At 54.6% G+C, this 44,710-nt stretch carries 41 protein-coding genes, 1 tRNA gene and 2 pseudogenes (1 of these 44 running past the window's edge); 29 read left to right on the top strand and 15 right to left on the bottom strand.

Annotated features, from left to right (window positions below; genetic code table 11):
* A partial coding sequence (locus ACEW72_RS04710) for an MsnO8 family LLM class oxidoreductase (RefSeq protein WP_373475215.1) occupies positions 1 to 377 on the bottom strand: 377 nt, incomplete at its 3' end.
* Positions 378 to 424: 47 nt separating this feature from the next.
* Here ACEW72_RS04710 and ACEW72_RS04705 point away from each other — a divergent pair.
* Both ACEW72_RS04705 and creD read left to right on the top strand, forming a co-directional pair.
* A complete protein-coding gene (locus tag ACEW72_RS04705; RefSeq protein ID WP_373475214.1) occupies positions 425 to 1,069 on the top strand; it encodes a LysE family translocator in 645 nt (214 codons plus the stop codon).
* A gap of 93 nt (positions 1,070 to 1,162) precedes the next feature.
* On the top strand, positions 1,163 to 2,569 hold the full coding sequence (gene creD, locus ACEW72_RS04700) for a cell envelope integrity protein CreD (protein WP_373475213.1): 1,407 nt from the start codon (positions 1,163 to 1,165) through the stop codon (positions 2,567 to 2,569).
* Here the strand turns inward: creD and ACEW72_RS04695 are convergent.
* Both ACEW72_RS04695 and ACEW72_RS04690 read right to left on the bottom strand, forming a co-directional pair.
* Complete coding sequence (locus ACEW72_RS04695; RefSeq protein WP_373475212.1) at positions 2,550 to 3,698, bottom strand: alpha-hydroxy acid oxidase; 1,149 nt, start codon at positions 3,696 to 3,698, stop codon at positions 2,550 to 2,552. The genes creD and ACEW72_RS04695 overlap by 20 nt on opposite strands.
* A 6-nt stretch (positions 3,699 to 3,704) precedes the next feature.
* Positions 3,705 to 4,592, bottom strand: a complete 888-nt coding sequence (locus tag ACEW72_RS04690) for a neutral zinc metallopeptidase (protein WP_373475211.1) — start codon at positions 4,590 to 4,592, stop codon at positions 3,705 to 3,707.
* A gap of 89 nt (positions 4,593 to 4,681) precedes the next feature.
* Here ACEW72_RS04690 and ACEW72_RS04685 point away from each other — a divergent pair, with 89 nt between their 5' ends.
* Positions 4,682 to 5,467 (top strand): 3-hydroxybutyrate dehydrogenase, encoded by a 786-nt coding sequence (locus ACEW72_RS04685; protein ID WP_373475210.1) that lies wholly within the window; start codon positions 4,682 to 4,684, stop codon positions 5,465 to 5,467.
* 42 nt (positions 5,468 to 5,509) lie between these two features.
* Here ACEW72_RS04685 and ACEW72_RS04680 read toward each other — a convergent pair whose 3' ends face one another.
* The 3 genes from ACEW72_RS04680 to ACEW72_RS04670 all read right to left on the bottom strand — a co-directional run bounded on the left by ACEW72_RS04680 (position 5,510) and on the right by ACEW72_RS04670 (position 7,869).
* Positions 5,510 to 5,935 carry a hypothetical protein gene (locus ACEW72_RS04680; RefSeq protein ID WP_373475209.1) on the bottom strand — a complete coding sequence of 142 codons (426 nt, stop codon included), beginning with the start codon at positions 5,933 to 5,935 and terminating at the stop codon, positions 5,510 to 5,512.
* A 157-nt stretch (positions 5,936 to 6,092) separates the two neighbouring features.
* Positions 6,093 to 6,251 carry a hypothetical protein gene (locus ACEW72_RS04675; RefSeq protein WP_179956505.1) on the bottom strand — a complete coding sequence of 53 codons (159 nt, stop codon included), beginning with the start codon at positions 6,249 to 6,251 and terminating at the stop codon, positions 6,093 to 6,095.
* Between the two features lie 16 nt (positions 6,252 to 6,267).
* Positions 6,268 to 7,869, bottom strand: coding sequence for an isocitrate lyase (locus ACEW72_RS04670; protein WP_373475208.1), 1,602 nt, complete (start codon positions 7,867 to 7,869; stop codon positions 6,268 to 6,270).
* Between the two features lie 154 nt (positions 7,870 to 8,023).
* Between ACEW72_RS04670 and ACEW72_RS04665 the strand changes: the two genes are divergently transcribed.
* A complete protein-coding gene (locus ACEW72_RS04665; protein ID WP_373475207.1) occupies positions 8,024 to 9,442 on the top strand; it encodes a short-chain fatty acyl-CoA regulator family protein in 1,419 nt (472 codons plus the stop codon).
* A 71-nt stretch (positions 9,443 to 9,513) separates the two neighbouring features.
* Here the strand turns inward: ACEW72_RS04665 and ACEW72_RS04660 are convergent, their stop codons facing one another.
* On the bottom strand, positions 9,514 to 10,890 hold the full coding sequence (locus ACEW72_RS04660) for an alpha/beta fold hydrolase (protein ID WP_373475206.1): 1,377 nt from the start codon (positions 10,888 to 10,890) through the stop codon (positions 9,514 to 9,516).
* Between the two features lie 126 nt (positions 10,891 to 11,016).
* Between ACEW72_RS04660 and ACEW72_RS04655 the strand changes: the two genes are divergently transcribed.
* Complete coding sequence (locus ACEW72_RS04655; protein ID WP_373475205.1) at positions 11,017 to 11,544, top strand: class I SAM-dependent methyltransferase; 528 nt, start codon at positions 11,017 to 11,019, stop codon at positions 11,542 to 11,544.
* A gap of 78 nt (positions 11,545 to 11,622) precedes the next feature.
* On the opposite strand, the gene ACEW72_RS04650 is transcribed toward ACEW72_RS04655, so the two are convergent.
* A complete protein-coding gene (locus ACEW72_RS04650; protein WP_373475204.1) occupies positions 11,623 to 12,657 on the bottom strand; it encodes a mannose-1-phosphate guanylyltransferase in 1,035 nt (344 codons plus the stop codon).
* A gap of 154 nt (positions 12,658 to 12,811) precedes the next feature.
* On the opposite strand from ACEW72_RS04650, the gene ACEW72_RS04645 reads away from it, so the two are divergent.
* From ACEW72_RS04645 to ACEW72_RS04630, 4 genes are read left to right on the top strand one after another with little or no spacing between them, the layout of a single operon-like run.
* On the top strand, positions 12,812 to 14,200 hold the full coding sequence (locus ACEW72_RS04645; RefSeq protein ID WP_373475203.1) for a TIGR03013 family XrtA/PEP-CTERM system glycosyltransferase: 1,389 nt from the start codon (positions 12,812 to 12,814) through the stop codon (positions 14,198 to 14,200).
* Positions 14,200 to 16,293: an XrtA/PEP-CTERM system histidine kinase PrsK gene (gene prsK, locus ACEW72_RS04640; RefSeq protein ID WP_373475202.1), complete on the top strand. Its 2,094-nt coding sequence runs from the start codon at positions 14,200 to 14,202 to the stop codon at positions 16,291 to 16,293. Before ACEW72_RS04645 ends, prsK begins: the two co-directional genes overlap by 1 nt.
* Complete coding sequence (gene prsR / locus ACEW72_RS04635; RefSeq protein ID WP_373475201.1) at positions 16,290 to 17,657, top strand: PEP-CTERM-box response regulator transcription factor; 1,368 nt, start codon at positions 16,290 to 16,292, stop codon at positions 17,655 to 17,657. The genes prsK and prsR overlap by 4 nt, the downstream gene beginning before the upstream one ends.
* Positions 17,658 to 17,670: 13 nt before the next feature.
* Entirely contained in the window at positions 17,671 to 19,620 is a 1,950-nt protein-coding gene (locus ACEW72_RS04630; protein WP_373475200.1) for a tetratricopeptide repeat protein, read from the top strand.
* Here the strand turns inward: ACEW72_RS04630 and ACEW72_RS04625 are convergent.
* Both ACEW72_RS04625 and ACEW72_RS04620 read right to left on the bottom strand, forming a co-directional pair.
* Positions 19,603 to 19,944: a GntR family transcriptional regulator gene (locus ACEW72_RS04625; RefSeq protein WP_373475199.1), complete on the bottom strand. Its 342-nt coding sequence runs from the start codon at positions 19,942 to 19,944 to the stop codon at positions 19,603 to 19,605. The genes ACEW72_RS04630 and ACEW72_RS04625 overlap by 18 nt on opposite strands.
* A 46-nt stretch (positions 19,945 to 19,990) precedes the next feature.
* Positions 19,991 to 20,560, bottom strand: coding sequence for a nitroreductase (locus ACEW72_RS04620; RefSeq protein ID WP_373475198.1), 570 nt, complete (start codon positions 20,558 to 20,560; stop codon positions 19,991 to 19,993).
* Positions 20,561 to 20,688: 128 nt separating this feature from the next.
* Here ACEW72_RS04620 and ACEW72_RS04615 point away from each other — a divergent pair, with 128 nt between their 5' ends.
* The 4 genes from ACEW72_RS04615 to ACEW72_RS04600 are packed head-to-tail and all read left to right on the top strand — an operon-like array spanning position 20,689 to position 25,907.
* Entirely contained in the window at positions 20,689 to 22,494 is a 1,806-nt protein-coding gene (locus ACEW72_RS04615) for a peptide MFS transporter (protein ID WP_373475197.1), read from the top strand.
* Complete coding sequence (locus ACEW72_RS04610; RefSeq protein WP_373475196.1) at positions 22,491 to 23,891, top strand: amidohydrolase; 1,401 nt, start codon at positions 22,491 to 22,493, stop codon at positions 23,889 to 23,891. The genes ACEW72_RS04615 and ACEW72_RS04610 overlap by 4 nt, the downstream gene beginning before the upstream one ends.
* Positions 23,888 to 25,180 (top strand): amidohydrolase family protein, encoded by a 1,293-nt coding sequence (locus ACEW72_RS04605; protein ID WP_373475195.1) that lies wholly within the window; start codon positions 23,888 to 23,890, stop codon positions 25,178 to 25,180. The genes ACEW72_RS04610 and ACEW72_RS04605 overlap by 4 nt, the downstream gene beginning before the upstream one ends.
* A 49-nt stretch (positions 25,181 to 25,229) precedes the next feature.
* Positions 25,230 to 25,907 carry an NnrU family protein gene (locus ACEW72_RS04600; RefSeq protein WP_373475194.1) on the top strand — a complete coding sequence of 226 codons (678 nt, stop codon included), beginning with the start codon at positions 25,230 to 25,232 and terminating at the stop codon, positions 25,905 to 25,907.
* A gap of 39 nt (positions 25,908 to 25,946) precedes the next feature.
* Here ACEW72_RS04600 and ACEW72_RS04595 read toward each other — a convergent pair.
* Together ACEW72_RS04595 and ACEW72_RS04590 are read right to left on the bottom strand one after the other, a co-directional pair.
* Positions 25,947 to 26,941, bottom strand: a pseudogene (locus ACEW72_RS04595) (aldo/keto reductase).
* Positions 26,919 to 28,172, bottom strand: a complete 1,254-nt coding sequence (locus tag ACEW72_RS04590; RefSeq protein ID WP_373475193.1) for a dicarboxylate/amino acid:cation symporter — start codon at positions 28,170 to 28,172, stop codon at positions 26,919 to 26,921. Before ACEW72_RS04590 ends, ACEW72_RS04595 begins: the two are co-directional and overlap by 23 nt.
* 97 nt (positions 28,173 to 28,269) lie before the next feature.
* Here ACEW72_RS04590 and glmM point away from each other — a divergent pair, with 97 nt between their 5' ends.
* The 6 genes from glmM (at position 28,270) to ACEW72_RS04560 (ending at position 34,238) form a co-directional block, all read left to right on the top strand.
* Positions 28,270 to 29,610: a phosphoglucosamine mutase gene (glmM, locus tag ACEW72_RS04585; protein ID WP_373475192.1), complete on the top strand. Its 1,341-nt coding sequence runs from the start codon at positions 28,270 to 28,272 to the stop codon at positions 29,608 to 29,610.
* Positions 29,607 to 30,752, top strand: coding sequence for a bifunctional hydroxymethylpyrimidine kinase/phosphomethylpyrimidine kinase (thiD, locus tag ACEW72_RS04580; RefSeq protein WP_373475191.1), 1,146 nt, complete (start codon positions 29,607 to 29,609; stop codon positions 30,750 to 30,752). Before glmM ends, thiD begins: the two co-directional genes overlap by 4 nt.
* Positions 30,749 to 31,303, top strand: coding sequence for a ribonuclease HII (locus tag ACEW72_RS04575; protein ID WP_373475190.1), 555 nt, complete (start codon positions 30,749 to 30,751; stop codon positions 31,301 to 31,303). The genes thiD and ACEW72_RS04575 overlap by 4 nt, the downstream gene beginning before the upstream one ends.
* Positions 31,304 to 31,523: 220 nt before the next feature.
* A complete protein-coding gene (locus ACEW72_RS04570) occupies positions 31,524 to 32,654 on the top strand; it encodes a site-specific DNA-methyltransferase (protein WP_373475189.1) in 1,131 nt (376 codons plus the stop codon).
* Entirely contained in the window at positions 32,651 to 33,742 is a 1,092-nt protein-coding gene (folP, locus tag ACEW72_RS04565; protein ID WP_373475188.1) for a dihydropteroate synthase, read from the top strand. The genes ACEW72_RS04570 and folP overlap by 4 nt, the downstream gene beginning before the upstream one ends.
* Positions 33,743 to 33,821: 79 nt before the next feature.
* A complete protein-coding gene (locus ACEW72_RS04560) occupies positions 33,822 to 34,238 on the top strand; it encodes a DUF2177 family protein (protein WP_373475187.1) in 417 nt (138 codons plus the stop codon).
* Between the two features lie 47 nt (positions 34,239 to 34,285).
* Here ACEW72_RS04560 and ACEW72_RS04555 read toward each other — a convergent pair whose 3' ends face one another.
* A complete protein-coding gene (locus tag ACEW72_RS04555; protein ID WP_373475186.1) occupies positions 34,286 to 35,713 on the bottom strand; it encodes a sigma-54-dependent transcriptional regulator in 1,428 nt (475 codons plus the stop codon).
* Positions 35,714 to 35,870: 157 nt separating this feature from the next.
* On the opposite strand from ACEW72_RS04555, the gene ACEW72_RS04550 reads away from it, so the two are divergent.
* The 7 genes and pseudogenes from ACEW72_RS04550 to ACEW72_RS04520 all read left to right on the top strand — a co-directional run bounded on the left by ACEW72_RS04550 (position 35,871) and on the right by ACEW72_RS04520 (position 41,952).
* Entirely contained in the window at positions 35,871 to 35,993 is a 123-nt protein-coding gene (locus tag ACEW72_RS04550) for an aa3-type cytochrome c oxidase subunit IV (RefSeq protein WP_373475185.1), read from the top strand.
* Position 35,994: 1 nt separating this feature from the next.
* A complete protein-coding gene (locus tag ACEW72_RS04545; RefSeq protein ID WP_373475184.1) occupies positions 35,995 to 37,125 on the top strand; it encodes a Re/Si-specific NAD(P)(+) transhydrogenase subunit alpha in 1,131 nt (376 codons plus the stop codon).
* Between the two features lie 10 nt (positions 37,126 to 37,135).
* On the top strand, positions 37,136 to 37,417 hold the full coding sequence (locus tag ACEW72_RS04540) for an NAD(P) transhydrogenase subunit alpha (protein WP_143775446.1): 282 nt from the start codon (positions 37,136 to 37,138) through the stop codon (positions 37,415 to 37,417).
* A 3-nt stretch (positions 37,418 to 37,420) separates the two neighbouring features.
* Positions 37,421 to 38,860 (top strand): annotated as a pseudogene (locus tag ACEW72_RS04535) (NAD(P)(+) transhydrogenase (Re/Si-specific) subunit beta).
* A gap of 82 nt (positions 38,861 to 38,942) precedes the next feature.
* Entirely contained in the window at positions 38,943 to 39,656 is a 714-nt protein-coding gene (locus ACEW72_RS04530; RefSeq protein ID WP_373475183.1) for an aspartate/glutamate racemase family protein, read from the top strand.
* Between the two features lie 71 nt (positions 39,657 to 39,727).
* Positions 39,728 to 40,933 carry a parallel beta-helix domain-containing protein gene (locus ACEW72_RS04525; protein WP_373475182.1) on the top strand — a complete coding sequence of 402 codons (1,206 nt, stop codon included), beginning with the start codon at positions 39,728 to 39,730 and terminating at the stop codon, positions 40,931 to 40,933.
* Complete coding sequence (locus ACEW72_RS04520) at positions 40,933 to 41,952, top strand: SO2930 family diheme c-type cytochrome (RefSeq protein ID WP_373475181.1); 1,020 nt, start codon at positions 40,933 to 40,935, stop codon at positions 41,950 to 41,952. The genes ACEW72_RS04525 and ACEW72_RS04520 overlap by 1 nt, the downstream gene beginning before the upstream one ends.
* On the opposite strand, the gene hspQ is transcribed toward ACEW72_RS04520, so the two are convergent.
* Positions 41,946 to 42,296: a heat shock protein HspQ gene (hspQ, locus tag ACEW72_RS04515; protein WP_373475180.1), complete on the bottom strand. Its 351-nt coding sequence runs from the start codon at positions 42,294 to 42,296 to the stop codon at positions 41,946 to 41,948. The genes ACEW72_RS04520 and hspQ overlap by 7 nt on opposite strands.
* Positions 42,297 to 42,427: 131 nt before the next feature.
* On the opposite strand from hspQ, the gene ACEW72_RS04510 reads away from it, so the two are divergent.
* The 3 genes from ACEW72_RS04510 (at position 42,428) to ACEW72_RS04500 (ending at position 44,426) form a co-directional block, all read left to right on the top strand.
* A tRNA-Ser gene (locus tag ACEW72_RS04510) sits at positions 42,428 to 42,517 on the top strand.
* A gap of 87 nt (positions 42,518 to 42,604) precedes the next feature.
* Positions 42,605 to 43,327 (top strand): polysaccharide biosynthesis/export family protein, encoded by a 723-nt coding sequence (locus tag ACEW72_RS04505; protein WP_373475179.1) that lies wholly within the window; start codon positions 42,605 to 42,607, stop codon positions 43,325 to 43,327.
* A gap of 160 nt (positions 43,328 to 43,487) precedes the next feature.
* The gene (locus tag ACEW72_RS04500) at positions 43,488 to 44,426 is read left to right on the top strand and encodes a crotonase/enoyl-CoA hydratase family protein (protein ID WP_373475178.1); all 939 of its coding nucleotides are present in this window, start codon (positions 43,488 to 43,490) and stop codon (positions 44,424 to 44,426) included.
* Here ACEW72_RS04500 and ACEW72_RS04495 read toward each other — a convergent pair.
* Positions 44,419 to 44,710 carry the final stretch of an ATP-binding protein gene (locus tag ACEW72_RS04495; protein ID WP_373475177.1) on the bottom strand. Its footprint extends 2,216 nt past the window's final position, so only the last 292 of its 2,508 coding nucleotides appear in the window; its start codon lies off the right edge, out of view — the gene reads right to left on this strand; it ends in the stop codon at positions 44,419 to 44,421. The genes ACEW72_RS04500 and ACEW72_RS04495 overlap by 8 nt on opposite strands.

Raw genomic sequence — 44,710 nt, 5'->3', positions numbered from 1 at the left:
CTGTCGAGCGTGCGGCGGATTGCCGCGGCGACGCGCTGGTCGCTGCCCGGTGAGCGGCCTAGCCCCAAGTCAATCCGGCCAGGGTAGAGCGCATCTAGCGTACCAAATTGTTCTGCAATCACGAGCGGCGAATGGTTGGGCAGCATGATACCGCCAGAGCCCACACGAATAGTTTTTGTAGCGGCAGCGATATGGCCGATGACGACGCTGGTCGCGGCGCCGGCGATGCCGCGCATACCGTGATGTTCGGCAACCCAGTAACGGGTGAAGCCAAGGCTTTCGGCGTGGACCGCGAGGTCGGCCGCGTTGGCCAATGCGGTAGCCACATTGCCGCCTTCGACGACAGGGACGAGATCAAGCAGGGAGAATTTGGTCATGACCCATAGATGGGTGCGCTCGCCCCCAAAGCCAAGCGCAATCGACTATGGCTGATCGCCATGCCATAGTCTGTTCGATGATTACCGATCTATATGCACCTTTCCTGCTGACAACATTGTTAATCGAGTTGACCCCTGGCCCGAATATGGCGTGGCTGGCGCTAACAAGCGCTACGCACGGCAAACAATCTGGCTTTGCAGCGGTAGCCGGCATTGCATTGGGGCTTTCCGTGCTTGCAGCTGCATCAGCGGTTGGTCTGGCCGAACTGGCAATGCGTTCGCCAGAAATATTTAATCTTCTGCGTTATGCAGGGGTTGCATATCTTCTTTGGCTCGCGTGGCAGGCGTGGGTAGGGGAGAACGAACTGTCGCCCGATATTGCCAACCAAAATGCGCTAGGCGCATGGTTCCGGCACGGGTTTTTGCTGAATTTGTTAAACCCGAAAGCAGCGGTGTTTTTCATTACTGTGTTGCCGGCCTATATTTCGGCCGAAGTTCCGATAGCGCCACAGACCGGATTATTATCGGCAAGCTATGTTGCGATTGCGACTGCGATTCATCTTAATATTGTGGCGTTCGCAGCACACGCGCATGGCTGGATATTGGCAGGCAATCGAAGACATGTTATTCGGCGTATTTTCGCCGGTTTGTTGGCCTTGATTGCAATCTGGTTCCTCGCCAGTACGGCCTGATCGAATAACATTCATCCGGCATTCATCTATTGAAACATAGACGAACCGTGCTATTTCATAGATAAACCGTGTTCGGTGAAAGGAATGCAAATCATGACAACTGAACGAAGTCCCGGCTGGAAATTATTCTTTGCCGGTATCATCGGGCTCCTCCTCATCATTCCCTTAATGATGGTATATGCGCTTTTATGGGATCGGCAGGAGCAATCAAATATTGCCCAAAATTCTATTGCAGCCGGTTGGGGAGGACCTCAAGTGGTGGTCGGCCCGGTGCTGGTTATCCCCTACACCTCCAGCAGTGTTGAAACAGTCAACGAAAATGGCCGTCAGACAACACGCACGGTTCAGATTAAGAAGGAATTGTTCCTTTCGCCTGAAACAAATGCAATCAAAACCGAACTGAAACCTGATCGGAAACGGAAATCGATCTACGAAAGCGTATTGTTCGTTGCTGCAAATAGCGGAACGGCGCGCTTTGCCTTGCCGGATGATTTTGCGCGTTATGGTATCCCGCGCGACAACATCGACTTTTCGGGGGCAGAGCTCCGCTTTGGAGTATCCGACGCACGCGGGCTTCAGAAAGACAGCAAGGTTCAAGTGAATGGAACGGTTCTTGGCTTGCAGCCAGGCAAGGGGTTGGCAGCGTCAAATAATTCGGGTTTCTTCAGCTTTGTTGACTGGACGGGTGCCACGCCCCTCGAAGTAAAATATAGCTTTGCAATCCGCGGTAACAAATCCCTGACTATGGTTCCTCGCGGTGGAGAAACGACATGGGAAGTCAAATCCAGCTGGCCGAGTCCTAGCTTTGCCGGCGATTTTCTTCCCGTAAAAAGAGACGTAAAATCAAGTGGGTTTCAGTCCACCCATGCAATTACGAATTTGGCATTGGGCCAAGCAATTGTTGCGACTGACGACAACGCACCACCGTTGACCTCCGAACAATATGGGGCGGCCGCGGTATCTTCCGCACGGGATATTCCCGCTGTGGGCGGCCCAAGCCAAGCTGCAACGATTGGTTTGATAGAACCTGTCGATCTATACAGTCAGGTTGACCGTTCAGTAAAGTACGGGTTTCTGTTCATTGGTTTCACATTCCTTGCCTATCTCATGTTTGATGTGATTGCAGGTGCCCGTGTTGCGGCGGCCGAATATCTGTTGACCGGGGCCGGGCTGGTGCTGTTTTTTGTACTCCTCCTCGCCTTTGCCGAAGTGGTGGGATTCATGTGGGCCTATCTAATCGCTGCGGGCGCGATAACCGGATTGCTGACGGCTTATTCCGCTGCGGTATTGAAAAGCTGGCTGCGCGCGCGGTTTATTGGCGGGCTGTTGGTGGGGCTGTATGCGACGCTGTACGTATTGCTCAACCTCGAAGCTTATTCGCTGATTATCGGTTCGCTGCTGCTCTTTGTCGCTCTCGCGGTCGTTATGTGGGCCACGCGTGCGATAGACTGGGGCGCGCGGCGGGACACGGCAGAAGTTGCTAACGCCAACGCAGCTTAGACGCATCAAGTTCCGGGACGGATCGAACGCCCATAAGTTTCATGTCGCGTTCGATCTCGTCCCGCAATTTGCCAACTATGCATTGAACGCCAGGCTCTCCTGCCGCTGCCAGCGCATACAGATACAATCGCCCGCCGGAGCACGCCGTTGCCCCGGCGGCGAGTGCTTTCAGAACGTGGCTGCCACGACGGACACCGCCGTCGCAGATGATGTCGATCTTGCCGCCCACAGCATCGGCGATTTCCGATATCTGGTCGAAAGGCGAGCGCGAGCCGTCGAGTTGCCGCCCGCCATGGTTGGAAACCATGATGGCCGTTGCACCTATATCGACCGCCCGTTTTGCATCCTCTACCGACATGATCCCTTTGAGGCAGAACTCACCGCCCCAGTCCGCTCGTACCTTTTCTGCCATGGCCCAGTCCATGGATGTATCGAGCATGGTGTTGAAATATTCGGCAACCGAAACTGCCACATTGGTACCCGCATCTACATGCGTTTCGAGATTAGGCAGCGCAAATTTCTCGCGGAACAGGTAGTTGAGCGCCCACATCGGGTGGATTGCATAGCTGAGTACAGAAGCCGCGGTAAAGCGAGGTGGAGACGTAAAGCCGCTGCGCAGACAACGTTCCCGATTACCCGAAACAATGGTATCAACGGTCAAGGCAATCGCATCGAATTTCGCCGCCTTGCAGCGTTCGATCATCGAATTGTTGAGGCCCTTATCCTTATGGATGTAGAGCTGGAACATCTTCGGTGATGCGATGGTCTCCCCGATCTCCTCGATGCTGACCGTGGCCAGAGATGAAATCCCAAACCAGGTGCCAAACTTCTGCGCTGTCGCAGCGACTGCACGCTCGCCCTGCCAGTGAAAAAGTCGCTGCAACGCCGTGGGCGACAGCATCAGCGGCATGGCAATGGGCTTTCCCATCACCGTCACGCCCATGTCTATCTCCGAAACCCCGGCAAGAACATTGGGGACCAGGTCGCAGTCGTCGAACGCAGACGTGTTGCGTAACTTCGTCCGCTCGTCATCGGCGGCGCCGTCTATATAGTTGAAAATAGGTGACGGCAGACGTGCTTTGGCAAGATTGCGGAAATCCTCGACATTATGGCAATCTTTGAACTGCATCTCGTTTTACTGCAACCCTTGCAAATAGTTGCAAGCATTAGGGTTTTTGCTCTTAAGACCCCGTTGCAGCGCTTCCATTCGTTGTTCCGACGTGCCGTGGGTGAACATGCTTTCAACCGGTGCACGGCCGGCTTGCTGCATAAGGGTGTCGTCACCAATGGCGTTCGCCGCACGCATTCCTTCTTCGATGTCGCCGGGTTCGATCCGGTCAGAGTTGATTCCCGCCCAAACTCCGGCAAAACAATCCGCTTGCAACTCCATCCCGACTTGCAAACGGTTGCCGTCTGTCTGGTTTGATTGCGCCTGAAGCTTTCGCACCTGGTCTGCAATTCCAGCCAAATTCTGGATATGGTGACCAACCTCATGCGCAACGACATAGGCATAAGCAAAGTCGCCGCCAGCACCCATCTGTTTTTCCATCTGCTGGAAGAAACTTGTGTCCAAATAGATGCCTTCATCCGAAGGGCAATAAAAAGGACCCATGGCGGATTGCGCCGCACCGCATCCAGATTGGCCGCCACCCTGATAGAAGTGCAGCTTTGCGGGGCGATAATCGCGCACGAGTTTGCCCCAGGTGTCTTCTGTAGATTTGAGAACACGGCATGCGAATAACTCCTCTTGTGTATCGCACGCCACATTGCCCGCGCTGGATTGCTGACTGGTACCGGGCGCAGATACAGGTCCGCCCATAGTCAGTATCCCGCTGGAAACGACAAAATAACCCACGACCGCAATCAGCAGGACTGAGCCACAACCCATTTTGCGGCCAAGAAGCATCGGCAATAACCCGAAAATGAGGCCAAGCATGCCGCCCCCGCCGCCCCCGCCGAAGCCGCCGCCTCCCGATCCTTGATCGCTGACATTTCCGCTCGGGTCTAGATCATTGAGACGCATGTGATTCTCCGTTATTGCCGAGCTCGAACATTGCGGTTAGCGGAATAAAGCGCAAGTAAAGTTCCCGATTTATACAAAGGCCATCACTCATGTTTCTCAAGGGTAAAACCGCTCTCATCACCGGATCTACATCAGGTATCGGCTTGGGATATGCCAAAGCTTTCGCGGCTGAAGGCGCCCAGGTTATGATAAACGGTTTTGGCGACCAATGTGTGATTGACGGCCATGTGGCAGAACTTTCCGCCATTAGCGGTGCCGGTGCCTTCTATTCGCCCGCCGACATGACCAAGCCAGACGAAATCCGGGCCATGGTTGCCGATTGCACCGAAAAACTAGGGGCTCCCGACATCTTGATAAATAATGCGGGTATTCAGCATGTGGCGCCCGTCGATGAATTTCCGGAAGACAAATGGGATGCTATCCTTGCCATTATCCTGTCTTCTGCTTTTCATACCACAAAGGCAGCTTTGCCGGGAATGAAGTCAAAGGGTTGGGGGCGTGTGATAAATACCGGATCCATGCACAGCCTCGTCGCATCGCCTTACAAATCTGCCTATAATGCAGCCAAGCATGGCCTATCCGGCCTCACCAAGACGATCGCTCTCGAAGTCGCCACGCAAGGTATTACCGTAAACTGCATCTGCCCTGGCTATGTCTGGACGCCTCTGGTGGAGGGGCAAATTCCGGATACCATGAAAACCCGGAATCTCTCTCGAGAACAGGTGATCAATGATGTGCTCTTGGCTAATCAGCCGCAAAAGAAATTTGTACAAGTCGACCAACTCGCTGCGCTCGCACTTTTTCTTTGTCGAGATGAAGCAAGTGCAATTACCGGAACAAACTTATCCGTCGACGGTGGGTGGACCGCCCAATAAAACGGGCTTTGTTTTCTTAGAAACCATATTTTCTGAAAATATTCATTGCCCGTTTAATGCGGGATCATAATTGCCAGTCGATGGTTGCGGCACGGTATATTGAGGGGCGATATAAGCTTGGGGCGGCACTTGGCCATAATATGTAGGCGCGTTGGGTGCCTGCTCCTGCGGAATCTGAACTTCATTTTGAAGCGATTGCTGGTTACTGCTGCCATAAGGATTGCCATCGATGACGGGCACGCCAATCGCGAGAATATCCTCTCCGTCTTCTTCTGGTGAGCTGTCATCCGTTAGTTCGTCCGGGTCAGTAGTAACGGTATTTTCAGTGACAGGAGGTGACGGAACGGGCGCTGGCGCGGCCTGGGCAACCGCGACGGGCTGCTGGTCATATGTCAGGCTAGAGGTCACAAAAGTGATCAGCGCCGCTACGCCGAGCACGCCCAATAGCAATTTCAAGATGTTGTCCATACTCGACCCCGACCTGTTTCAAGCGATGGTGTTAGCGCAAGCCTGTTAATAATATATTAGCGATGCGAACAACTTCGGACGAAAAAGGCCGCCGACATCTCTGTCGGCGGCTTAGTCATTTTCCTCCCCAGGAAATTGTTAAAAATTAGTCAATTGGCTATTTGCCGCCTGCACTACCCAACCGATGGTAAAGACGCGCAAACTTGACCGATTCCGGCTTGTCCTTGATCGCCTCCAGATAGAAAACCAACGCTTGTCGAAGCAGAGTCAGGTCTTCTGTTGAGAGTACTGCTCTTGCACGTTGCGGTTCGCTCATCTGCAATCTCCCAAAATCAAGCGGCGTTAGCGAACTGGTTCATGGTGTTATCTTTGCCGCCTGCCTTCAAAGCGGCTTCACCGGCGAAATATTCCTTGTGATCGTCACCAATGTCGGAACCGGACATATTCTGGTGCTTTACACAGGCGATGCCCTGACGGATTTCCTTGCGCTGAACGCCAGCAACATAGCCCAGCATCCCCATTTCGCCGAAATAATCCTTGGCCAGATTATCCGTGCTGAGCGCGGCTGTGTGATAAGTCGGCAAAGTGATCAGATGATGGAAAATCCCGGCCCGCTTTGCAGAATCCCGTTGGAAGTTCTGAATACGGTTGTCAGCTTCTTCACCCAGCGCGGTTTCGTCGTAGGACGCGCTCATCAGATTGGCGCGGTCATAAGCCGAAACATCCTTACCTTCTGCGCTCCAGGCGTCGAATACCTGCTGACGGAAGTTGAGGGTCCAGTTGAAGCTGGGCGAGTTGTTATAGGCCAGCTTCGCATTGGGCACGACTTCGCGAATACGGTCAACCATGCCTGCAATCTGTTCGATATGGGGCTTTTCGGTTTCGATCCAGATCAGGTCCGCACCGTTTTGCAGGCTGGTGATGCAATCGAGGACGCAGCGGTCTTCGCCGGTGCCAGCCCGAAACTGGAAAAGGTTCGACGGCAAACGCTTTGGACGCAGCAACTTTCCGTTTCTGTTCAGAATAACATCGCCATTTTGCGCGGTGGCGGGGTCGATTTCTTCGCAGTCAAGGAAGCTGTTGTACAGGTCGCCCAAATCGCCAGCTTCTTTTGAAACGGCGATTTGCTTTGTCAGGCCGGCGCCTAAGGAGTCGGTGCGGGCCACGATGATACCGTCTGGCACGCCCAATTCGAGGAAGGCGTAACGGCAGGCACGGATTTTCTGCAAGAAATCTTCGTGGGGAACGGTCACTTTGCCGTCTTGGTGACCGCATTGCTTTTCGTCGGAAACCTGGTTTTCAATTTGAAGCGCGCAGGCGCCTGCCTCAATCATCTTTTTGGCGAGCAGATACGTTGCCTCTGCGTTGCCGAAACCGGCGTCGATGTCGGCGATGATAGGAACGACGTGCGTTTCAAAGCCTTCAATCTTGGCGAGCAAGTCGGCTTCTTTTGCAGTTTCGCCATTATCACGCGCTTTGTCGAGGTCGCGGAACAAAATGTTGAGTTCACGGGCATCGGCTTGCCGAAGGAAGGTGTAGAGTTCTTCGATTAACGCCGGAACACTGGTTTTTTCGTGCATCGACTGGTCGGGCAGGGGACCGAATTCGCTGCGGAGTGCCGCGATCATCCAGCCAGAGAGATACAGATAGCGCTGTTTGGTTGTGCCAAAATGCTTTTTGACCGCGATCATCTTTTGTTGAGCGATGAACCCGTGCCAGCATCCGAGGGACTGCGTGTAATATGCAGGATCTGCATCATAAGCTGCCATGTCCTGCCGCATTATGTTGGCGGTGTAGCGGGCAATATCAAGGCCAGTTTGAAAACGGTTCTGGAGCTGCATTCTGGCGACGGATTCGGGGCTGATTGAATCCCAGGTGCCATTTTGCGCTGCGATCAGCGTGCTGGTTTGCGCTATTTGTTCTTTGTACGACATTTACAATTCCTTCGAGGTTGTTAACTCGGCTGAAGCTTGGGATAGCAAAAAATGCCTAAAAAAGCGAGTCGGAATTGTAATTTTTGTTGTGTGTGCGTCGCACAAAATAAGATTAACGTTGCAATGTTGTAAATAATATGACAAACATTCCTCCATGTCCGAGCAAAAGCTTTTTGCGGGCCACGCCGTCCGCCGTATCCGCAGGGCCAATGGCCTGACCCAGGCCGCAATGGCCGAAGCGCTGGATGTTTCGCCGTCCTATCTCAACCTGATCGAACGCAATCAGCGCCCGTTGACGGCGACATTATTGCTGAAGCTTGCCGAACGCTATGATTTTGACCCGCGTACCTTGACCGGATCAACACCCGGCGGCGGGGTGGAGGCTATTCGCCGCAGATTGTCCGACCCGATGTTCGCCGACCTGACAATCGAACGGGTCCAGATCGAAGACTGGATCGCCGCCAGCCCCGACGCGGCCGAAGCATTCGCCCGCGCCTTTGACCGTCTATCCGGCGGATCGCATGGCAGCAGCGGCGAAAACAGCCCCGCGCGCGGTATAACAATTGAGCCTGAGGCCATCGCCTCGGCCCGCCGTGAAATCGAACGGTGGCGCAACCATTTTGCCGATCTTGATATCGCGGCCGAAAAGCTGGCCGATGAATTGCGCCTCGCCAATGCCGATCTTTATGGCGCGATAACCGAACGGTTGCGGGTCAAGCATCAACTCAGCATCCGCATCTTGCCGTTCGACGTCATGCCCGGCCATTTGCGAAAGCTTGATCTTCATGCCCGCCAGCTTCAACTCTCTGAACTGCTCGACCCGGCAAGCCGTACCTTTGCAGCCGCGTTCCAACTCGCGCTGATCGAGGCGAAGGCTGAAATAGATGCGCTGGTGGCCGGGGCCAGCTTTGCCGAACGGGCAGGGGAGAAGCTGTACCGCCGCCATTTAACCAGCTATTTCGCCGCTGCTGTGATGATGCCTTATGCCCGGTTTTTGCGCGCGTGTGAGGCAACGGGCTATGATATCGTCCTGTTGCAGCGCCGCTTTGGTGCAGGCTTTGAACAGGTCGCTCACCGGCTGACAACGTTGCAGCGGGTTGGCCAGCGCGGTTTGCCATTTTTCATGCTGCGGATTGATCGAGCCGGCCAAAGCAGCAAACGTTTTGCAGGGGCCAGCGCATCGCCGCTTGTCGGGACGGAACGGCGGTGCCCGCTTTGGCAGGTGCATAATGTTTTTGCCCGCCCCGGTACGTTATTGCCGCATCTGGTGGAACTCGAAGATGGCGACCGGTGGTTCACCTTGTCCCGCACGGTTCACCCGCAAACGGCGGTGAGCGGTTCGGTCGAGGCGGAATTTGCGATATGTTTGGGTCTTGACGCAAAGCTGGCGGCACCATTGGCGGCCGCGCGCGGCGTTGACTTGAATGCCGGAGCCGCCACCCCCATCGGCCTCGGCTGCCCGGCCTGCACACGCCCCGAATGTCCACAACGCAGCGCACCCCCCGCTGGCCGGGTCCTGGTCTTTAACGAACGCGAAAGAGGTATGTCGCCATTTACATTCGATATGGAGTGAGGTGGCGAGAATTTTTCGTCAAAAGGAGCGGTTGCAATAAGGGCAGTCCCCAACGCCTTCAGGGCCTTTCCCTAGCGCCGCAAAAATTCGCGAATGCTCTCCAATACTACTTCCATCGCTGGTTCCCGGGCTAGCGGAATGTGATTGTCAGTGTCGAGTGTGACGAGTGACGCGCCGTTTATTGTTGATGCCAGCTCAATCGCCTGTGTCATTCCTACCCGTCTATCCCCGCGCGAGTGCAATACTAAAGTGGGTAGGTCGAGTTCGCGTAACCGGTGGCGCACATCGATTTTACTGAAGATTTCGAGGAATGCGACTGCGTTGGAAGGGGAAACAGTCTGCCGTTGAAAATCGTTAAACCATTCCAATTCGCCCGCCGTGGCCGACGGCACAAAGGATTCAGAGAATATCTGGCGATAAAGCGGGCTGGCTTTGCCCCACCCATTTTTAACCAGGGTCATAACGGCCTCCCGCTCCGCCGCCTCCTCCTCGCCCGCCCAGTGACGCCACCCGCTGCTATAACCGCCGAGAAGGATAAGATGGGACACACGATCCGGGTGACGCGCGGCAAATTCGATACTTACTGCGGCACCCTGTGATATCCCGAGAAGTGGAAACCGTTTTAACCCCAGCGAATCTACGACGGCCTCCAAATCACTCACCAGAGTTTCGAATGAAAGTTCATTGACATCCCAGTCCGAAAGTCCGTTGGCGCGTTCGTCATACCGAACCAACCGGAAATTCTCCGATAGGCCGCTGACCATTCGACCCCATAAGGGACTGCTCCAATCCAGTTCGAGATGGTTTAACCAGTTGGCAGATTTAACCAAAACATCGCCAGCGCCCGTCACCGCATACGCAATGCGTGTGCCATCTTGCGCAAAACAATAATTGATGGCTTGATGTGCAACCGGCGGAGCGACAGGCTCCACATGTTCACCCAAGTCGTCGGCGGCGGCCGCAAATCTTTTGCGTTCAGCGTCGGAATATCGCGCATTTCGGGCGGCCTCATCAAGCCGTCGCGCACGCTTTCTATCTATGGCGGCGCGTTCTGCGCCTAACCAAAGCGTGTATTCGTCCAGGCCGGGTAAATCGATTCCAGGCAATGGCGATTCCATTGCCTGCGTTGCGTCAAGATGATCGATATCGAGTTTGAATCCGGCCGTATCGAGAAAAACCCTCTCGCGATCCGCATTCAAGCGATGCGCGTCTTTGCCGAGCATCACCCGCAATTTGGACAGCGACCAGCGTAAAGCGGCGCGCGGGTCATCCGGAATATCGAAGAAAATCTCGCATAGCCGGTCGCGGCGAACCGGCTTGGCATTGAGCAGCAGATAAATAAACAGTGCGCGAGTTTTGCGCGAGGCAGGCAAATCCAGCGGCTCGACACCACGAAATAACGCTATTTCTCCGAGTAGGTTGGTACGAATTTGCGAACCAAGCGGCAAAGAACCCTCCTTCGCATAAAATTTACACGCCTAATTCTAAAATTACAACGCTGGTTCAAACGGTGAAACAAACGGTCGCGGATGTAAGGATAATATAGCGCGTGAGGTATGTAAAGGAGCGACACCATGTTTAACAAGCCAAGCGAATTCGATCGGTCGGGTGCCGTTAGCAAGCAAGTCCTGATTGACACACAAGACTTGGAAAAAAGTGTCCGTCTGGATGGCAATTATTCTTATGATTATGTTGCGGACGAAAATAATCGCACCGCAGTTATGGCACTGGAAGACCATATCATGCGACTGGAGCCCGGACTTGTAAATAAGTTGGAGCGTGGCATCGACGTTGCCGACATCAATTGCGGAACGGGTCAGGCCGTCAATCAATTGGCCAAACTCTATCCTAATAGTCACTTCACCGGCTTTGATGCCAATGAAGAGGATATCTTGATAGCGCCGACGGAGGCGGTGGAATTGGGTCTGAACAATGTCCGTTTTGAAGCCGTAGATGCAACGACGTTGGGAAGCGATGTGGTTTTTGACCTTATACTGCCGTCGACACACTATATGATACGACGCTTTCAATGGCAGCCGGTCCAAAATCCGGTAGTTGTAAACGCCTCAAATTACTCAACTTCTCGAATTGAGGCGTGTTAGTCGAAGGCTGTATTGTAGGTCCTTCTAGAGGATAGTCCCTAAGGTCGCACTCTAGGGGGAATGGCCCAAACCAACGTGTCAATCTTTGGCGAAGTCCCTGACCTTTTGGCTTGTCCCTCTGGGCAAGATCATCACTTCGGTGCCGTTGGCGACGACAATCAGGTCGCTGACGCCGTGCAATGAGATGCGGATACCGTCTGCGTGGACCAGATTCCCGCTGCAGTCATTGATCCGGACCATTCCGGACAAAGCATTTTCGTTTTCATCCTTGGTCCTGATTTCATGCAGCGAATCCCAACTGCCGACGTCGGACCAGCCCATGCTGACGGGGGCGACGGCGACGCGGTCCGCTTTTTCCATTACAGCATAGTCGATGCTGTCCGACGGGCATTGTTCAAAGGCCGCAAGCTGGGGATAAACTCGCTGGCCCTGCAATGTTGCCGATGCCATGGCTGCATTCGCTGCATCCAGCATATCGGGAGCATAGGCCGATAATGCATCAAGAAACTTGTCGGCCCTGAACAGGAAAATTCCGCCGTTCCAGACATGGTCGCCGCCGGCAATCATTTCCGTGGCGCGCGCTAGATCCGGTTTTTCGACGAACCGTTTTACGGCGTAAACGCCCGGTGCCTGGGCTGCGTCCATTTGAATATAGCCGTAGCCAGTTTCCGGAGCAGTCGGGCTGATCCCGTAAGTCGCCAGCCAGCCATTTTCGACCAGCGGCAAAAGGGCATCGGTTGCGGCATCAAAAGCCGCCACATCCGCAATGACATGGTCGCTGGGCATGATCAGCATTGCCGTTTCTGCGTCTTGGCAGGCGAGTGCTGCCAATGCGATGGCAGGAGCCGTGTTACGCGCGCACGGTTCCAGCAATATCGTGGCGTCGTCGATTCCAATCGCCGCCAGTTGTTCTTCGACAATTTGGGCGTGGGCGACATTGGCCACCACGATTGGCGCTGTAAAGCGGGTGCGATCATTTACGCGCAGCGCGGTAAGCTGGAACATCGTTTTCGGGTCGGTCAGTGCCAAAAATTGCTTCGGCGAAACCGGCGTGGACATCGGCCACAATCTCGTGCCTCCGCCACCGGATAGAATGACAGGAGTGATAGTCACCGGCGGCTCCATTTCATTACTCGGGTAAAGATGGGTCGCTTATTACTTCCGAATTGAGCCCCGTCAAACACCAAAAAAAAGAAATTTTCCAGAATGTTGTAACAAATGTGTAAAGTTAATCGACACTTTACTTTTGGTTGTTAAAAATCCCGACATGATCAGGCTTTTCAAGCATTATATACCTTATGCGGTGTTGTTTCTCGCGATAATCGATTTTTGCCTGTTGATTGTCGCGGCGGAAACCGCGTGGGTCATCAGGGCGAACCAGATCGGTATGCATGTCGATTATATCGGCAATCGCTTTGGTCAATTATTCACCTTTGCCGCATCGGTCCATGTTGCCGCCATGGCGGTGGGCGTTTATGGGTCGGATGCTTTGCAATCCTTGCGCTTTGCGATCGCGCGGTTGTTGGTTGCCGTATCTTTGGGCGTTATTTTCCAGTCGGTCATGGCGTTTGCCTTGCCCGGTATTACGCTTTGGCGGTCCAATTCCTTATACGCGATGATCCTTGCGTTTCTATTCCTCGCCACAAGCCGGGCCATATTGGGCAGCTTGATCGGCGGGGAGAGTTTCAAGCGGCGGTTGCTGGTTCTGGGTGCTGGACGCAGGGCGCAGCGGATCAAGGATCTGGAGGCGAAGGCCGGATCGGGATTTGTCGTCGTCGGCTATATCGCGATGGACGAAAACAAGCGGGTCATCCCCGAAGCGATTAACCGCAGCGCGATTTATAACCTGTCGGATTATGTTGTAAAACTGGGGACGAGCGAAGTCGTTCTGGCGCTGGAAGAAAGGCGCAATGCCATACCGCTTGACGATTTGTTGCGGATCAAGACCACAGGGGTCCACGTCAACGACATTTCGACCTTTCTGGAACGGGAAACCGGTCGGGTCGATCTGGACAGTGTCAACCCGAGCTGGCTGATTTTCTCGGATGGTTTTTCATCGGGCAGGCGGCTGTCGGGGCTATCCAAGCGTTTGTTCGATATTGCCGCCAGCTCGCTATTGCTGTTCCTCACAGCCCCGATCATTTTCCTGTTCGCAATATTGGTGAAACTCGAAACCAAAGGACCTGCATTTTATCGGCAGGTCCGCGTCGGGTTGTTCGGCCAGCCTTATACGGTCCTGAAACTGCGGTCGATGCAGGTCGATGCGGAAGTTGGCGGGAAAGCCGTCTGGGCGGAAAAGGACGATCCACGGATTACAAAAGTTGGACGCTTCATCCGCAAAGTACGTGTCGACGAACTGCCCCAGACGTGGAACGTCCTGAAAGGCCAGATGAGCTTTGTCGGGCCGCGTCCCGAGCGCCCGGAATTTGTTGCCGATCTGGAACAGCAGCTTTCTTATTACGCCGAACGGCACATGGTAAAGCCCGGCATTACCGGTTGGGCCCAGATCAATTATCCTTATGGCGCATCGAAAGAAGATGCGCGCCACAAGCTGGAATATGACCTGTATTATGCCAAAAATTACACGCCTTTCCTTGATCTGCTGATTTTGCTGCAGACTATCCGGGTCATAATTTGGCCGGAGGGTGCACGCTGATGGAGGGTGTGATGACCTTCATCGGCTTTTGGGGGCACGCGGCCGTGGGCTTTGGGTATGCGGCGCTCGCAATATGGCTGTTCCACAAATATGGCAGCCGCAATCGCCAGCAGATATTGCTGATAAGCGCGATGGCGGCGACGTCCGTATGGGGGGTTGCTGCGATCGTTTCGGGGCCGTTGAGCCTTGCCGCTTTATGGGCCGAAAGTGCACGCAATCTCGCGTGGCTGTGCTTCATGTTCTTTCTGCTAAAGAGCGGTGAAGGCAAGGAACAACCGCGGACGATCAATATGATCTATGCGGTATTGCTGATTGTCCTGCTTTGCCAACCGGTCAACGATGCCGTTGTCGCTTTATTTGCGGTACGTGGTTTCAATACTGATATCGCAGTTCAGTCGGCGATGACATTGCGGATGATCTATGCCGTCGGCGCGCTTGTCGTGGTGCATAATCTCTACACCGTGTCGGCACCCGAGGCGCGCTGGGGCATCAGCCTGCCTATGGCTGCGCTGGCCGCGATGTGGACCTATGATCTCAATCTGTACACGATTGGATATATTACCGCGGGACCTTCGGACGAACTTATCCAGACCCGCGGCTTTGCAACGGCGTTGCTGGCGCCGGTGTTTGTGATGGCCGCCCGCCGGAATAGCAATTGGGGGCTGCGGTTGTCGCGGTCGGTTGCCTTTCGTTCGGTGTCGCTGGTCGCCATTGCAGTCTATATGTTTGGCATGGTCGTTCTGGCCACGGCGCTGGAGATTGTGGGCGGGACTTATGTCCGGTTGGCGCAGATTACGCTGATATTCGGCATGTCGCTGACCGCGTTACTGGTAGTGCCGTCAGGCCGGTTCAAAAGCTGGCTCAATGTCGTAATAGCCAAAAATTTCTTCCAGCATCGTTATGACTACCGGTCCGAATGGATGCGTTTTGCCGATACGATCGGTTTCCCTTCAAAGGAAGCCGCGCCTTTTTATGAACGCGTGATAAAGTCGCTGGCGGATATATTCGATAGCCCCGGCGGCTTGTTAATGGTGCCGGATGAAGAGGACCGGCTGACCCTTCAGGCGCGGTGGAACTGGGCTACGGCTAATGTTCCCGCTTATTGTGTGACATCTGTCACCATGCCCTTTTTTGAATCGACTGGGCATATTGTATCAATGGACGAGATCCGTGAAGGCACAGATGACAGATGCGATCCGCGGGCCATCCCGCAATGGCTGTTCGAAGAAACGCAGGCATGGGCAGTTGTTCCGCTTGTGCATTTCGGCAGGCTCGCCGGGCTGGTGATATTGTCGCGACCCCGCCTGCCGCGCGCCCTGGATTGGGAAGATCTTGATATGCTGCGCGTGGTCGGACGGCAATTGGCGAGTTATCTGGCCGAAGCCGCCAGCCAGCAGGCACTTGCCGAAAGCCAGCAATTCGAACAATTCAACCGCCGCTTTGCCTTTGTCGCGCACGACATCAAAAACCTGGTTAGCCAGCTTAGCATATTGGCCCGCAATGCAGAACGCCACGCTGAAAAGCCCGAGTTCCGTGTCGACATGATCGATACGTTGCGTTCGTCAGTCGACAAGATGAACGAACTGCTGGCCCGTTTGTCGCAACACAATAAATCGCGTCAGTCCGCTCCAATCGTCATCGACATTGGTGAAGCGGTCATGAAAGCGGTGCATGACAAAAGGTTGATCTATCCCATTGAAGCGGAATTGAAGCCCGGCTTGTTCGCCACGGCAGATCCTGCACGGGTAGAAACGATCATCGGTCATCTGGTGCAAAATGCCATTGAAGCCACGGGCGATGGCTCGCCGGTGCAGATCAAATGCAATATGCAGGGCAATGATATCGCAGTCCACATCACCGACAAAGGTGTGGGTATGACGGAAATGTTCATTTCCAAATTGCTTTTCAAACCCTTTGAATCAACCAAAGAGGGTGGCTTTGGCATAGGGGCTTATGAAGCGCGGGCATTGGCGTTGTCGATGGGCGGGCAACTTCGGGTGGACAGCAAACCCGGCAAGGGAACAACTTTCACCCTGCTATTGCCTAAAGCTACAGAAGCCCAAAACCCCGTAAATATGGATGAAGCGGCATGAAATCATCGGACACACGCCAAAAATTACTCATCGTAGAAGATGATCTGGGCCTGCAAAAACAACTGAAATGGTCTTACGAAGATTTTGACGTTTTCTGCGCCGCCAACCGCGACGAAGCGATGACGCTTTTGCGCGCCGAAGAACCCGATGTTGTGACGCTTGATTTGGGTCTGCCACCAGATCCCGACGGCGTTAGCGAAGGTTTCGCGGTTCTTGATGAAATGTTAAAATTAAAACCCGATACCAAGATTATCGTGGCATCAGGGCATGGCGCGCGCGAAAGTGCGTTGCGCGCAATTTCGGCCGGCGCATGGGATTTTTATCAAAAGCCGGTCGACATTGATGAACTGCATTTGATCGTCAAACGTGCATTTCACGTCCGGCAACTGGAAATGCAAAATGAACTTTTGCAACAACCCGATGCCGATGGTGAATTATTGCTAGGTACGATCATTTCGGCGTCGCCGGAAATGGTAAAGGTCGCCCGGACGATACAACGTGTTGCCCCGACAACGGTGTCCGTCATGTTGCTGGGGGCAAGTGGTACAGGCAAGGAATTGCTAGCGCGGGGGTTGCATAATGCCAGCGACCGCGCTGACAAACCTTTTGTCGCAATCAATTGCGGTGCGATACCTGAAAACCTTCTCGAATCGGAGCTTTTCGGCCACGAAAAAGGTGCCTTTACCGGCGCGGTCAAAACCACAGAAGGCAAAATTGAAATCGCAAACGGGGGCACGCTGTTTCTTGATGAAGTAGGAGATATTCCTCTGCCATTGCAGGTGAAACTCCTTCGGTTCTTGCAGGAACGGGAGATCGAGCGAATTGGCGGACGTAAACCAATTCCTGTCGATGTCCGGGTCGTATGTGCGACCCATCGCAACCTGAACAAGATGATAGCCGACCAAAGTTTTCGTGACGATCTCTATTATCGCCTGGCGGAGGTCACAATATCCATTCCGTCGCTGATCGAACGATCCGGCGATGCGGTATTGCTCGCCAAATATTTTGTGAGCCGTTTTGCCCGTGAAATGAACCCCTCGATAAAAGGTATGTCGAGCGCTGCGTTAACCGCGATCGATCAATGGCAATGGCCGGGCAATGTCCGCGAATTGGAAAACAGGGTAAAACGGGCTGTCATAATGGCAGACGGAAAATTTGTTACCGCCGACGATCTGGATTTCGGGGACGAGGATGATGATGAATTGTTGCTCAACCTGAAAGCTGCACGCGAAGCGGCGGACCGGAAGGCCATCAAGCGTGCAATTGCCCGTACTGAAGGCAACATATCGGGTGCCGCCAAATTGTTGGGCATCAGCCGTCCCACGCTCTATGATTTGCTGAAGCAATATGATCTTCAGGCGTGATTGAATCCCGATTGTGGCCCGCCGATTACCCATAATTATAGTTTCTGCCGCACTCGCACTGGCGGCGGGCGGTGGCTTTTTACTAACGCGCGGAATGGGCACCACCGCTGTTTCTTCGTATAATGAAGCGCAAGAATATATAAAATCAGGCGATCTGAGCGCGGCGCGTGTTGCCTTGATGAATGCGGTCAAAGAAAATCCGAAATTTCTGTCGGCTTTAGTGGCGCAGGCACGTGTCTGCTTGGAACTTTTTGACGCACCTGCGGCACAGATTGCGCTTGAACGGGCACTATTGGCCGGTGCCAAAAAGGACCAGATAGCGCATCTTTTAGGCCATGCTTATTGGTTACAGGGTGAATGGGATACCGCCGAAAGCCTGTTAACATCGCCAAACATACCGGCTGAAAACCGTTCTTATGCTTTGCGGATATTGGGCCGCGTCAAGATGGACCGTGGAGATCTGGCTGCGGCCCAGGCCAGTTTTGACGAAGCGATCCGGCGTGATCCTAAAAACAGCCAGATTTGGACCGAAATTGCACGCCTTCGCTTCGTCCAGGGAAACCAGAAAGGGGCCATAGAGGCGGTCGATTATGCATTCAAACTTGACCCCCAAAATGTGCGCGCACTCGAATTTCGCGGTCGTCTTATGCGATCACAATTTGGCGTGGTGGCCGCATTGCCCTGGTTTGAACGCGGGCTTCAGATTAACCCCAATGATGTTCCATTGCTCGAAGAATATGCCCTGACCCTCGGCGATGCGGGCCGATATCGTGATATGTTGTCCCAGTCACGCAAGATACTTTCCATCGACCCGAACAATTCAAAGGCATTTTTTGCACAGGCGGTTCTGGCGGCCCGTGCGGGCGAATATGCGTTGGCAAGCCGCTTATTGTCAAAGACAGGCCCGGCATTCAGCGAAGTGCCCGCCGCGCTCTTGCTTAGCGCTATTTGTGAATTTGAATTGGGCAATAGCAACCGTGCGGTCGACCAGTTGCAAATATTGCTCGGCCAGCAACCGCGCAACCGGCAAGTGCGGATATTATTGGCACAGGCGATGTACAAGGCTGGTGATCCTCTGGGCGCACTTGACGTTATCCGGGAAATCGCATCGCGCGGCGACGCTGATAGTTACAGCCTGACGTTAACGGCGAAGGCCTTTACCGCGAGCGATCAGCCAGACCGCGCTGTTGATCCGCTCAACGACGCCGCTGTTGCCGCATTCCGAACCGCATTGCCATTGCCCGAGCCGATAACTTTAGCCGATGCCGCCGCCACGGCGCAACGCGAACCTGACAATGCACAAGCCGTGCTGCCTTATATCCGGTTGTTGGCAGACCAGGGGCAATTTGAGCCTGCATTGAATGCGGCACGGCGCTTGCAAAGCAGAAATAATGGCGTTGCGGAGGCCCACATTATCGTGGGCGATCTTGAAATCATCCGTTCAAATCTATCGGTTGCGATAGAGGAATATCAAAAAGCCCGTGCCATAAGTTTTACAGAACCAGTCATGCTAAGGCTGGTCGATGCCTTGTCGCGGGCGAACAGGGAGAAAGAGGCCGACCAGATACTGGCCGCTTATTTGACCTATAACCCCGCCAATCTGTCTGCGCTTCGGCTATCCGGCTATCGAAACCTTGATGCCCGAAATTGGCCGCTGGCCATCGCGATGCTTGAAAAAGTGCGGCGGCGGTTGGGCAATAATGACGTTATATTGCTTGCCAATATTGCGCGTGCATACGCAGGCGCTGGCGACCTTAAAAAGGCAACGGCATTTGCCCGCACGGCCTATCAAATCGCGCCGGCAAATCCTATGGTAACGCATATCTATGGGCAGATATTGCAAAAGGCCGGGACGCGCCCGAAAGCCGCGAGAGAGCTTTTACAAAAAGCCGCGTTGTTGATGCCGGATAACCGGCAAGTCGCAAATGAACTCAGGCAGGCAAAATTAGCAAAGCGCCAGTAATTCGGCGGGGTCTACCCCGGCGCGCTGCATTTGCGCCATGACATCGGGCCATACATTTTTGACAAAATGATCGCGTTCGAAATGGCGCAATTTGGCGACCGCGCCACTGGCCACGAAAAGCCCTACGCCGCGTTTGACATCAACCATTCCGCTGTCTTGAAACAGTTGATAGGCCTTGGCCACGGTCAGTGGATTTGCCCCCTGATCGGCGGCAAAAGCGCGGACGGATGGCAACATATCGCCTTCTTTATATTCGCCGTCCAATATGGCTGCCGCGATTACATCGCGCAATTTCAAATAGACAGGTTTGGCATCGCTTTTCATTGCAACCTTACTGCCATAATACAGTAGGGCGCGTCAAGGATTCCGTTTATGGCCAATGGCGTATAATATCAGCCGGTTCGGGTCGCGGGCGCTCCTCTAGCGCTTGCGCCGGTGAGCCGATGTAAAAGAAACCGGCCAGCTTTTCGTCATCGATGCAAAAGTCTTTGGTAACGGTCGGGTCATAGCATGCCCAGCCTGTAATCCAGCTTCCGACAAATCCGTGAGCATGGGCGGCGTGCAACAGGTTCATACCGACTGCACCCACGCTCATCTGCTGTTCCCAGACTGGAATTTTTGCGCTGGATTGAGGGGCAAAGATAAGCGCGACCAGGGTAGGGGCCATAAATGCAGGTGCAATGATGGCATCGATTTGCGCCCGCCGCGCATCGTTATTGGCGCGGACAAAGGCCGTTTCCAACAAGGCAGCGAAGGCTTTTCTGTCGTGGATTATGGTCAGACGCCAGGGAAATAGCTTGCCATGATCGGGGGTGCGGGTTGCCAGTTCCAATATCTGGTCGAGTGTGCTTTGGTCAGGGCCGGGCAAAACCATATCCCGTGGTTTGCCTGAACGGCGTGTTGCCAGATATTTTTTTACAGAAGACAGATCGTTAAACATAAGCCCCTCATTCGACGAATTCCAAGCCACCGCGCAACAAAATTCTTCACAGCCGCAATTTTTTCGTTAGGGATTGGTGATCTGCCCCCGGAGAGGGGTTAAGCAAAATTCGAGGGGTTCTTTCCAGCATGACCACTATTATGGACGATTCAGCGGCCGAACCTGGTGCAATTCCAGGCATTTACACAAAGGTCGACACGCAAGATAAAGATGGCTGGTTTGGGCACCCTAAGCAACTTGCGCGATTGTTCACGACCGAAATGTGGGAACGTTTCGGCTATTATGGCATGCGGGCATTGCTCACGCTTTATTTGGCGCAGCACTTCCTTTTTGATGATACGACCACCGCGTCGATTTATGGCGGATTTACCGCTTTGGTGTACCTCACGCCGCTTGTGGGCGGGTTGATTGCAGATCGGTATCTAGGCTCGAAACGCTCGGTAAAATTCGGCGCAATCTTGATGGCTTTAGGCTATTTCACCCTCTGTTTCGGCGGTGAAGCGGCCAAGCCTTATGCGACAATCGATGGCCAGCGATATGAAGTAACGGTGGAAGGCAAGGGCGACGCGCAAAAGCAATTTGTCACAGACGCCGGCCAGAAACTGCAAATCAAGGGTAATGACGACAAGACGGTGTCGCTATTGGGGGCCGATGGGACCGAGGTCCGCAAGGTTGAAACAGGCGGGTTCAAGGCATCGGGGGAGCGTTCGTCTTTTTATACGATGCTGTTGCTGATCGGTCTGTCGATGGTCACCATTGGTAATGGTTTCTTCAAACCCAATATCTCGACCATGGTCGGCTCGCTCTATGACCAGGGCGACCAGCGTCGCGATGCAGGGTTCACGATATTCTATATGGGCATCAACCTGGGCTCGCTTCTATCCCAGCTTGCCTGTCCATTCCTTGCCGATGCCTATGGATGGTGGGCTGGATTTGGTCTGGCGGCTTTGGGAATGCTCGCATCATGGGCGCTTATCCAGTTCGATGGCGGTCGGCTTGACGGCTATGGCGAACGTCCAGCAGACGCCACGTCGAGCCGCGACTGGCTGATCTATGCCGGCGCGTTACTTTGCGTGCCTGTTGTCTGGTTCCTGTTTTCCAACCTTATGGGCTATGTAAAGCCCGAAGCGGGAAGCGGCATATTGGGCTATATCGCGACGCTGCCGATCATGGGCAAACTGCTGTTCGGCACCTTCCTGATCGGCGTGCCTGCCATTTTGCTTTGGTCATATCTTAAAGGCTCAAAGGTCGAGTTCCAGATGATGGTCGCCGCCATGGTGCTGATCATCTTCAACGTCGTTTTCTGGACCTTGTTCGAACAGGCCGGTTCGTCGCTGACCTTGTTTGCCGATCGCAACACCGACCTGTCGGTCTTCGGCTGGTTCAGCATTTCCGCCGGTCAAACGCAGTTTTTCAACGCGTTTTTCATCGTCGTGTTCGCGCCTGTCTTCTCCATTTTGTGGAATGGTATGGCAAAGCGCGGGATTGAACCGGGCATTCCGATCAAGTTCGGCATCGGCCTCATGGGCGTGGGCTTTGGGTTTCTCTTCCTCGTCTGGGGCTCGCAATTTGCCGGGGATGATTTCAAGGTTGGCCTGTGGTGGCTGGCGGGGCTTTACCTCATCCACTCGATTGCCGAGCTTTGCATTTCGCCGGTTGGACTGTCGATGATTACGAAGCTGTCAATTGCGCGCATCGTCGGCATGATGATGGGCGTGTGGTTCCTATCGATATCGGTCGCGCAATATGTCGCGGGCGTCGTCGCACAGGTCGCCAGCGTCGAAACCGTCGGTGGGCAAGTGACGAACCTGAAAGTCAGCCTCAACACCTATATTGAAGTGTTCACAACTATCGGTTGGATTTCGGTTGGCATCGGCGTGCTGCTGATGCTTGTTGCCTTCCCCCTCAAACGTTTGATGCATGGTGTGAAATGACGAACATGAACAAATTGGTGCTGCTTCTTTTGTCCACGGCACTTGCCGGATGCGCCGCGCAAGGGGATGGTCCTGCAACGGCAACGACCAAGGCGTCGGCGAAACCGGTGGCAAAGGTCGAAGCGCCATTTGCATCGACCTATAAAGCCTATCCGGGGGTCGCGACCGCCATCCGCAACGTCACCATTTATGATGGTGAAGGCGGCAGGATCGACAATGGTGTGGTGCTGATGTCCGGCGGCAAGATCAGCGGCGTGGGTGGGCCGGACACGCTTATTCCGGCCGATACCCTCGTGGTCGACGGGCGCGGTAAATTTGTGACGCCGGGGATCATTGATATCCACTCGCACCTTGGCGATTATCCGACGCCATCGGTGGAGGCGCATGATGACGGCAATGAAGCAACATCGCCCACCACGCCCGAGGTTTGGGCGGAACACAGCGTTTGGCCGCAAGACCCCGGTTTCAGCCGCGCGCTTGCCAATGGCGGGGTCACTTCAATGCAGATATTGCCCGGCTCGGCAAACCTGATGGGCGGTCGCTCGGTAGTACTGAAAAATGTCTATGCACGCACGGTGCAGGGTATGAAGTTCCCCGGCGCGCCTTATGGATTGAAAATGGCCTGCGGGGAAAATCCGAAGCGGGTTTATGGCGGCAAAGGGCGTATGCCCTCGACGCGCATGGGCAACCTCGCGGTCAATCGCCAGACCTGGATCAAGGCGCAGGAATATAAGAAAAAGCGTGACAGCGGCAAGGAATTCACCCGCGATCTCGGAATGGAAACGCTGGCCGGTGTGCTCGATGGTGAAATCCTGATCCAGAACCATTGCTACCGCGCCGATGAAATGGCCATCGTCCTCGATATGGCCAAGGAGTTTGGCTACAAGGTCACGGCTTTCCATCATGCGGTCGAAAGCTACAAGGTCGCTGACCTTTTGCGCGACAATGGGGTGTGTTCGGCGGTGTGGGCGGACTGGTGGGGTTTCAAGATGGAGGCCTATGACGCGATCCCGGAAAATGCGGCGATCCTGCACAACACGGGTGCATGTGTTGTCATCCACTCGGACGATCAAAACCAGATCCAGCGCCTGAATCAAGAGGCGGCAAAGGCGCAAGCTGACGGGCGGCGCATGGGGTTCAACATATCCGATGCCGATGTGATCACTTGGCTGACATATAACCCGGCCAAGGCGATGGGCATTGCGGACAAAACCGGAAGTTTGAAAGCAGGCAAAATGGCGGATGTCGTTTTATGGAATGGCAATCCGCTGAGCGTGTATTCGAGGCCAGACAAAGTGTGGATCGACGGGGCGATGATGTATGACTCACAAGATCCCAAGCGCCGACCGGTGAGCGATTTCGAGCTTGGCCAACCCGGTGAAGGAGATGTGAAATGAGGCATTTCCTTTTCGCCGCTGCGGCGGTCGTTAGTTTGTCATCACCTGCTTTGGCAGAAACAATAGCAATTACTGGCGGGAAATTGGTGATTGGCGACGGCAGTGCGCCTATTGACGGGGGCACCGTCGTCATCCGCGATGGCACTATCGTGGCGGCAGGCGCTGGCATCGCTATCCCCGCAGGCGCACGCCAGATCGACGCCAGCGGCAAATGGGTCACGCCGGGCGTATTCGCAGGATTTACCCGCCTGGGCTTGTCCGAAGTCGACGCCGTGAATGGCGCCAACGACAAGAGCGGGGGCAAAAGCGGATTTTCGGCGGCAATAGATATCGCGCCTGCCATCGATCCGTTCCGCTCGCCTTTCGCGGTCAACCGGTCCGCAGGCGTCACGCGGGCCGTGGTTGCACCCGAGGCTGCAGGTAATATCTTCGCAGGGCAGGGCGCTATTGCCGATTTGGGTGCGGACAGCAATGCCGTGACCAAAGCCCGGGCATTCCAGTTCGCCGAATTTGGCGAAGATGGCGCAGCCAATGCCGGCGGCAGCCGCGCCGGAACGCATCTGCACTTCCGTGCGATGCTACGTGAGGCGCAGGAATATGCCGCAGGGCGCGACAGCTTCGATGATGATCTGCTGAAGGCGGAGGACGCGAAGGCATTGCTGTCGGTGCTGCGCGGTGAAACACGCTTGCTGATCCATGTCGAAGGCGCGAACGATATGTTGCGTTTGCTGGAGCTGAAACGCGACTTTCCGATCATCAAGATGGTCTTTGTCGGCGCGACCGAAGGTTGGCGCGTCGCGCCGCAATTGGCGCAGGCAGGGGTTCCCGTCATCGCTTCGGCGCTCAACGATCTGCCTGCAACATTTGAAATGCTGGGGGCGACGCAGAGCAATATCGGACGTATGAAGGACGCGGGGGTCAAGGTCGCGATTGGCATGATCAACGACCGCGATTCCCACCAGCTGCGCTACACCACACAATATGCCGGAAACTTGGTCAGTCTGGAAAAACTGCCCAATGCAACGGGTTTGACCTGGGATGAAGCCTTTGCTGCGATCAGCTCCGTTCCCGCCGACATCATGGGCGTTGGTGAAACTTACGGCAGCTTGAAAGCCGGCAAAGCCGCCGATGTTGTCGTGTGGGATGGCGACCCGCTTGAATTGTCCAGCGCGGCAACGACCGTTATCATCGACGGTGTCGAACAACCGTCCGGCAATCGTCAGCAACGGTTGCGCGACCGTTATGCACGGCCGACTGAAGGGGATTTGCCCAAGGCCTATGACCGGTAGAATTTGGTGTAGTTAAATTGCGGTGGTTTCGGGGGCGGGAGACTGTGAAATGAACGAATATCTGCTTCTCGTTTTAGCCTGTGTTTCATTTGTCGGAACGCATTTTTTAATGTCGCACTCGTGGCGTGCCGCGATGGTCCGGAGGCTAGGGGCCAACGGATTTTTACTTGCGTATTCGGCGATATCACTGGCGCTATTTGTGTGGATGGTGGTCGAATTTGGCCGCGCGCCAAAGGCTGAGATGTTTTGGCCCGTCGGGGACATCATCTGGGCCGTGGCCAGCGTGATAACCTTATTGGCGGCGATCTTGTTCGCCGGATCTTTCGTCCGCAACCCGTCTCTGCCCGGTATGCCCGACACAATGGCCGCGCAAACGCCGTCGGGTGTTTTCAAGGTGACGCGGCATCCGATGATGTGGGGATTTGCCTTGTGGGCAATGGCCCATATCCTCGTCGCACCGCGTATCGACAATTTCATTTTTTCCGGCAGTATCCTGTTCCTTGCGCTTGCAGGTGCAAAAGCACAGGAAATCAAGAAATTGAAATTAACGGGTGCTGTATGGCAAGCGTGGTTGCGAAGAACAAGCTTTGCCCTGCAATTGACGGCTTTGCCGAGGATAGGCGCAGCACCATGGCTTGCCGGAGCAGCAATTTGGGTACTGGCTACCTGGAGTCATCCCTTTTGGGGTGTTGGTGGCGCAGGTATCTTTCGCTGGTTTTCGTTGTAGAGGCTAACAGTTAACGGTTGGGGACAGTCCCCGTCGCCTTTACAACCTCACCATTTTCATGCCGCGCTCGCCGTAGCGCGGACCCGCCGTGCCACCACGGGGCGCGGCTTTTTCCAATTTTTCGAGGTCGTCTTGATCCAGCGTTACATCGGCTGCCTTTGCGCTGTCTTCCAAGGTAGCGCGCCGCTTGAAACCTGGAATGGGAACAATGTCGTCGCCTTGCGCCAACAACCAGGCAAGGGCGATTTGCGCGTTGGATGCGGCATGTTTCAATGCAACCTCGCCGACGATATCGACAAGTTTCAGATTGGTGGCGAAATTCTCGCCTTGATAGCGCGGGTCTTGCCGCCGCCAGTCATTATCGGGCAGGTCGTCAAGGCTGCGGATCGACCCGGTTAGAAAGCCGCGTCCCAAGGGGGAATAGGGCACAAAGCCGATGTCGAGTTCGCGGCAGGTGGGTAAAATTTCGTCTTCAATTTCGCGCTCCCAAAGCGAATATTCGCTTTGCAAGGCAGAGATCGGCGCGACCGCAGCGGCACGGCGCAATGTTTCGGGCCCGGCTTCGGATAGACCGATATGCTTGATTTGCCTTCGGTAATCAAGTCCGCCATGGCCCCGACTGTTTCCTCGATCGGTACGGCGGGGTCGACGCGGTGTTGGTAGTAGAGGTCGAGGCAATCAATGCCGAGCCGCTTCAGGGTTCCTTCGACCGCCGACTTCGCATTTGCGGCTGATCCATCGACGCCGACAATATCGCCACCGTCAAATTTGAACCCGAATTTGCTGGCAATGACCAGACCGTCCCGTTTGCCCTTAATGGCCTCGCCCACCAGTTCTTCATTCGAAAAGGGACCATAAATTTGGGCCGTATCTAAAAAGGTAATGCCAAGGTCGATGGCGCGGTGAATGGTCTTGATGGCTTCATCAGGGTCGGCGTCGTCACCATAAGTGATATTGCCGCCCTTGACCATCGGCATGCAGCCAACGCCAATGGCGCTGACCTTTAGATCCTTACCCAGAGTGCGGTACTGCATCCAACTTCTCCTTTTCGGGGGCCTCAATGGCGGTGGCGAGCGCGACGTCCATTTGGACATTGCCTGTCGTTCTGAAAATATCCGGCAAGGTTTCGACTGCGATCAATAAGGCCAATGGTTCAACCGGAATACCCAAGGCCAAACAGATCGGTGCAATGGAGGTCACAAAACTGACCGTACCGGGCAGGCTTACCGCGCCCATTGACGTCAACGCTGCGATGAAAATGGCAAAGCCATAGTCAAAAGCATCCAGTTCAATCCCGAACCAATTGGCGACATAAAGCGCGACGGCAAGGTTCATCGCCGGCCCGGTGACGCGAAGCAAAGCGACCGCCATGGGCAGCACAAGCCCCGCCGTCGATTCCCGCACACCCAGCGCTTCGGCCTTTTGCAACATCAACGGCAGGCTGGCGAGGGAGGATTGCGTCGAAACAGCGAACGCCTGCACAGGCGCGATCTGCCGCATATAGTCGCTGAAGCGGATTTTTCCGGCGAACACAGCGACGGGATAGGCAAAGGCGCCGACGACAATCCCGACCATCGACACGATGCCGATATAATGAACAACAGCGCCAAGCGCGGCAAAGCCGGATCGTGCGCCCACTACAAAGGCCAATGCGAATACGCCAATGGGTGCCAGTTTCAGCACCCATTCGATGACTATCACCATAGCATCTGCGAGTGCGCTGAAAAACCCGGCCATTTGTTGACGCGGTTCGGACGCGAGTTTCGTGATGGCAAAGGCGAACGTCATCGTGAAGATGAGGAGCGGAAGGATGGAATCACTGGCCGCCGCCGCGATGGCGTTGGTCGGAATAAGGGCGACGATGAAGTCCCGCAAAGCGGGTTGCTCCCCAACCGCGGCAGCGGTGGTCAGTGCGGAGCGCAAGGCATCCGCACTGGCTTGCGGCATCGGGACGAGCGCTAGGAATGTCGGTGTCAATATCGCGCCCATTATTGCGGACAAAACCATCATCACCACAATCCAGCTAACAGTTCGCGCGGCCATGGGGCCAGCGCGGGCTGCCTCTGCGCTTTTGACGATGCCGGTTATGACCAGCGCGACGATCAACGGCACAACCGTCATGCGGAGCCCGTTCAGCCACAATGTACCGATGATATCGAACGCATAATCGAGCTGTTTGGCCATCGCCGGTATTTGCGCGGTAAGCAGGATGCCGAGTAAAAGACCGGCAATGAGGGCGATAAGAATACGTGTTGCGTTAGACATGACGAGAAGTCTTGCCAGCCTGCCGCCCCCTATGCAAGGGAGAGGGAAGGCGGGTGCAGTTTTTTGTTGGAAATCCATAACATGCTCAGGAAACATAATGGCGCGTAAATATTTTGGAACCGACGGGATTAGAGGCCGCACCAACGCTGGCGCAATGACGCCTGAAATGGCGATGAAGGTCGGGCAAGCGGCAGGCGCGCATTTCCTGCGCGGCGCACACAAGCATCGGGTTGTGATCGGCAAGGATACGCGGCTTTCAGGCTATATGATCGAAAACGCGCTGGTCGCCGGATTTACTAGCGTGGGCATGGATGTGGTCCAGTTCGGTCCCATTCCGACGCCTGCCGTCGCTCTGCTGACCCGGTCCATGCGGGCCGATTTGGGCGTCATGATTTCGGCGAGCCACAATCCTTATGAAGATAATGGGATCAAGCTGTTTGGTCCGGATGGTTTCAAACTGTCGGATGCGGATGAAATCGCCATTGAAGCCTTGCTCGACCAGCCGTCCAAACTCGCCAATGCCCCTGACGTCGGCAGGGCGCGGCGGATCGAGGACAGCCGGGGCCGCTATATCCATGCGGTCAAGGCATCTGTCCCTGAACATATCCGCTTTGACGGTTTGCACGTTGTTCTCGATTGCGCCCATGGTGCGGCTTATCAGGTCGCACCCACGGCCATATGGGAATTGGGGGCGCAGGTCACGCCGATTGGCGTTAGCCCCAACGGTAAAAACATCAACGACAAGGTCGGTTCGACCCATGTCACGACCTTGCAGGAAACGGTGGTTTCGGCAGGTGCGGATATCGGTATTGCGCTGGATGGCGATGCGGATCGCTTGATCGTTGTCGATGAAAAAGGACGGGTTGTTGACGGCGACCAGATCATGGCGTTGCTCGGCACAGCGATGAGCCGGGCGGGCAGGTTGACGGGTGACGGTATTGTCGCCACCGTCATGTCCAATCTCGGGCTGGAGCGCTATCTGGAAAGCCAGCATCTCAAACTGGTGCGCGCCAAGGTCGGTGACCGATATGTCTTGGAAGAAATGCGAAACCACGGCATCAATGTAGGCGGGGAACAATCGGGCCATATGATCTTGCTCGACCATGCCACGACTGGCGATGGAACCATCGCCGCGCTTCAGGTTTTGGCGCAGTTGGTCGAAAGCGGCAAGCCCGCCAGCGAAGTGCTGCACCTGTTCGACCCCGTCCCGCAGCTTTTGAAAAATGTCCGCTTTTCTGGCGGCAAGCCACTCGACCATCCCTCGGTGCAGGCCGTGATCGCGCAGGCGGAGGCCGAGCTTGCGGGCAAAGGCCGTTTGGTCATTCGGCCGTCCGGGACCGAACCAGTTATCCGGGTCATGGCAGAAGGCGATGATGCGGCGCAAGTCGAGAAGCTGGTCGATGCGATTTGCGAAGCTGTGAAGGCTGCGGCGGCGTGACAGAAGACGGCAAGCCTGTCCGCGTCCTCATCATAGCTGGCTCGGACAGCGGCGGCGGGGCGGGGATACAGGCGGATATCAAGACCGTCACAATGCTCGGCGGCCATGCGATGACATCCATTACCGCAATCACCGCGCAGAACACTTTGGGCGTGGACTCGGTCCATATGGTGCCAACCGAAATGGTCATTGACCAGATCGCATCGGTGGTCAGCGATATTGGTGTCGATGCCGTCAAAATCGGCATGATCGGAAACGCCAATACTGCCCATGCCGTTGCGGATAGTCTTGCCGAACTATCGTGCCCGATCGTATTCGACCCGGTCATGGTCGCCAGCAGCGGTGCGGTTCTGGCGGATGCTGACACGATTTCCGCATTTGAACGGCTGATGCGGCTTGCCACCATCACCACGCCCAATCTGCCGGAGCTAGCGGCATTGGGCGGCAAGAATGCCTTGCTGTCGCGGCGTATACCTTTGCTGATCAAGGGCGGGCATTCGGACGACGATTTGATTATCGACGAACTCCATCTGGCCGCCGAGCAATGTGTCAGCTGGTCCGACGAACGGATCGCGACACGCAGCACGCACGGCACGGGTTGCACGCTTGCCACGGCCATCGCAACGGGGTTGGGGCAGGGGATGGATCTGGTTCCCGCTATTGAACGGGCGCGCCTGTTTGTGCGCCTTGCCTTGCATGATGCGCCCGGGCTTGGGCAAGGGCATGGGCCGATGGGTCACCAATCGGTTCGCGAAGATGCGATGGTCGCAGGGCCTTCGCTCAATCAGGTTACGGTCGGCTGCCGTGACTATGGCGCGTCGGTTGATTTCTATAGCACGCTTGGTTTGCAGCAAATTGTCGACAGTCCGGAGAATGGCTACGCCCGTTTCGAAATGCCCAATGGCGTGACCTTTTCGATCCACCGGAATGACGAATGCACGACATCGACCGTGGTCTATTTTGAAAGCAAACGGCTCGACGCTTGGGTCACTGAATTGGTGAGCCAGGGCTATATGTTCGACCAAATGCCGCAGGACGAAGACTGGGGCTGGCGTGAAGCGCGGTTACTTGATCCGGCGGGCAATATGGTGTGCCTTTACAGCGCAGGCGAAAACAGGCGCTATCCAGCCTGGCGGATATGATTGTCGGCGTTGACGAAGCCGGGCGCGGTCCGCTTGCAGGGCCCGTTGTGGCCGCTGCGGTGGTGCTGTGTAAGGAGGGGATTGCCGGGCTGGATGACAGCAAAAAGCTTTCGCCCAAGAAACGCGCTTCATTGGAAGAGCAGATAAAGGCCAAATGCCGATGGGCCGTCGGCTTGTGCAGTGTAGAGGAAATCGACCGGATCAACATATTGCAAGCGACGATGCTGGCGATGACCCGGGCGGTCGAGGCGCTGTCGATTGCCCCCTCGCTTGTCATGGTGGACGGCAACCGCTTGCCCAAATGGGACTATCGGGCGCAGGCCGTAATCGGCGGAGACGCGATCCACCCTTGTATTTCGGCGGCTAGCATCATTGCCAAGGAACATCGCGACCGTATCATGGTCGACGCGGACCGGGATTTCCCGGGCTATGGTTGGGCATCCAACAAGGGATATGGCGCGGCAAGCCATATGGAGGCTTTGCGGAGATTGGGGCCAACGCCAATGCACCGAAGAAGTTTCGCACCCGTCGCCCAGATGATTTTGGTGTAACGGAATGTAAAATCTTGCGATGTGAGTCCTTCGCGCAACACCACTACCCGTTGAGTCCCGCAGGAATCCGCAGACTCTATATCTTGTGTCGGACTCCTTTCGTTCCCGCCAGATAGGGCATTTCCTGAGCCTATGTCCGCGAGTCGTGACGGGTTAACAACCTTGACGTTAACCCTATCGCGACTCACTGCGGTCTAAACAGGGTTCGGGAGTATCGAATATGGGTGTCATTGATAAAATTCGGCCAGCGACGGTTAAGACCGCAGCGCCAATGGCCGATTTACCTTTGAACCAGATTTTGAAAATGGACTGCATCGAAGCGATGCGTTCGTTGCCCGATGCGTGCATCGACATGGTTTTCGCTGACCCGCCCTATAATCTGCAACTCGGCGGCGACCTGTTGCGTCCCGATAATAGCAAAGTTGATGCGGTCAACGATGATTGGGACAAGTTCGACACCTTTGCGACCTATGACGCCTTCACCCGCGCGTGGTTGGCCGAGGTGCGGCGGATATTGAAGCCCAATGGCTCGCTCTGGGTGATTGGCAGTTACCATAATATATTCCGCGTCGGCACGGCGGTGCAGGATGCGGGATACTGGATATTGAATGACATCGTCTGGCGCAAATCGAACCCGATGCCCAATTTCAAAGGCACCCGCTTTACCAACGCGCACGAAACGTTGATCTGGGCGTCGAAAAGCGAGAAGTCGAAATACACATTCAATTATCGCGCTATGAAGACGCTGAACGACGAACAGCAAATGCGTTCGGACTGGCTGATCCCGATTTGCGGTGGCCAGGAACGGCTGAAGCGCAACGGGACGAAGGCCCATCCGACGCAGAAGCCCGAGGCATTGTTGTACCGCATACTCTTGGCCTGCACAAAGCCCGGTGATGTCGTGCTCGACCCGTTTTTCGGGACCGGCACGACAGGCGCAGTGGCGCGCCGTCTGGGTCGGGACTGGATCGGATGCGAGCGCGAAGACATTTATTGCGAAGTCGCCGAGGAGCGGATCGCCGCGGCACTGCCGCTGGATGAAAGCGCATTAAAGACGATGCAGTCACCCAAGGCCGCACCCAAAGTCGCCTTCGGGCAATTGGTCGAGGCGGGATATCTGACCCCCGGCGCAAAGCTGTTCGACCGCAAGCGGCAGTTCGAAGCCATAGTGCGCGCCGATGGGTCTATTGCTTGCGGGGCCGTCGACGGTTCGATCCACAAGGTAGGCTCGACGATCCAGAATGCACCGAGTTGCAATGGCTGGACCTATTGGCATTATGAGGCAACCGATGGCGCGATGAAGCCGATCGATGACCTGCGCCAAACCTATCTTCTTGCCACTGAACCGTGATCGATCTCTACCTTCGCCCCACGGGTTTCGTTGAAAGTCCGCAGCGCCATGAAGGGGCCGCGGTTCGGCTAGCGGGTACTATGCTGTGGTTCTCGCAAATCGAGGTTATTGACCGCAGTGGTGCGGGCACCGAGCGACACCTGGTCGATATGCGGCAATGGGATCAATTCCTCTCCGGAATTTCTGCGGACAAGCAGACACGATGCCACCAGCTTTACTCCCGCCTGACTTCGCCACGCGCCACCCTGCAACTGGGGGAACGGACTATCCGTCTCGACCAGCCGCAGGTGATGGGCATCATCAACATGACGCCGGACAGTTTTTCGGATGGCGGTAAAAATGCCGATATCGAAACCGCCGTGGATGCAGCTTTCGCGATGACGAGCGCCGGTGCCGCGATCATTGATATAGGCGGGGAATCCACACGTCCCGGCGCGCCGTTGGTTTGGGAAGGCGAAGAAATATCGCGGGTCGAACCGCTGATACGCCGCTTGGCAACTTCGGGAACCGCCATATCCATCGATACGCGTAAAGCAGCGGTCATGGACGCCGCAGTGACGGCAGGCGCGGCGATGATAAATGATATATCGGCTCTGCTGTTCGATGATAGGTCGTTGGAGGTGGCAAAGGCCCTCAACGTTCCTGTCGTCCTGATGCACGCACCCGGACACGGCACAGACCCGCATAAGGGCGGTGACTATGATGACGTTGTGACGAACGTTTTCGACTGGCTGGAAGAACGCATCGAGGCCGTCGAGGCCGCCGGGATATCGCGTGACAAAATATTGGTCGATCCGGGCATCGGCTTTGGCAAATCGCTCACGGACAATTTGTCGCTGATCAACAATCTGTCGGTTTTTCATGGGCTGGGTTGTGCGATCCTGTTCGGGGCCAGCCGGAAACGGATGATCGGCGCGCTTTCAAATGAAGCGCCTGTGGAACAACGGCTCGGCGGATCGCTTTTCCTTGCGATGAAAGCGGTGGAACAGGGCGCACATATCATCCGTGTCCACGACGCCGCTGAAACCGTTCAAGCTGTTCAGGTTTGGCGCGGGCTTCGCGACGCGGCTTTGACGGCAAGGGCTTAACTTTACAGGGCTTTAACTGCATTGATCTGATGCCGCGTTAGGCCGACACTGTGAAGCACAGCTCATAAAAGGATACGCCATGATTGCCAAATATATCGTCGGTTACATCGCCACCGGAATTGCCTTTGCCGTGATCGACAGTTTCTGGCTCCGGACGATGTACACTCGATTGTACCAACCCGAAATTGGCGAATTGATGATGAAAAACGGCTTCCGCTTGGGGCCGGCCATTGTCTTCTATCTGCTCTATATTCTGGGCATGATGATCTTTGCCGTCGGCCCCGCGCTGCTCAGCGGAAAATGGCAGACCGCCTTGCTCTGGGGCGCGTTGCTCGGTTTCTTCTGTTATATGACTTATGATCTGACAAACCACGCGACTATGAAAGTATGGAGCACAAAGGTGACCGTGCTTGATATCATATGGGGCACCGTGTTGACGGGGTCGGCCTCGGTTGTCGGATATTGGATAACGACCGCGATTTTGGGGAAGAATTGAGAGAAGGGTATGGGGGCAGTCCCTAATGCTGTCGTAACACGCCCAACTCAAGCGACGTCGCTGATCCCCAGATCGGCCAGTTTCCTGTATAGCGTAGACCGACCTATCCGCAACCGGCGTGCTACTTCGGTCATGCGACCGCGATAATGGCCAATGGCAAGGCGGATGACGTCGGCTTCGATCTCTTCCAATGGCCGCATATTGCCGTCGGCTTCATATAGCGTCACGCCAATGCCGTCATTCGCGCCTGCTCCATTGGAGCCACCATTGCCGGGTACGCCTACGGCTGCTGAAATCTGGGGAAATTCCTCGGGTGTCAGCGCGTCGCGTTCACACAGGACGGCGGCACGGAACAGGGCACTTTGCAACTGGCGGACATTGCCGGGCCAGCTATAACCTCGCAGCACGGTCAGTGCTTCATCGGTAATGCCAAGGCTACGCAGCCCCGGCTGACTTGCGAGCCGTCCTAGGAAGTGACGGGCGAGTGCAGGAATGTCGCTGGTACGCTCTCTTAAAGGCGGGATGGTGAGTTGCACGACATTCAGCCGGTAAAACAGGTCTTCGCGGAACTCGCCCTCGGCCAATTTGTTGGCCAGATTTGAATTGCTCGCGGATAGGAGGCGCACATCGATACGAAAGCTATGGGCCGCGCCCAATGGCTGAATTTCATTCTGGGTGAGAAGGCGAACCAGCCGGACTTGCGTTTCTTGCGGCAAATGATCAACTTCATCGAGGAATACGGCACCGCCTTCGGCTTGTTGTAATATGCCGACCCTGCGGTCAAAAGCACCCGCAAAGGCATTTTTTTCATGTCCGAATAATACCGAATCAAGAAGATTGGGCGAGATCGCACCGCAATTTACCTTCAACAACGGCAGCTTCGATCGGGGACTTGCGGCGTGAATGGCATCGGCGACCACTTCTTTGCCAACGCCTGACTCCCCTTCAATAAAGATAGGTGCGCGGCTGCGCGCGGCTTTTGCAGCGATAGCAAGAGCGGCACGAAATGCCGGTGCAGAACCGATAATTTCTTCAAATGCCAAAGGCTGGGTGATTTTTTCGGTGAGCGGTTGAAGCTCCCCAAATTCTTTGCTTTTGTCCGAAGCCAAGCTAAGCGCGGCGATCAATCTCTCGGCGGCGACCGGTTTTATAATGTAATCCGAAGCCCCCGCTCGCATCGCATCGATCGCGGCTTCGGTGGATCCGATAGCGGTCATTAACAGGATGGGAAGCGCGGGGCGCCGGGACTTAAGCTCGGCAATCAGCACCGCAGCGTCCGATCCAGGTACCCATTGATCCAATATGATGGCGTCCAGCATCATGCCATCTTGCGTACCCAGCATGGCAATTGCGGTTTCGGCATCACGGGCAAAAACAGTTCGCCAGCCTGCGCGTGAGGCAATAGCCGAGACCAGCCTGCATTGGGCAGGCTCGTCATCGACAAGCATCAATAAGCGGGTTTCCGGTTCTAACATTCGCCATCCATGAACGGGTTCAAGGAAAGTTGTGGTAACGCAAATGAGTAAAGAGCCGATTAAGCATGGAACATATTTTCTTTGGCGCTCCGACTTGAGCATATGGAATACAACGGTTAAGGACTGAAACAGAGAAACTGTACAGATGGAGGCGAAAATGGCAGGAAATCAGGATATCGGTCCGGCAAAAGACACCTACGAGGGCTTTATCACCCTGTTCAAATGGGGAACCATTGCGTCGGTAGTAGTCGTTGCCCTAGTCATTTTGATAATCGCCTGAAGTGGTCAAGATCGCCGTATTAAAGGAAACCGCTTCCGGCGAAACGAGGGTTTCTGCTTCACCTGAAACGGTGAAGAAGTATATTGGACTTGGAGCAACCGTTGCGGTTGAGGCCGGGGCAGGGTTATCCGCTTCGATCAGTGATGCCGATTATGCGGCGGCGGGGGCTTCAGTCGGCACAGAAGGTGCGGCGTTGAAAGATGCCGATATCATCCTTAGCGTGCAGGGGCCGGACCCGAAATCCCTGAAGGGCATGAAATCTGGTGCGTGGCTGGTTGCGGGGCTTGACCCGTTCGGCCAACGCGCGCGCGTCGATGAATATGCCAAGTCAGGTGTCGAGGCGCTGGCAATGGAATTCATGCCCCGCATCACCCGCGCGCAATCGATGGATATTTTGTCTTCTCAGTCCAACCTGTCGGGATATAAGGCTGTTATCGAAGCTGCTTCGGTTTACGGTCGTGCTTTTCCGTTGATGATGACTGCGGCAGGTACCGTTAGCGCCGCCAAGGCTTTCATCATGGGTGTTGGCGTTGCAGGTTTGCAGGCCATCGCTACGGCACGGCGTCTGGGCGCACAGGTTTCTGCGACCGATGTGCGTTCGGCAACCAAAGAACAGATTGAATCGCTGGGTGCAAAAGCGATTTTCGTTGACAATGTTGCCGGTATCGAAGGCGAAGGCGCGGGCGGTTATGCTACCGAAATGTCGGATGAGTATAAAGCGGCCCAAGCCGAACTGGTATCCGCACATATCGCCAAGCAGGATATTGTCATCACCACGGCGTTGATCCCAGGGCGTCCTGCGCCACGGCTGGTATCGGATGCCCAGATCGCGACAATGAAACCGGGTTCCGTGATCTTTGACCTTGCGGTCGCGCAAGGCGGGAATGTGGAAGGATCCAAGGCTGACGAAGTTGTCGTCAAACATGGCGTCAAGATTATCGGCTATGCCAACACGCCCGCCCATCTGGCGGCGGATACTTCCGCGCTGTTTTCCCGCAATTTGTTCAATTTTCTATCCGCCTTTTGGGACAAGGAAGCGGGAAGACCGGTTTTGCCGGATGATGACGAAATAACCGCAGCAATCCGACTGACGAAGGATGGCAAAGTCGTGAATGATCGCCTTTTGGCGTGAGGGGGGCATAATGGACTTTATTTCAATTTTATCCATCTTCGTGATGGCCTGTTTTGTGGGCTATTATGTCGTTTGGTCAGTTACGCCCGCTTTGCACACGCCGTTGATGGCGGTAACCAATGCGATTTCTTCGGTCATTATCGTCGGTGCGCTGATCGCTTCGGCCGCGGCAGGATCACCAAGCGCCAAATGGCTCGGCCTGATTGCTGTGGCTTTGGCTAGCGTGAACATATTTGGCGGTTTCGCCGTGACCGCGCGAATGCTCGCGATGTACAAGAAAAAGGAGCGCTAAGTCATGGAACATGCTGCTCCCCCTGCTTGGGTTATGCTTGCTTATCTGATCTCCGGCGTTTTCTTTATCCTAGCGCTGCGTGGGCTTTCCTCACCTGCAACATCACAGCGCGGCAACCGCTTTGGGATGGCCGGAATGTTGATTGCGGTTGGTACGACGTTGGTGACGCACGAAGTTGCATCGCTGCCAGAGATTTTGGGCGCTATCGCAATCGGCGGCGGCATTGGCTGGGTCATTGCCCGCCGCATCGCCATGACCGATATGCCCCAACTGGTGGCGGCGTTTCACTCGCTTGTCGGAATGGCGGCAGTTCTGGTGGGCGCGGCGGCTTATCTGAACCCGCAAGCATTTGGCATCGTTGACGCAAGCAACTCGCTCATTACCGCACCGGGAAGAGACCCTATTGCCTTTGCCAGTGCGATTGAACTTGGTTTGGGTGTCGCAATTGGTGCAATCACATTTTCGGGGTCGGTAATCGCCTTTTTGAAGCTCGCCGGAAAAATGTCGGGCGCGCCGATCATCTTGCCTTTGCGCCATATCATCAACCTTGGAACGCTTGCCGCGATTATCGGGCTGGTGGGTTATCTCACAATAGATCAAAGCCCTTGGGTATTCTGGACCATCGCTGCTTTGTCGTTCCTGATCGGCTTTTTGCTCATCATTCCAATCGGCGGAGCGGATATGCCGGTCGTGGTATCGATGCTCAACAGCTATTCAGGCTGGGCAGCGGCGGCGATGGGCTTTACGCTTCATAACACTGCGATGATCATAACAGGTGCATTGGTCGGGTCGTCGGGCGCTATCCTGTCCTATATCATGTGCAAGGCCATGAACCGCAGTTTCATCAGCGTGATCGCTGGCGGTTTCGGGGCAGAAGCGTCGGCTGCGGGCGGCGAAGCAAAAGAACAGCGCCCCTGGAAACGGGGATCGGCCGAAGATGCCGCGTATATGATGCAACAGGCGGAAAGCGTGATCATCGTTCCAGGCTATGGCATGGCGGTGGCGCAGGCGCAGCATATCTTGCGCGAAATGGCTGATGTCCTGAAAAAACAGGGCGTGAAAGTCAAATACGCCATTCATCCGGTTGCTGGCCGTATGCCTGGGCATATGAACGTGCTGCTGGCTGAGGCTTCGGTTCCGTATGACGAGGTTTTCGAGCTGGAAGATATCAACAGCGAATTTGCACAAGCTGATGTTGCCTTCATCATCGGCGCGAACGATGTGGTCAATCCAGCCGCGAAAACCGATAAAACGTCGCCGATTTAGTGGATGCCGGTATTCGATGTCGAAAAGGCCAAGACTGTGTTTTTCGTAATACGCTCGAGGGGCGGCGTGGGTTATGCTGGCGTGGATAATGACGTTTTCTACATGGACCAGACTATGATGTTGCTCGCCGATGCGAAGAAGATGTGCGAGGATATCGTCAAAGCCTTGCAGCATTAGGGCACTTCACGCTAACGAATGTCAAAAGCGCCGCCTCGACACCATTCGGGGCGGCATTTTGATTTCGTAAAGAGGTACTGATATGCTAAAAATGGGACTTATCGGGGGCATGAGCTGGTATTCAACCGAGTTCTATTATGCCCGGATCAACAAGCAGGTTTTAAAACGGACAGGCGGCTCGTGTAATGCGCCGATGATAATCGAGAGCCTGAATTTCTGCGATATTGCCAAGGCCAACAGCGAGCAGGACTGGGATCATGTCGCCAATGTCCTTATTGAAGCGGCACAGCGGCTTGAAAAAGCTGGGGCAAGCGCAATTTTAATCGGCGCGAACAGTATGCACAAAGTGTATGATCGCGTCGCACAATCTATCGCTATTCCCATACTTCACATTGCCGATGCCGTGGGAGAAAAAATGAAGACTGACGGTGTCCAGTCGGCGGCCTTGCTGGGGACGGCAAATGTGATGGCCGAAAACTGGTATCGCCAACGCCTTGTCAAGCATGGCGTCACGTTGATGCCGGCCGAAATGGATGATGTGAAAGATTTGGACCGGATCATTTATGACGAGCTAATGCTTGGGCAAGTGAAGCGGGAGTCCGAGCGCACCTTGAAAACCATCATCACCGAAATCGACCAGGAAGGCATAAAAGCGGTCGTTTTGGGCTGCACCGAATTGTGCATGATCGTCGACACCAAGGCCAATGTTCTTCCCATTTATGACAGCACAGAAATTCATGCAGATGCAGGCGTTGACTGGATATTGGGCGATGTTGGGGAGAGTCCCCAACGCTGAGTTGAAGCGCGCCTTTCGGCGACTCTCTAATCTCCCTTGGCTTTTTGATTTTCATGAGGCATCTTGGCGGCATGAGGATTAGAAATATTGGAATCGTTGGCGCTGCAGTTTGCGCGCTTGTTCAACCTGCGTTTGCGAAAACTATCGCTGTCGCGCCCGGAGATGGCGCGCAGGCGCGTTTGCAAGAAGCGCTTATAACAGCTGAGCCAGGCGATGTTGTAGAACTAGGCGAGGGGCGGTTTATTCTTTCCGATGGCCTGTCTCTTGATGTGAACAAAGTCACGGTTAAGGGAATGGGTGCCAAGCTCACGACCCTCGATTTTTCAGGACAACAAGGCGCGGGTGAGGCACTTTTGGTCACATCAGATGATGTGGTCTTGCGTGATTTCGGTGTTGAAAACAGCAAGGGCGATGGCATCAAATCCAAGGGTGCTGACCGGATTGTCTATCATAAATTGCGGGTGGAATGGACAGGTGGGCCGAAAGAAACTAATGGAGCCTACGGCATCTATCCCGTTGAAAGCACAGATGTCCTTATCGACTCTGTTGTTGTGCGCGGCGCATCGGATGCGGGTATCTATGTCGGACAATCACGCAACATCATTGTCAGGGAATCTATCGCAACCGAAAATGTCGCCGGTATCGAAATTGAAAACAGCTTTGACGCCGATGTTCACGATAACATAGCCACGCACAATACGGGCGGCGTATTGGTATTTGATCTTCCAAATTTGCCACAAATGGGTGGCCATAATGTCCGGATTTTCGACAATATTATCGTCGACAATATGACGCCGAATTTTGCACCAAAGGGAAATATTGTGGCAAATGTTCCGACCGGAACAGGCGTCATGGTTATGGCCAATCGCAATGTCGAAATATTCGATAATGTTCTGGGTGACAATGGCACGACGAACATCATGGTGGTCGGTTACCGTTTCCCGCACAATGACGCTAAATATGATCCGTTGCCCCGCGATGTGGTAATTTGGGATAATCAGCACGGCCGCGCCGGTTGGGACCCCAAATTTCGCGGCGGCGCTGAAATTGCCGCAGCCATGGGCGGAAATTTTCCCGCTATTTTCTGGGATGGTGCCGGTGGCCCTTCCAAAGCGCCGGTTATTTCAGACACGGTAGCTGCGCTTTCGCTCGGTTTGACCGACATTTTGGCTGATCCGGCAACGGCAACGCCCACTCCGCTCGCTGTCTCGACCACACGTCCTGCGGCATTGCCTGCAATTAAACTGCCGGATTCGATGGAAGCGGCGGTCCGTTAATGCGATTGCTGTTGCCGTTTGTGGCGTGTTTCGCAACCGCCGTTGCAATATCAGCGCCGCACCCGGATATTTCAGATACGGCGATTACCGGCTTGCAAAATCCGGCGACTTTATCTGCATTCGGTTTTTTTGAAGGCAATGCGGCCAATCCCTCGATGAAGCTAATACCCTATACGCTTCGGACCCCATTGTTTTCGGATTATGCCGAAAAGCAAAGGTTTATCTATGTGCCTGCTGAAGCATTGGTAACTGCGGATAAAGACGGAAGGTTGGTTTTTCCCGTCGGGTCGGCGCTTGTAAAAAACTTCGGATATTCAGACTCTGCAACAGGTGCGCTGACTGTACTGGAAACCCGCATATTGCTGCATAAATCCGATGGTTGGGTTGCGCTTCCTTATGTGTGGCGTGCCGATGGCAGTGATGCAGATCTTCGCGTAGGCGGAACACGCATACCGGTTAGCTTTGACCGTGAAGGGAAAAAACTGTCGATCAGCTATGCAGTTCCTAATAAAAACCAGTGTAAACAGTGTCATTCATCGGCTGAACAAATAGTGCCAATTGGACCCATTTGGCAGAATATGGAGTTCCCGACAGCGCTGGACGCGGCTCGTTTCACCAAAGCAAATCCGCAGCTTGCAAAACTGGACAAATGGGCCGCGTGGGACGATGCGCGTTCAGGAAATGTCCAAGAGCGCGCCCAATATTATCTGAAAGTGAATTGCGGGCATTGTCATGCTCCCAAAGGGGCGGCGAGCAATAGTGGTCTGTTTCTTGACGGTTCCGCCACCGATGCAGCCGCCATCGGTATCGGCAAACGGCCCGTTGCGGCAGGACGTGCCAGTGGCAATCTCGATTTCATTATAGAGGCAGGACACCCCGAACGATCTATCCTGGTTGCACGGATGAAAAGTACCGATTCAGGAATCGCAATGCCCGAGCTAGGCCGATCTTTACATCATGAAGAGGGTGTCAAATTGCTGGAAGACTGGATAGCGGCAATGCCGCCGTCTGTTCAGTGACGCATCAGCCTTTTCATTTCGTACCGGGTTCCAGTCCATCCTTCGAAAACGGCCTGTATGCCAGGGTGCGTTAATGGTCCATGTGCATTATCTGCCAACAGATTTTGCTGGCTGACATAGGCGATATAGCTGCTGTCGGCATTTTCTGCGAAAAGATGATAAAAAGGCTGGTCTTTTGAAGGTCGCACCGGCTCGGGAATGGACTCATACCATTCTTCACTGTTTGAAAAAACCGGATCAATATCGAAAACAACGCCGCGAAAATCGAAAATACGATGACGAACGACATCACCAATCGCAAATTGGGCAATCGCCACTTCGGGAATCAAAACTTTGGTACTCATGATGCTCATATCAGCGCATTACGCGAGCAAATCAACCTTGGCGCTTGGCAAAGGGAAAAACATCGGTTAATGGCCCCGCTCATTCTTCGAGGCGCGCCGTTTTGCGGCACTGACCAGCCTTGCAGATTTGCGGAGAGATGGCTGAGTGGTCGAAAGCACCGCACTCGAAATGCGGCGTGCTCGTGAGGGTACCTAGGGTTCGAATCCCTATCTCTCCGCCATTTGCATTGGTGAATGAAAACCAAAAGTGGTGGCTTTAATAAACGGTGTTCGCTAGCACGGCGGCTTATAAATTCTGGGATAAACAAATGCGTTACCGATTCTTGCTGCTTGCCATGTCATTTGCTCTGGCTTCTTGCGGAGGTTCACAGTTGGGTGGATCAAACAGTGTTTCGGACATTAAAGTCGTGGATGGTGAAGTTTTGCCAGAGCCAACACGACTTGATTTGTTCGAGCAGAATCGGCCTTATCTCATTGGCCCCTTCGACAAGCTTACTATTGATGTTTTCGGCATTGAAGAACTCAGCAAGCAGGAGGTTCAAACCGACGCGGGCGGTCGTATTTCCTTTCCTTTGGCCGGTGTAATTACCGCTGCTGGCAAGACGCCGGGTGAATTGGAGGAAGAAATTGAAGGCCGGTTGCGCGGTCAATATGTTCGTGATCCGCAAGTTACCGTCAATCTGAAGGAAACAGTCAGTCAGGTTGTTACGATCGATGGACAGGTACGCGAACCGGGACTTTATCCCGTGATCGGTCGTATGACACTGATGCGTGCGGTTGCAGTTGCGAAGGGAACGGCCGAATTTGCCAAGCTTGATGACGTCGTCATCTTTCGCACAGTCAACGGACAGAAAATGGCGGCTTTGTACAATTTGAAAGCCATCCGCCGCGGGGTTTATAATGACCCTGAGGTTTTTGCGAACGACGTCGTCGTTGTCGGCGATTCACAAGCCCGGCGTCTGTTCAAGGACGCGCTCCAAATTGCGCCAACGTTGCTGACACCGCTGGTGTATGTTCTGACCACTAATTGATCTTATACCGATCAACAGAGTTTGAAATCGACAACCTTTACAATATTCAACACCCGAAAATTATATACGCTGTGGATAATATTTCATCTTGCAGTTTAGAAATTTATGCTATGCAACGGCTCTGGTTGGGGTGGCCGGACACTGATTTATCGGGGGTTTTATGGCATTCCACTCTCGCGTTGTTGAAGGCGCAAATGAAAATCCGGCGCTCGCGTTGCAGGAACGTTTTTTAGGTGTTCCTATAACCGAACGAAATTTTCGGGAAATTTCGCTGCGACATGATCGTGAAGACAAGATATTCTGGTGCTTCATGGATCAGACCGGTCGGCCGAGCTACACATATAGCCTAGGCGCGGAAATTCAGCAGGTGCAGGATTGGGTCGCCAATAATTACACGATGCCAACCAATAATGCGCATGATGATTTGCGATATTTTGTATGCGGATCCAAAACACCTGGAATTTATAATTTAGGCGGCGACCTGCGTCACTTTGCCGAATGCATCCGCAACCGTGATTTAGCTGCAATGCGAAGCTACGCGGAAACGTGTGTGCGAATGCAATATGCAAATGCCAATAGCTTTGGCGCACCGATTATCACGATGGCGCTGGTTCAGGGTGATGCATTGGGTGGCGGATTTGAACATGCGCTTGCATTCGATATTCTCGTAGCCGAGCGTAGCGCGCGGATGGGGCTACCCGAGATTATATTTAATCTTTTTCCAGGGATGGGGGCATATAGTTTTCTGCTGCGGCGGGTCGGTCGGAAAAAGACAGAAAGCTTTATTCTGGAAGGCAAAATTCACAGCGCAGAGGAATTATACGAACTCGGCATCGTTGATATCCTTGTCGACGATGGGCAGGGCGAAGCAGCGATTGTAGAATATTGTCAGAAAGGCCGTGCACGATTTGCGGCGGAGCGGGCTGTCTATTTGGCACGCCGGGCTGCCGATCCGGTGGAATTGGAAGAATTGTTGCGGATAACCAACATTTGGGCAGAAACGGCCATGACCTTGACGGAGGCAGATGTTCGCAAAATGGAACGGCTCGCAGACGCACAGGAACGACGCATTCAGCGGAGTTTGAAGGCCGCTATCTGATTGAGCCGGACATTTTGTCGTAGAATTGGTCACCGCTGATTGCCTTCAATGCATCGAGCACGTGGTCGAGTTCACGCTCAATTTTTTCAAGATATTGAAAACGGTTTTCGTCAAATTCCGCTTCTGTAACGCGCTCTAGCTTGCTGCACAATTCTGCCAGCTTTTTTGCTCCCATATTGTTGCTCGAGCTTTTTATGGCATGGGCACAAAATCTGAAATCATGCACTTTAGCGTCGTGAACGGACAAACGTAAGGGTTCGAGCGTTTGTTCGGTATCTTCAAAA

The organism is Sphingorhabdus sp., assembly GCF_041737645.1.
GTDB lineage: Bacteria > Pseudomonadota > Alphaproteobacteria > Sphingomonadales > Sphingomonadaceae > Sphingorhabdus_B.
This window is presented reverse-complemented; position numbering and strand designations above follow the sequence as displayed.

Coding starts and splice junctions, on each gene's coding strand:
- ACEW72_RS04550 (WP_373475185.1), top strand. CDS start 35,871: ATGGCAGGAAATCAGGATATCGGTCCGGCAAAAGACACCTACGAGGGC.
- ACEW72_RS04670 (WP_373475208.1), bottom strand. CDS start 7,869: ATGTCGTACAAAGAACAAATAGCGCAAACCAGCACGCTGATCGCAGCG.
- creD (WP_373475213.1), top strand. CDS start 1,163: ATGACAACTGAACGAAGTCCCGGCTGGAAATTATTCTTTGCCGGTATC.
- ACEW72_RS04675 (WP_179956505.1), bottom strand. CDS start 6,251: ATGAGCGAACCGCAACGTGCAAGAGCAGTACTCTCAACAGAAGACCTG.
- ACEW72_RS04520 (WP_373475181.1), top strand. CDS start 40,933: ATGCGATTGCTGTTGCCGTTTGTGGCGTGTTTCGCAACCGCCGTTGCA.
- ACEW72_RS04615 (WP_373475197.1), top strand. CDS start 20,689: ATGACCACTATTATGGACGATTCAGCGGCCGAACCTGGTGCAATTCCA.
- ACEW72_RS04540 (WP_143775446.1), top strand. CDS start 37,136: ATGGACTTTATTTCAATTTTATCCATCTTCGTGATGGCCTGTTTTGTG.
- ACEW72_RS04605 (WP_373475195.1), top strand. CDS start 23,888: ATGAGGCATTTCCTTTTCGCCGCTGCGGCGGTCGTTAGTTTGTCATCA.
- ACEW72_RS04685 (WP_373475210.1), top strand. CDS start 4,682: ATGTTTCTCAAGGGTAAAACCGCTCTCATCACCGGATCTACATCAGGT.
- ACEW72_RS04610 (WP_373475196.1), top strand. CDS start 22,491: ATGACGAACATGAACAAATTGGTGCTGCTTCTTTTGTCCACGGCACTT.
- ACEW72_RS04530 (WP_373475183.1), top strand. CDS start 38,943: ATGCTAAAAATGGGACTTATCGGGGGCATGAGCTGGTATTCAACCGAG.
- ACEW72_RS04645 (WP_373475203.1), top strand. CDS start 12,812: ATGATCAGGCTTTTCAAGCATTATATACCTTATGCGGTGTTGTTTCTC.
- ACEW72_RS04680 (WP_373475209.1), bottom strand. CDS start 5,935: ATGGACAACATCTTGAAATTGCTATTGGGCGTGCTCGGCGTAGCGGCG.
- ACEW72_RS04555 (WP_373475186.1), bottom strand. CDS start 35,713: ATGTTAGAACCGGAAACCCGCTTATTGATGCTTGTCGATGACGAGCCT.
- ACEW72_RS04500 (WP_373475178.1), top strand. CDS start 43,488: ATGGCATTCCACTCTCGCGTTGTTGAAGGCGCAAATGAAAATCCGGCG.
- ACEW72_RS04695 (WP_373475212.1), bottom strand. CDS start 3,698: ATGCAGTTCAAAGATTGCCATAATGTCGAGGATTTCCGCAATCTTGCC.
- ACEW72_RS04705 (WP_373475214.1), top strand. CDS start 425: ATGGCTGATCGCCATGCCATAGTCTGTTCGATGATTACCGATCTATAT.
- ACEW72_RS04665 (WP_373475207.1), top strand. CDS start 8,024: ATGTCCGAGCAAAAGCTTTTTGCGGGCCACGCCGTCCGCCGTATCCGC.
- prsK (WP_373475202.1), top strand. CDS start 14,200: ATGGAGGGTGTGATGACCTTCATCGGCTTTTGGGGGCACGCGGCCGTG.
- ACEW72_RS04525 (WP_373475182.1), top strand. CDS start 39,728: ATGAGGATTAGAAATATTGGAATCGTTGGCGCTGCAGTTTGCGCGCTT.
- ACEW72_RS04690 (WP_373475211.1), bottom strand. CDS start 4,592: ATGCGTCTCAATGATCTAGACCCGAGCGGAAATGTCAGCGATCAAGGA.
- ACEW72_RS04655 (WP_373475205.1), top strand. CDS start 11,017: ATGTTTAACAAGCCAAGCGAATTCGATCGGTCGGGTGCCGTTAGCAAG.
- ACEW72_RS04620 (WP_373475198.1), bottom strand. CDS start 20,560: ATGTTTAACGATCTGTCTTCTGTAAAAAAATATCTGGCAACACGCCGT.
- ACEW72_RS04560 (WP_373475187.1), top strand. CDS start 33,822: ATGATTGCCAAATATATCGTCGGTTACATCGCCACCGGAATTGCCTTT.
- ACEW72_RS04575 (WP_373475190.1), top strand. CDS start 30,749: ATGATTGTCGGCGTTGACGAAGCCGGGCGCGGTCCGCTTGCAGGGCCC.
- ACEW72_RS04570 (WP_373475189.1), top strand. CDS start 31,524: ATGGGTGTCATTGATAAAATTCGGCCAGCGACGGTTAAGACCGCAGCG.
- hspQ (WP_373475180.1), bottom strand. CDS start 42,296: ATGAGTACCAAAGTTTTGATTCCCGAAGTGGCGATTGCCCAATTTGCG.
- ACEW72_RS04625 (WP_373475199.1), bottom strand. CDS start 19,944: ATGAAAAGCGATGCCAAACCTGTCTATTTGAAATTGCGCGATGTAATC.
- ACEW72_RS04590 (WP_373475193.1), bottom strand. CDS start 28,172: ATGTCTAACGCAACACGTATTCTTATCGCCCTCATTGCCGGTCTTTTA.
- ACEW72_RS04505 (WP_373475179.1), top strand. CDS start 42,605: ATGCGTTACCGATTCTTGCTGCTTGCCATGTCATTTGCTCTGGCTTCT.
- glmM (WP_373475192.1), top strand. CDS start 28,270: ATGGCGCGTAAATATTTTGGAACCGACGGGATTAGAGGCCGCACCAAC.
- prsR (WP_373475201.1), top strand. CDS start 16,290: ATGAAATCATCGGACACACGCCAAAAATTACTCATCGTAGAAGATGAT.
- ACEW72_RS04600 (WP_373475194.1), top strand. CDS start 25,230: ATGAACGAATATCTGCTTCTCGTTTTAGCCTGTGTTTCATTTGTCGGA.